This is a genomic window from Staphylococcus sp. HMSC062A01 (assembly GCF_001836805.1).
Lineage (GTDB): Bacteria > Bacillota > Bacilli > Staphylococcales > Staphylococcaceae > Staphylococcus > Staphylococcus haemolyticus.
In genome coordinates, this window is record NZ_KV830626.1 from 57,672 (window position 1) to 115,342 (window position 57,671).

Annotated in this window: 52 protein-coding genes, 6 pseudogenes and 2 riboswitches (2 of these 60 cut by a window edge); of the genes and pseudogenes, 37 read left to right on the forward strand and 21 right to left on the reverse strand. The window is 33.3% G+C overall.

Annotated features, from left to right (window positions below; genetic code table 11):
* Together HMPREF2715_RS07580 and HMPREF2715_RS07585 are read left to right on the forward strand one after the other, a co-directional pair.
* On the forward strand, window positions 1-306 hold the 3' portion of the coding sequence (locus HMPREF2715_RS07580) for a YciI family protein (RefSeq protein WP_033079711.1). Its footprint begins 15 nt before the window's first position; the window shows 306 of its 321 coding nt (coding positions 16-321); its start codon lies off the left edge, out of view; its stop codon occupies window positions 304-306.
* 110 nt (window positions 307-416) lie between these two features.
* Window positions 417-995 (forward strand): PadR family transcriptional regulator, encoded by a 579-nt coding sequence (locus HMPREF2715_RS07585; protein WP_049395432.1) that lies wholly within the window; start codon window positions 417-419, stop codon window positions 993-995.
* A 201-nt stretch (window positions 996-1,196) separates the two neighbouring features.
* On the opposite strand, the gene HMPREF2715_RS07590 is transcribed toward HMPREF2715_RS07585, so the two are convergent.
* Entirely contained in the window at window positions 1,197-2,087 is an 891-nt protein-coding gene (locus HMPREF2715_RS07590; protein ID WP_011274776.1) for a fructose bisphosphate aldolase, read from the reverse strand.
* A gap of 173 nt (window positions 2,088-2,260) precedes the next feature.
* Between HMPREF2715_RS07590 and HMPREF2715_RS12285 the strand changes: the two genes are divergently transcribed.
* The 3 genes from HMPREF2715_RS12285 (at window position 2,261) to HMPREF2715_RS07605 (ending at window position 5,317) form a co-directional block, all read left to right on the forward strand.
* Complete coding sequence (locus HMPREF2715_RS12285; protein WP_256327024.1) at window positions 2,261-2,449, forward strand: AAA family ATPase; 189 nt, start codon at window positions 2,261-2,263, stop codon at window positions 2,447-2,449.
* Between the two features lie 479 nt (window positions 2,450-2,928).
* Window positions 2,929-3,675, forward strand: a complete 747-nt coding sequence (locus HMPREF2715_RS07600; protein ID WP_070839757.1) for an HAD family hydrolase — start codon at window positions 2,929-2,931, stop codon at window positions 3,673-3,675.
* Window positions 3,676-3,991: 316 nt separating this feature from the next.
* The gene (locus HMPREF2715_RS07605) at window positions 3,992-5,317 is read left to right on the forward strand and encodes a putative glycoside hydrolase (RefSeq protein ID WP_070839760.1); all 1,326 of its coding nucleotides are present in this window, start codon (window positions 3,992-3,994) and stop codon (window positions 5,315-5,317) included.
* Window positions 5,318-5,356: 39 nt separating this feature from the next.
* Here the strand turns inward: HMPREF2715_RS07605 and HMPREF2715_RS07610 are convergent, their stop codons facing one another.
* Window positions 5,357-5,983 (reverse strand): LPXTG cell wall anchor domain-containing protein, encoded by a 627-nt coding sequence (locus tag HMPREF2715_RS07610; protein ID WP_210423035.1) that lies wholly within the window; start codon window positions 5,981-5,983, stop codon window positions 5,357-5,359.
* A gap of 199 nt (window positions 5,984-6,182) precedes the next feature.
* On the reverse strand, window positions 6,183-6,608 hold the full coding sequence (locus HMPREF2715_RS07615; RefSeq protein WP_016930668.1) for a hypothetical protein: 426 nt from the start codon (window positions 6,606-6,608) through the stop codon (window positions 6,183-6,185).
* Window positions 6,609-6,755: 147 nt separating this feature from the next.
* Window positions 6,756-6,862, forward strand: a riboswitch (SAM riboswitch).
* A 112-nt stretch (window positions 6,863-6,974) separates the two neighbouring features.
* Here HMPREF2715_RS07615 and HMPREF2715_RS07620 point away from each other — a divergent pair.
* Together HMPREF2715_RS07620 and HMPREF2715_RS07625 are read left to right on the forward strand one after the other, a co-directional pair.
* On the forward strand, window positions 6,975-7,790 hold the full coding sequence (locus HMPREF2715_RS07620) for a MetQ/NlpA family ABC transporter substrate-binding protein (protein WP_033079716.1): 816 nt from the start codon (window positions 6,975-6,977) through the stop codon (window positions 7,788-7,790).
* Between the two features lie 242 nt (window positions 7,791-8,032).
* Window positions 8,033-9,370 (forward strand): aspartate aminotransferase family protein, encoded by a 1,338-nt coding sequence (locus HMPREF2715_RS07625; RefSeq protein ID WP_037537345.1) that lies wholly within the window; start codon window positions 8,033-8,035, stop codon window positions 9,368-9,370.
* Window positions 9,371-9,423: 53 nt separating this feature from the next.
* Here the strand turns inward: HMPREF2715_RS07625 and HMPREF2715_RS07630 are convergent, their stop codons facing one another.
* Entirely contained in the window at window positions 9,424-10,875 is a 1,452-nt protein-coding gene (locus tag HMPREF2715_RS07630) for an APC family permease (RefSeq protein ID WP_070580980.1), read from the reverse strand.
* 741 nt (window positions 10,876-11,616) lie between these two features.
* Between HMPREF2715_RS07630 and alsS the strand changes: the two genes are divergently transcribed.
* The 3 genes from alsS (at window position 11,617) to HMPREF2715_RS07645 (ending at window position 15,040) form a co-directional block, all read left to right on the forward strand.
* Complete coding sequence (alsS, locus tag HMPREF2715_RS07635; protein WP_070580978.1) at window positions 11,617-13,281, forward strand: acetolactate synthase AlsS; 1,665 nt, start codon at window positions 11,617-11,619, stop codon at window positions 13,279-13,281.
* A gap of 34 nt (window positions 13,282-13,315) precedes the next feature.
* A complete protein-coding gene (budA, locus tag HMPREF2715_RS07640) occupies window positions 13,316-14,020 on the forward strand; it encodes an acetolactate decarboxylase (protein ID WP_070440875.1) in 705 nt (234 codons plus the stop codon).
* 132 nt (window positions 14,021-14,152) lie between these two features.
* Window positions 14,153-15,040, forward strand: a complete 888-nt coding sequence (locus tag HMPREF2715_RS07645) for a zinc ribbon domain-containing protein (protein ID WP_070440872.1) — start codon at window positions 14,153-14,155, stop codon at window positions 15,038-15,040.
* 134 nt (window positions 15,041-15,174) lie between these two features.
* On the opposite strand, the pseudogene HMPREF2715_RS07650 reads toward HMPREF2715_RS07645, so the two are convergent.
* A pseudogene (locus tag HMPREF2715_RS07650) lies at window positions 15,175-15,711 on the reverse strand (CocE/NonD family hydrolase C-terminal non-catalytic domain-containing protein); the annotation flags it as partial.
* Window positions 15,712-15,838: 127 nt separating this feature from the next.
* On the opposite strand from HMPREF2715_RS07650, the gene HMPREF2715_RS12060 reads away from it, so the two are divergent.
* From HMPREF2715_RS12060 to HMPREF2715_RS07660, 3 genes are all read left to right on the forward strand, one after another.
* A complete protein-coding gene (locus HMPREF2715_RS12060; protein ID WP_176743868.1) occupies window positions 15,839-16,012 on the forward strand; it encodes a hypothetical protein in 174 nt (57 codons plus the stop codon).
* 67 nt (window positions 16,013-16,079) lie between these two features.
* The gene (locus HMPREF2715_RS12290; RefSeq protein WP_240565834.1) at window positions 16,080-16,301 is read left to right on the forward strand and encodes a hypothetical protein; all 222 of its coding nucleotides are present in this window, start codon (window positions 16,080-16,082) and stop codon (window positions 16,299-16,301) included.
* Window positions 16,302-16,571: 270 nt separating this feature from the next.
* Window positions 16,572-17,288 carry an epoxyqueuosine reductase QueH gene (locus HMPREF2715_RS07660; RefSeq protein WP_070440864.1) on the forward strand — a complete coding sequence of 239 codons (717 nt, stop codon included), beginning with the start codon at window positions 16,572-16,574 and terminating at the stop codon, window positions 17,286-17,288.
* A 52-nt stretch (window positions 17,289-17,340) separates the two neighbouring features.
* Here HMPREF2715_RS07660 and HMPREF2715_RS07665 read toward each other — a convergent pair whose 3' ends face one another.
* On the reverse strand, window positions 17,341-17,634 hold the full coding sequence (locus tag HMPREF2715_RS07665) for a hypothetical protein (protein ID WP_070440861.1): 294 nt from the start codon (window positions 17,632-17,634) through the stop codon (window positions 17,341-17,343).
* Window positions 17,635-17,706: 72 nt separating this feature from the next.
* Window positions 17,707-18,774 carry a quinone-dependent dihydroorotate dehydrogenase gene (locus tag HMPREF2715_RS07670; protein WP_070580974.1) on the reverse strand — a complete coding sequence of 356 codons (1,068 nt, stop codon included), beginning with the start codon at window positions 18,772-18,774 and terminating at the stop codon, window positions 17,707-17,709.
* A 230-nt stretch (window positions 18,775-19,004) separates the two neighbouring features.
* Between HMPREF2715_RS07670 and HMPREF2715_RS07675 the strand changes: the two genes are divergently transcribed.
* Entirely contained in the window at window positions 19,005-19,859 is an 855-nt protein-coding gene (locus HMPREF2715_RS07675; RefSeq protein ID WP_070440856.1) for a fructosamine kinase family protein, read from the forward strand.
* Window positions 19,860-20,150: 291 nt separating this feature from the next.
* On the opposite strand, the pseudogene HMPREF2715_RS12445 reads toward HMPREF2715_RS07675, so the two are convergent.
* The 4 genes and pseudogenes from HMPREF2715_RS12445 to HMPREF2715_RS07695 all read right to left on the reverse strand — a co-directional run.
* Window positions 20,151-20,716, reverse strand: a pseudogene (locus HMPREF2715_RS12445) (EamA family transporter); the annotation flags it as partial.
* A gap of 392 nt (window positions 20,717-21,108) precedes the next feature.
* Window positions 21,109-21,345: a DUF896 domain-containing protein gene (locus HMPREF2715_RS07685; protein WP_070580971.1), complete on the reverse strand. Its 237-nt coding sequence runs from the start codon at window positions 21,343-21,345 to the stop codon at window positions 21,109-21,111.
* Window positions 21,346-21,357: 12 nt separating this feature from the next.
* Complete coding sequence (locus HMPREF2715_RS07690; RefSeq protein WP_070580969.1) at window positions 21,358-22,302, reverse strand: LLM class oxidoreductase; 945 nt, start codon at window positions 22,300-22,302, stop codon at window positions 21,358-21,360.
* A 207-nt stretch (window positions 22,303-22,509) separates the two neighbouring features.
* Complete coding sequence (locus tag HMPREF2715_RS07695; RefSeq protein WP_037551553.1) at window positions 22,510-23,076, reverse strand: TetR/AcrR family transcriptional regulator; 567 nt, start codon at window positions 23,074-23,076, stop codon at window positions 22,510-22,512.
* Between the two features lie 312 nt (window positions 23,077-23,388).
* On the opposite strand from HMPREF2715_RS07695, the gene HMPREF2715_RS07700 reads away from it, so the two are divergent.
* The 11 genes and pseudogenes from HMPREF2715_RS07700 to HMPREF2715_RS07745 all read left to right on the forward strand — a co-directional run bounded on the left by HMPREF2715_RS07700 (window position 23,389) and on the right by HMPREF2715_RS07745 (window position 35,061).
* Window positions 23,389-23,952, forward strand: coding sequence for a M23 family metallopeptidase (locus HMPREF2715_RS07700; RefSeq protein ID WP_070580967.1), 564 nt, complete (start codon window positions 23,389-23,391; stop codon window positions 23,950-23,952).
* Between the two features lie 308 nt (window positions 23,953-24,260).
* On the forward strand, window positions 24,261-25,319 hold the full coding sequence (locus HMPREF2715_RS07705; RefSeq protein WP_070839763.1) for a PTS sugar transporter subunit IIC: 1,059 nt from the start codon (window positions 24,261-24,263) through the stop codon (window positions 25,317-25,319).
* A 155-nt stretch (window positions 25,320-25,474) separates the two neighbouring features.
* Window positions 25,475-26,899 carry a phosphate--AMP phosphotransferase gene (locus HMPREF2715_RS07710; protein ID WP_070580965.1) on the forward strand — a complete coding sequence of 475 codons (1,425 nt, stop codon included), beginning with the start codon at window positions 25,475-25,477 and terminating at the stop codon, window positions 26,897-26,899.
* A gap of 452 nt (window positions 26,900-27,351) precedes the next feature.
* Window positions 27,352-28,062, forward strand: coding sequence for an aggregation-promoting factor C-terminal-like domain-containing protein (locus HMPREF2715_RS07715; RefSeq protein WP_070580963.1), 711 nt, complete (start codon window positions 27,352-27,354; stop codon window positions 28,060-28,062).
* Window positions 28,063-28,500: 438 nt separating this feature from the next.
* Window positions 28,501-28,695: a glycosyl-4,4'-diaponeurosporenoate acyltransferase CrtO family protein gene (locus tag HMPREF2715_RS12305; RefSeq protein ID WP_256263998.1), complete on the forward strand. Its 195-nt coding sequence runs from the start codon at window positions 28,501-28,503 to the stop codon at window positions 28,693-28,695.
* A 41-nt stretch (window positions 28,696-28,736) separates the two neighbouring features.
* Window positions 28,737-29,738, forward strand: a pseudogene (locus HMPREF2715_RS07720) (phytoene desaturase family protein); the annotation flags it as partial.
* Window positions 29,724-30,212: pseudogene (locus HMPREF2715_RS12450) on the forward strand (4,4'-diaponeurosporenoate glycosyltransferase); the annotation flags it as partial. The pseudogenes HMPREF2715_RS07720 and HMPREF2715_RS12450, both read left to right, overlap by 15 nt.
* A gap of 20 nt (window positions 30,213-30,232) precedes the next feature.
* The gene (locus tag HMPREF2715_RS07730; RefSeq protein ID WP_070440834.1) at window positions 30,233-31,090 is read left to right on the forward strand and encodes a phytoene/squalene synthase family protein; all 858 of its coding nucleotides are present in this window, start codon (window positions 30,233-30,235) and stop codon (window positions 31,088-31,090) included.
* 9 nt (window positions 31,091-31,099) lie between these two features.
* Window positions 31,100-32,604: pseudogene (locus tag HMPREF2715_RS07735) on the forward strand (phytoene desaturase family protein).
* A gap of 78 nt (window positions 32,605-32,682) precedes the next feature.
* Window positions 32,683-32,790, forward strand: a riboswitch (SAM riboswitch).
* A gap of 79 nt (window positions 32,791-32,869) precedes the next feature.
* The gene (locus HMPREF2715_RS07740) at window positions 32,870-34,030 is read left to right on the forward strand and encodes an aminotransferase class I/II-fold pyridoxal phosphate-dependent enzyme (protein WP_070839765.1); all 1,161 of its coding nucleotides are present in this window, start codon (window positions 32,870-32,872) and stop codon (window positions 34,028-34,030) included.
* Between the two features lie 32 nt (window positions 34,031-34,062).
* Complete coding sequence (locus tag HMPREF2715_RS07745; RefSeq protein WP_070580959.1) at window positions 34,063-35,061, forward strand: D-lactate dehydrogenase; 999 nt, start codon at window positions 34,063-34,065, stop codon at window positions 35,059-35,061.
* Window positions 35,062-35,229: 168 nt separating this feature from the next.
* On the opposite strand, the gene copZ is transcribed toward HMPREF2715_RS07745, so the two are convergent.
* The 3 genes from copZ to HMPREF2715_RS07760 form a co-directional block, all read right to left on the reverse strand.
* Complete coding sequence (gene copZ / locus HMPREF2715_RS07750; protein WP_029376679.1) at window positions 35,230-35,436, reverse strand: copper chaperone CopZ; 207 nt, start codon at window positions 35,434-35,436, stop codon at window positions 35,230-35,232.
* A gap of 88 nt (window positions 35,437-35,524) precedes the next feature.
* The gene (locus HMPREF2715_RS07755) at window positions 35,525-37,912 is read right to left on the reverse strand and encodes a heavy metal translocating P-type ATPase (protein WP_070581123.1); all 2,388 of its coding nucleotides are present in this window, start codon (window positions 37,910-37,912) and stop codon (window positions 35,525-35,527) included.
* 204 nt (window positions 37,913-38,116) lie between these two features.
* Window positions 38,117-38,323 (reverse strand): hypothetical protein, encoded by a 207-nt coding sequence (locus HMPREF2715_RS07760; RefSeq protein WP_011274822.1) that lies wholly within the window; start codon window positions 38,321-38,323, stop codon window positions 38,117-38,119.
* Between the two features lie 232 nt (window positions 38,324-38,555).
* On the opposite strand from HMPREF2715_RS07760, the gene HMPREF2715_RS07765 reads away from it, so the two are divergent.
* The 3 genes from HMPREF2715_RS07765 to HMPREF2715_RS07775 all read left to right on the forward strand — a co-directional run bounded on the left by HMPREF2715_RS07765 (window position 38,556) and on the right by HMPREF2715_RS07775 (window position 42,897).
* Entirely contained in the window at window positions 38,556-39,425 is an 870-nt protein-coding gene (locus tag HMPREF2715_RS07765) for an SDR family oxidoreductase (protein WP_070580957.1), read from the forward strand.
* A gap of 143 nt (window positions 39,426-39,568) precedes the next feature.
* Entirely contained in the window at window positions 39,569-40,144 is a 576-nt protein-coding gene (locus tag HMPREF2715_RS07770) for a sugar O-acetyltransferase (RefSeq protein WP_070580955.1), read from the forward strand.
* 248 nt (window positions 40,145-40,392) lie between these two features.
* Window positions 40,393-42,897 carry a glycosyltransferase gene (locus HMPREF2715_RS07775; RefSeq protein ID WP_070580953.1) on the forward strand — a complete coding sequence of 835 codons (2,505 nt, stop codon included), beginning with the start codon at window positions 40,393-40,395 and terminating at the stop codon, window positions 42,895-42,897.
* A gap of 180 nt (window positions 42,898-43,077) precedes the next feature.
* On the opposite strand, the gene HMPREF2715_RS07780 is transcribed toward HMPREF2715_RS07775, so the two are convergent.
* Window positions 43,078-44,028, reverse strand: coding sequence for an NAD-dependent epimerase/dehydratase family protein (locus HMPREF2715_RS07780; RefSeq protein WP_070580951.1), 951 nt, complete (start codon window positions 44,026-44,028; stop codon window positions 43,078-43,080).
* Window positions 44,029-44,305: 277 nt separating this feature from the next.
* Between HMPREF2715_RS07780 and pruA the strand changes: the two genes are divergently transcribed.
* On the forward strand, window positions 44,306-45,850 hold the full coding sequence (gene pruA / locus HMPREF2715_RS07785) for an L-glutamate gamma-semialdehyde dehydrogenase (RefSeq protein ID WP_053025579.1): 1,545 nt from the start codon (window positions 44,306-44,308) through the stop codon (window positions 45,848-45,850).
* Window positions 45,851-46,555: 705 nt separating this feature from the next.
* Here pruA and HMPREF2715_RS07790 read toward each other — a convergent pair.
* Together HMPREF2715_RS07790 and HMPREF2715_RS07795 are read right to left on the reverse strand one after the other, a co-directional pair.
* Window positions 46,556-47,002, reverse strand: a complete 447-nt coding sequence (locus tag HMPREF2715_RS07790; RefSeq protein WP_070632605.1) for a VOC family protein — start codon at window positions 47,000-47,002, stop codon at window positions 46,556-46,558.
* A 112-nt stretch (window positions 47,003-47,114) separates the two neighbouring features.
* Window positions 47,115-47,663: a TetR/AcrR family transcriptional regulator gene (locus tag HMPREF2715_RS07795; protein WP_070580947.1), complete on the reverse strand. Its 549-nt coding sequence runs from the start codon at window positions 47,661-47,663 to the stop codon at window positions 47,115-47,117.
* Window positions 47,664-47,983: 320 nt separating this feature from the next.
* Here HMPREF2715_RS07795 and HMPREF2715_RS07800 point away from each other — a divergent pair, with 320 nt between their 5' ends.
* Window positions 47,984-48,454 carry a hypothetical protein gene (locus HMPREF2715_RS07800; RefSeq protein ID WP_011274829.1) on the forward strand — a complete coding sequence of 157 codons (471 nt, stop codon included), beginning with the start codon at window positions 47,984-47,986 and terminating at the stop codon, window positions 48,452-48,454.
* A 175-nt stretch (window positions 48,455-48,629) separates the two neighbouring features.
* On the forward strand, window positions 48,630-49,580 hold the full coding sequence (locus HMPREF2715_RS07805) for a CorA family divalent cation transporter (protein WP_070839768.1): 951 nt from the start codon (window positions 48,630-48,632) through the stop codon (window positions 49,578-49,580).
* Between the two features lie 74 nt (window positions 49,581-49,654).
* Here HMPREF2715_RS07805 and HMPREF2715_RS07810 read toward each other — a convergent pair.
* Window positions 49,655-49,955 (reverse strand): annotated as a pseudogene (locus HMPREF2715_RS07810) (YrhK family protein).
* 90 nt (window positions 49,956-50,045) lie between these two features.
* Between HMPREF2715_RS07810 and HMPREF2715_RS07815 the strand changes: the two are divergent.
* On the forward strand, window positions 50,046-50,567 hold the full coding sequence (locus HMPREF2715_RS07815) for a methylated-DNA--[protein]-cysteine S-methyltransferase (protein ID WP_037551570.1): 522 nt from the start codon (window positions 50,046-50,048) through the stop codon (window positions 50,565-50,567).
* 89 nt (window positions 50,568-50,656) lie between these two features.
* On the opposite strand, the gene HMPREF2715_RS07820 is transcribed toward HMPREF2715_RS07815, so the two are convergent.
* Entirely contained in the window at window positions 50,657-51,823 is a 1,167-nt protein-coding gene (locus HMPREF2715_RS07820; RefSeq protein WP_070580943.1) for a hydroxymethylglutaryl-CoA synthase, read from the reverse strand.
* Window positions 51,824-52,117: 294 nt separating this feature from the next.
* Between HMPREF2715_RS07820 and HMPREF2715_RS07825 the strand changes: the two genes are divergently transcribed.
* A complete protein-coding gene (locus HMPREF2715_RS07825; RefSeq protein WP_070580941.1) occupies window positions 52,118-53,269 on the forward strand; it encodes a thiolase family protein in 1,152 nt (383 codons plus the stop codon).
* 4 nt (window positions 53,270-53,273) lie between these two features.
* A complete protein-coding gene (locus HMPREF2715_RS07830; RefSeq protein ID WP_070580939.1) occupies window positions 53,274-54,551 on the forward strand; it encodes a hydroxymethylglutaryl-CoA reductase, degradative in 1,278 nt (425 codons plus the stop codon).
* A 101-nt stretch (window positions 54,552-54,652) separates the two neighbouring features.
* On the opposite strand, the gene HMPREF2715_RS07835 is transcribed toward HMPREF2715_RS07830, so the two are convergent.
* Together HMPREF2715_RS07835 and HMPREF2715_RS07840 are read right to left on the reverse strand one after the other, a co-directional pair.
* Window positions 54,653-55,087, reverse strand: coding sequence for a CHAP domain-containing protein (locus HMPREF2715_RS07835; protein ID WP_059747656.1), 435 nt, complete (start codon window positions 55,085-55,087; stop codon window positions 54,653-54,655).
* 597 nt (window positions 55,088-55,684) lie between these two features.
* A complete protein-coding gene (locus HMPREF2715_RS07840; protein ID WP_070580938.1) occupies window positions 55,685-55,900 on the reverse strand; it encodes a sterile alpha motif-like domain-containing protein in 216 nt (71 codons plus the stop codon).
* A gap of 191 nt (window positions 55,901-56,091) precedes the next feature.
* Between HMPREF2715_RS07840 and HMPREF2715_RS07845 the strand changes: the two genes are divergently transcribed.
* The 3 genes from HMPREF2715_RS07845 to HMPREF2715_RS07855 all read left to right on the forward strand — a co-directional run.
* Window positions 56,092-56,976: a cidABC operon transcriptional activator CidR gene (locus HMPREF2715_RS07845; RefSeq protein ID WP_053025592.1), complete on the forward strand. Its 885-nt coding sequence runs from the start codon at window positions 56,092-56,094 to the stop codon at window positions 56,974-56,976.
* A 298-nt stretch (window positions 56,977-57,274) separates the two neighbouring features.
* The gene (locus tag HMPREF2715_RS07850; RefSeq protein ID WP_070580936.1) at window positions 57,275-57,661 is read left to right on the forward strand and encodes a CidA/LrgA family protein; all 387 of its coding nucleotides are present in this window, start codon (window positions 57,275-57,277) and stop codon (window positions 57,659-57,661) included.
* Between the two features lies 1 nt (window position 57,662).
* On the forward strand, window positions 57,663-57,671 hold the beginning of the coding sequence (locus tag HMPREF2715_RS07855) for an LrgB family protein (RefSeq protein WP_053025597.1). Its footprint extends 678 nt past the window's final position; only the first 9 of its 687 coding nucleotides appear in the window; the start codon lies at window positions 57,663-57,665; its stop codon lies off the right edge, out of view.

A 57,671-nucleotide genomic window follows, 5' to 3' on the forward strand; every position in this document is an offset into this window, starting at 1 on the left:
GTAAAATTTGAACACACTGATTTAAAAAGATGGAAAAAGTACGTTGTTCCACATGTTTTATATTTGAAGAAATTAATCAAACAAGGACATTTAATCGTTTCTGGTCCTACAGTGAATGCGCGGAAAGATATAAAAGAAGCTTATTTAATATTTAAAGTTAAAAATCGAGACGAATTAATGACATTACTTGAGAAAGATCCATTTTGGTATAAGGGATTGGTTTCAAATTATACCATTGAAGAGTGGAAACCATTATTCGGTAATCTCGAGCAACTCACAAACGAGGAATTTAATGATGAAGAATAATCGTAAATACTATTCTGACAGGGTTTGTTGGGGTGGTATTTATTTTTGTTAAAAAACATAACGATATATCGAAAAAGTAATTAATTAAATAAAAAAAGGTGATTTTAATGATGTTTAGAAGACATATGCAAGATATAAGACAAAGAATGGATCATTTTGAACAATTTGGTAGAAGTAAAGGGCCACAAGGATTTGAGAGATTTGGTGGTTTTGGACGCCGTGGTGGAGGTCGAGATAGATTCTTCAAAAAGGGAAATTTACAATTTATAATTTTACAAATGTTAGAAGAGGAATCACGTCATGGTTATCAAATCATTAAGGATTTAGAAGAACGTTTCAAAGGATTCTATTCACCGAGTCCTGGTTCAGTTTATCCCATATTACAAATGTTGGAAGATAGAGACTTTGTATCGATTTCTAAAGAAGGTAACAAAAAAATCTACACAATTACAGATGAAGGTAAAACTTTTTTAAAAGAGAATGTAGACCAAGATGAATTTACAAAACGCTTAGAACAATTTAAAAATGTAGATTTTGAACAGATGAAAGCATCTCGTGAACAATTACAAGGATTATTTCATGGATTTATGAAAGCAAGTCAAAGCGCATTACAAGATGAAGAAAAACAAAAAGAATTAAATGTATTTATTGAGGAAACTAAACAAAAATTAGAACGTTTCTATAAATAGTGAATATTAGAAAAGCCGGCCGGTTGAAATAACCAGTCGGCTTTTAAATATTCGAGTGAAGTTGTAGAGCACTTCGCCGGAATGATAAACGGGCTACGAAAAGCAGATCGTTCGACAATAATACGCTAATCGCTAAAATCAAAGAGCGATTTTTGCTCATAGCTCGTTATTGCTCACGATCTGAACGCTTTTCTGCGCACCTTAGTTTTTATTTACTGATGCGTCGTAGATAGAATCTACTGCGTCACCTAATGCTTTATCAAATTCTTCTTGTGATTGGCTAGCACGTAAGTCACTTGCTAATGCACGTGAGAAGCTTGCGATTAATTCATCATTGTCTTTCAATAATTTGTTAGCTTCGTCTCTGCTGTAACCACCTGATAATACAACCACGCGTACAACATTTGGATGATCTGCTAATTCTTTGTATAAGTTAGCTTTAGTTGGGATAGTTAATTTTAACATTACTAATTGATCATCGTTTAAAGCATCTAAGCCTTTTTTAAGTTCAGCTTTTAATACTTCTTCAATTTCAGCTTTATCTTTAGCGTTAATGTTAACTTCAGGTTCAATGATTGGTACTAAACCTTTAGCAATGATTTTTTTAGCGAATTCAAATTGTTGTTCAACAACATCTTTGATACCTTGTTCATTTAATTCTAAGATATTAGAACGCATTTTAGTACCGAAGATATGACGTTCAACCGCACGGTCTAAAGTATCGTCTAAATCATCGATAGGTTTCATTAATTGAACACCGTTTTGTTGTTCAGCTAAACCTTTGTCGACTTTTAAGAAAGGTACAACACCTTTGTCTGCTAAGTAGTCACCAGTGTATTTGCCTTCAACTTCACGATCCATAGTTTGTTCGAAAAGGATAGCACCTAAAATTTTGTCTGGAGAGAATGAAGGTGAAGTTACAACTCTAGTACGCATATCGTGCACAAGTTGGAACATTTCGTCATCATTGCTATATTCGTCCTCGTTTACACCATACTCTTTTAATGCTTTAGGAGTACTACCGCCACTTTGGTCTAATGCTGCGATAAAACCTTTCCCATTTGTCATTTTTTCTAATTGTTCTTTATTCATTACTCTTTCCACTCCTTTAATTAACTTTCATATTTATTATGATAAAAATAAAGATCATTCTCAAGTTATAAAACTTATATTTATTGAAAATTCATATTTTACAGTTTATAGTTTCATAAATTAGACGTATTTAGCGATAATAAAGTAAATAAATCTTATTAAGTGAGGGGAAAATGGAAAAACGTATTTTAATTATTGGAAGTCCAGGCTCTGGTAAATCGACATTAGCTCATCATTTACATAAAATGTATGGCATACCTTTATATCATATGGATAACATCAATTGGATTGATAACAAAACGACGATTAGTCAAGAAGAATTAATTGAACAGCTTAATCAAATTATTGCTAAAAATACTTAGATTATTGATGGTAATTATTCGGACACACTACCTTTAAGGTTGAAGAGAGCAACTGACGTTATATGGTTAAAAGAACCTAGATGGAAGTGTATTTACCGTGTCATAAAAAGGGTGATTATTCACAATTTGAAACGTCATCGTATTGGGGGTAATCCGAATACAATTAGTTTTGAATTTATAAAATATGTGTGGCAATTTCCTGAAAATAATAATGAATTCATCAAGTTACAACAATTGAAAACGCAAGATCATATTAAATGGGTTATAAGTAATTCAAGTCTCAAAAACTTATAACATAATCATTAAGATGGTCATTAGTTTAAAAAATACCTACAAATATTTAACATAGTTTCTTATTATTAACGACATAAAAACGAACTATTTATATGAAATGTGAATGATAGTTCGTTTTATGTTATCATTTATTTTAAAGTAGGGAGTTTTTGAACCCTTCATTCATTTAAAAAGGCGTGTGAGTAATGATTAAAAAAGTTAAATTGGTTATTTTTGATTTAGATAATACGCTATTTTCTTTTAATAAATTATGGATAAAAGCGAATAAAGATACGTTTGAAACGTATACGTTGTTTAAAGATATAGATTATAGTGACTTTATGAAATTATTTAAAAAATATGATTTATACTTTTGGAAACAGCATGATGAAGGGGTTATTACCTTAGATGAATTGCGAGAGTTAAGACTAATTAAAACTTTACAGCATTTTGATATAAATATTTCTCGCGAAGAAGCTAACGAGTATTTCGAATCCTTTTTTACTAAGCTACTGTCTAGTATAACTGTTAATAGAAAAATGAATGATTTACTTATGACCTTGAAAGAAAATGTAAACATCGCCATACTTACTAATGGAAAGATTAAAGAACAGAACACTAAAATTGATAATTTCGATATTAGAACAATTTTTGAGAAGAATATTTTTATATCTGAAAATATAGGTTGCGAAAAGCCTTATCCTAAAGCATTTTTAAATGTCACGTCTAGATTAAACGTTAATCCTGAAGAGTGCTTGTTTATAGGAGATTCTTATAGAAATGACATCATGGGAGCGTTAAATGTTAATATGGCTGCCATTTGGTTAACGAATTCTGATAAAGATACAGAATTAAATGTAAAAGATGGTCTTTATTGTTGCGAAGATAATATAGAAGTTCTATTAAAAAAGCTCCTTGATGATGAATATAAAGATTTAACAATTTATAACTAGTTTAATATGAAAAATAGAGTGTATAGAAAGTAACTATTTTCTATACACTCTATTTTTATGCGTGATGGACAATTCTCATCTCAGAACTCTTGTAACATAATCAGGGTATCATTAATTTTAAAAAATTAAATGTATGCAAATATTAGATAATTTATTATATAAAATTTTGCCATATTGATTAATAGTACATAAAATATGCTATTCTATAAGAAAGTTAGGTTCTCTTATTTAGGATAATTAAACTATTTAAATCGCTTACTATTCTAAATAATGAGAGCCTAATTATACATATAAAGCATATTCGGAGACTAAAGGAATGAAAAAGAACAAAATATTTGCTGTATTAACAACAAGTGCTTTGTTACTCGCTGCGTGCAGTAATGGTGATAATTCATCTAGTAGCGGGCAAAAAGGGGACAGCCAGAAGAACGAACAAACTAACAGTCAAAGCGAGAAATTAAAAAAGAATAATGACAAAAACAAGAATGAGAATAAAGTCGATTACCCTAAAGATGGCGTTAAAGGTATTTATGTCACAAGCAATTTGACACAAGGCGATAAGATTGATGAATTAATTAAGTTCATTAAAGATTCTAAATTAAATACAATGGTTATCGATGTTAAAGATGATGAAGGTAATATCACAATGAAACTTAACACTGGAAATAAACAAGTAGATAAGAACACATTAGATATTGTAGATGGTAAGAAATTGTTGAAAAAATTGCATAATAACAATATTTATCCAATTGCTCGTATCGTTACATTTAAGGATACTAAATTAGCTGAAGAACATCCTGAGTGGTCATTTAAAGAAAGTGATGGGTCAGTTTGGACTAATGGTAAAGGCGATAGCTTTGTTAACCCATTCATGAAGGAAGTATGGGATTATGATATTACTGTCGCTAAAGCAGCAGCTAAAACTGGATTCCAAGATATCCAATTTGACTATGTGCGTTTCCCAGAAGGCTTTGAAAATGAAGCAGACAGTTTAACTTATAGTAAGGGTGACTACAAAAATAGCAAGTTAAGTTCAGGTGATCAACGTGTTGATACAATTACAAAATTCTTAGAACATGCTAATAAAGAGTTGAAACCAATGGGTGTTAACGTATCGGCAGACGTATTTGGCTATTCTGCATTAGTTAAAAACGCACCAGGCATTGGTCAAAGTTTCCCTAAAATGTCTGAAAATGTAGATGCGATTTCATCAATGATTTATCCTTCACATTGGAGTAACGGTGACTTTGGTTTAGATGCTCCGGATACAGAACCGTACAAAACAGTAAATCGATACATTCAAAAAGAAAATAGTTTACTAGATTCACTAGGTAAGAAAAAACCAATTTCTCGTCCATGGATTCAAGATTTCACAGCATCATATTTAGGTGATGGTAATTATATTGATTATGATGCCAAAGCAGTATCTGAACAAGTTCAGGCTTTAAAAGATAATGGTGTGAATGAGTTCTTACTATGGAATGCGGGGAACGAATATACTGAAGGTGCAAACTATAATCCTAAAAAAGGTAGCGCGAAAGAACGTGACCCAGAAGGTGTAGAGCAAGATACAAAACAGCAAGACAATAAAGACGACAATAAAAAAGATAGTACTGAAGAGAATGGGAACAGCAATCAATAACAAAAAAGGCGAGATGACTTTGAAGTCATCTCGTTTTTTCTATGAGATTTTTTTATGAGATTGTTTAGCTACTAACGCACCGCCTAGTAATAAGAAAATGCTACCTAATAATTGAATGGATTGTTCACTGTCTGAATGACCAGTTTCAGGTAATGAAGATTGAGCATTTGTGCTATTATGGTTACCTTGTTTTTTTACTGATTGAGACGAAGGCACTTCGTTAGATTTAACGTTACCGACATAATATGAATTTAATTCACGCGCACAATCTACAGAATTAATTTTAGATGCTTCTTCCTTTAGATCATCTAATTCAGCAGCATTTGCAATACCGTGTTCAACATATGTTTCTCCACTTTGAAGTTGATTAAAGTTACTATATTTATCATTTTTATATTCGACTTGGCCATTTTTATGAACTTTATAAACCCCTAAACCAGCATTTGCTTTATTATGGCTTTTAATTTCAAAATAGTCCCCTTTGTCGATTACTTTTCCAAAGTTTTGTAAATCTGGATTACCTCCACTATTTGATAACGCCTCTGAAGCAACTTCTTGTGCGTTATTCTTAGTAACGATATCAGCAGCAAAAGCTTGATGTCCACTAAAAGCAGTTAATAATACTGTACTTGAAATAAGTGTTGACGCAAATAGAGAAACCTTCATCACAATGAAAACCCCATTTCATTATTTATCTTTTACAGCCTTAGTGTAACACTCAGAATTAATTAAAATAGGGGTTTAAAGTAAACCATATTGAAACTTTAAATTAGCTTAAAGAATGACATATTTGTAAAGTTAGATTTACAATATTAAAGTTTTTATGAATATAAGTAATCGTGATACTAAATTTAATGATGCTAACTTACCATTTCTTTTTAGAAAAGTAAGGGATAGACCATGCCATGCAAACAGTGAAAATTAAATGAGCAATCATCCATAAACCGTATTCTGTCCAACTAAATTGAAAAAATGAACGTTGTGCCAATAGAATAAGTAATGGATATAATATTAGAAAAATGATGATCAGTAATAAATAACTTATTTTGTAAAAAGGTTTGAAAAATTTATAAATAATTAGAAATGTGATGTAAATTAAAAATCCAATGACAATATGAATCAATAGTTCTAAAATCAGTGGTGTTTGATTTGGGTCAGCAATGAAATCGATATTGATTAATAACAAGGTTAGGTGCGTCGTGTGTGTTACGACATCCATAGTAAACATGATAAGCAATAATAAAATGCTAATCAGTAATGCACTAAGAAAGTGGTAGCCGTATCGTATCATAATTATCCATCCTTCAAATGAGTTTAACAAGCTATTCCCTATGACGAAGGAAATCACACATTTTAAAAATTTAGAATATTTAAAAAATGATATTGACTCAAACACTATCCAATGCTAATATAATAACAATTCAATAAAACTTGTTAACTCTTATCAAGAGTGGTGGAGGGATGTGCCCTAAGAAGCCCAGCAACCGTCGTTTAACGAAATGGTGCTAATTCACATAAAGTAGACAATACTTTAAGAGATAAGAGAAAGTGTATCGATACTTTCTCTTAAATAATAGAAAGTATTTTTTTATGTCTTCTAACTATTTAAGAGTTGAAGTGTAATTGAATCATTATTAAAAAAGAGGTGTCGATATACATGAAAAAATGGTTAAGTGTTATAAGTATTTTAGTTTTAGTTATTGTATTAGCTGGATGTGGCAAAGATAAAGAGGATAATAAAAAAATCACGGTTGCTGCTTCACCTGCACCCCATGGAGATGTGTTGAAGAAAGCTAAAGAACAATTAAAGAAAAAAGGTTATGATTTAGAAGTTAAAGAGGTCAATGATTATAAAGTGCCAAATAAACTATTAGATAAAGGTGATGTAGATGCGAACTTCTTCCAACATGTACCTTATTTAAAAGCTGAAAAGAAGAGTCATGGATATAAAATAGAAGAATTAGGTAAAGTATTTACAACTCCAATGGGCGTATACAGTAAAAAATATAAAAATCTAAAAGATATTCCTGAAGGTTCAACGATTTATGTTTCAAATAATCCAGCGGAAGAAGGACGATTTTTATCATTCTTTGTAGATGAAGGTCTCATTAAGTTGAAAAAAGGTGTCAAAATTGAAGATGCTAAGTTTGAAGATATCGCTGAAAATAAAAAGAATTTAAAATTCAATCATCAACAAGGGGCTGAGTTTTTACCAAAGACATATAAAAACGGTGAAGGAGCAGCAGTGATTATGAATTCTAACTATGCCATCGATAATGGTTTGAAACCTTCTAAAGATGCAATTGTTATGGAAGGTAAATCATCTCCGTTTGCCAATATTATTGCTGTACAAGAAGGACATAAAAAAGATAAAAAGTTCCAAGAATTATTAAAAGTTATGCAATCGAAAGAAATTAAAGATTATATTAAGAAAGAATATGGAGACGATGTAATTCCATACGAAAGTAAATAATTATCCATATTAAACTACCCGCAAAGTAATAGCTTTGTGGGGTCTTTTTAAAAAGAAAATAATAAATACCAAAAATTATAAACTTTAATTATTTTTGATTATTCAGAAAATATTTACAAATCTGACAATTATTAGTAATATATTCAATATTATCACTTAAATAGTGTTTATTTAGAGGGCCGGAGAACTTTTCAAATAGAGGGAAACAAAAGGGATGGTCTATCTTGGGAGGATGAGCCGATATGAGTAAAGCAGAGGAATTAATTAATGAAGATGGGAAATACTTCGCCGCATCAGGGAGAATAAAATACTATCCATTAGCCATTGACCATGGTTATGGTGCGACACTAGTAGATGTGGATGGTAAAGAATATATTGATTTATTATCAAGTGCAAGTTCACAAAATGTAGGACACGCACCTAAACCAGTTACTGAAGCGATTAAGAAACAAGCTGAGAAATTTATTCATTATACACCAGCATATATGTATCATGAACCAGCAGTGAAATTATCTAAAAAGCTTTGTGAAATTGCTCCAGGTGACTATGAAAAACGTGTAACGTTTGGATTAAGTGGGTCTGATGCGAATGACGGTATTATAAAATTTGCGAGAGCTTATACGGGACGCCCTTACATTATTAGTTTTACAAATGCATATCATGGGTCAACATTTGGATCATTATCCATGTCTGCCATTAGTTTAAATATGCGCAAACATTATGGACCATTATTGAATGGATTTTATCATATTCCATTCCCTGATAAATATAGAGGGATGTATGAGCAGCCAAATGCAAATACAGTTGAAGAGTATCTTGCACCATTAAAAGAAATGTTTGCGAAATATGTGCCAGCGGAAGAAGTGGCTTGTATTGTTGTAGAAACAATCCAAGGTGACGGAGGTCTATTAGAACCTGTAGATGGTTACTTTGAGGCATTAGAAGCGTTATGCCGTGAACATGGTATTCTAATTGCTGTAGACGATATTCAACAGGGGTTAGGGCGAACTGGTACATGGAGTTCAATTGATCACTTTAATTTCACACCGGATTTAATTACATTTGGTAAATCACTAGCAGGTGGATTACCGATGTCTGCTATTGTTGGTCGTAAAGAAATCATAGAGACACTTGAGGCACCGGCACATCTATTTACAACTGGTGCGAATCCTGTAAGTTGTGAAGCGGCTTTAGCTACATTAGGTATGATTGAAGATGAAGATTTATTAACTGCTAGTTCTGAAAAAGGGGCTTACGTGCGCAAGCGAATGGATCAATGGGTGAATGATTATGATTTCGTTGGAGATGTGCGTGGTAAAGGTTTATCAATTGGTATTGATATCGTATCAAATAAACAAGCTAAGACGAGAGCTTCTGAAGAAGCACTTAAAATATGTAATTATTGTTTTGATCATGGTCTTGTATTGATTGCAGTAGCTGGTAATGTACTACGTTTCCAACCACCATTAGTTATTACGTATGAACAATTAGATTATGCTTTAAATACAATAGAGAATGCATTGCAAGCGTTACAAGATGGACAACTGAATAATTATAATATTGATGGTCAAGGCTGGTAACACGAAAAGAAGCACCTATCTCAATCGATGAGACAGGTGCTTTTTCATTTGTATTAATCTTTTGGTACGACGTAGTCCTCTTCTTCATTTTTCTTAGAATGTCGAACACCATAACTTAAATAGATTATGATACCAACAACGAACCAAATTAAAGTATATAGTTTAGCATCGAAACTTAATCCCCAGAATACAAGTAATACTAAAATAAATGTGATTATTGGTAGTACAGGGAAGAATGGTACTTTAAACGATGGTTCAGGTAAATCTTTACCTTCACGTTTTCTTAAACGATACATTGCAAGAGACACAAACATAAATGCGACTAATGTTCCTGCTGAGATAAGTTGTGCCAAGAATGCAAATGGGAACATTGAACCAATTAATACACCAATAATAGTTAGGATTAAAAGTGCTCTGTTTGGTAGATGTTTATGGTTTAATTTTGATAACCAAGGTGGTAATAAACCATCACGACCAAATGAATATAATAAACGTGATCCTGCTAACATCATACCAATTAAAGCGGTGAACATACCGATTACTGAAATAGCTTGAATGACAGCAGCAATAATACCGTGGCCACTTTGACGAAGTGCCCAACCTACAGGTTCAGCATTACCAGCGTATTTAGAATAATGGAACATACCAACCAATACTAAAGCTACACCTACGAATAATACTAAAGCGACAGCTAATGAACCAAGAATACCACGAGGCATTGTTCTTTGTGGGTTGATAGCTTCTGCAGAGTTGGCTGCGATTGAATCAAATCCAATATAAGCTAAGAAAATCATAGAAACCCCAGCATAAATACCTTGCCAACCACCGAAATCACCATTTTCAGTCACTTTATGTTCTGGAATAAACGGAACATAGTTAGATGCTTGGATAGCAGTTAAACCTACGATAATGAACAATACGATTGCAAATACTTTTAAGATAACTAAGACGTTTTCTACACGTGCTGCTTCAGTCATACCACGTGATAAAATGATTGCAGTAATAATGATTACAACAGCAGCGATAATATCAATCACACCACCACCAGCTCCGAATGGATTCGATAATGCTTTAGGCAATACGATACCTAATGGTGATACGAGTCCTCTTAAATTGGCAGAGAATCCGGATGCTACAAAGGCTACGGCAATAAAGTATTCAGCTAAAAGTGCCCAACCTGCGACCCAACCTGAAAATTCTCCAAATAAAACGTTAATCCAAGAATAAGCTGAACCGGCGAAAGGCATTGTTGATGCCATTTCGGCATATGAGAAGGCAACTAAACCTGCAACAATCGCTGCAAGTAAGAATGATAATGCAACGGCAGGGCCTGCATGTTCAGCGGCTACAACGCCAGGCAATGTAAAAATTGCAGTTGATACAATCGTACCAACACCTAATGCAAGAAAATCTCGAACGCGTAATGTACGTTTTAAATGACCATCTTTATTTTGATAGATTGTGGGATCTTCTTTTCGAGTTAAATTTTTGAAAAAACTGGCCATAATCATGAACCTCCACTTACTTAATATATTGAGTTATAAGATTAGCTTGTTATCTCTAGAATATTTATTATATTAGCACAAAACTTTGTATTTTTGTCTAAAATTTCTGAAAATTTTAAGTTTTCTTACTTTTTATAAAATGACAGAGTGTAACAAGGAAATTTTAAATGATAGATTTGATTATAACAGATTAATAAGAAATAAAAACAACAAAAAAGAGTAAAATTATCCATAAAATATAAAAAGTGGTCTTTTGGTCGAGGTTAGCATACTAAAAACACACAATAAGTCAAGTAATTAGACCTTTATTTAGTGGTATTTTACTAAAAAATTAAAGTTTGTTGACCTATTCCATTATGGAATAGGTTCTATCGAAAATATGTATTTTATTAATAGTTCAGAACATACTATAATTAGTCATGTAGTAAAGTTACATCATATTTAAATGCTTCTATTTCGTGTAGTAAATCCATCCCCTTATATTGTATTAGCATAATAGTGCTGAACTTTATGATTTATTACACCAATTGACATAGATAGAAGACTCCCATCTCGCATTTAAATATGTATCCCTAACTGAGATTACTAGCAACAATGAAATAATGAAGTAACTTTAAATATAAAGAAGCCACAACTCATGTAACTAAGTCTTTCCCTCTTTTTCCCTTAAAAAATAGACATGTAGGTGGCTTCTTTTTAATATTAAACTTTAAAACAGAACTTGAAAGGATATGAATTCAGATGACTAAAGAAAACTATTCTGCTGCAAACATGGTCATTGATACTTTAAAAAATAATAATGTAGATTACGTATTTGGTATTCCAGGAGCTAAAATAGACTATCTCTTTAATGCTCTTGAAGATGATGGTCCAGAACTTATTGTGACACGTCACGAACAAAATGCTGCCATGATGGCACAAGGTATCGGTCGTTTAACTGGTAAACCAGGTGTAGCATTAGTAACGAGTGGCCCTGGAGTAAGTAACTTAACAACTGGATTATTAACAGCGACTTCAGAAGGTGATCCAGTGTTAGCTATCGGTGGTCAAGTTAAACGTAACGATTTATTACGTATGACGCATCAAGCAGTAGATAACGCTTCTCTTTTAAGATCATCTACGAAATATAGCGCAGAAGTACAAGATCCTGAGTCTCTATCTGAAGTAATGACAAACGCTATTCGTACAGCGACTTCAGGTAAAAATGGTGCAAGTTTTATTAGTATCCCACAAGATGTTATCGAGTCTCCAGTAACATCTAATGCAATTGATTTATGTGAACAACCACAACTAGGTGTTCCAAATTCAGAAGACATTCAAGACGTTATCAAAGCTATAAAACATGCGAAATTCCCAGTGTTGCTAGTAGGTATGAGAAGTTCAAGTGAGAAAGAAACTGAAGCAATTCGTCAATTAGTTGCTAAATCAAATTTACCAGTTGTTGAAACATTCCAGGGTGCCGGTGTACTTGACCGTGAATTAGAAAATCACTTCTTCGGAAGAGTCGGTTTATTCCGTAACCAAGTAGGTGACGAATTATTAAGAAAAGCTGACTTAGTTGTTGCAATTGGTTATGATCCAATTGAATACGAAGCAAGTAATTGGAATAAAGAATTAGATACAGAAATCATTGTTATTGATGAAGTACAGGCTGAAATCACTAACTTTTTACGCCCTAAAAAAGAATTAATTGGTAATATTGCAGGGACAATTCAACTCCTATCTGAAAATGTGCATGAACCTATTATTAATCAAAATCGTTTAGATGACTTAGAACGTTTGAGAGCAGAAGTCATTGAAGCAACAGGTATCAAGTACACACATGAAGATGGCGTAATGCATCCATTAGAAATTATTGAAACAATGCAAAAAACACTAACTGACGATACAACTGTTACTGTAGACGTAGGTAGCCATTATATTTGGATGGCACGTAAATTTAGAAGTTACAATCCAAGACATTTACTATTTAGTAATGGTATGCAAACACTTGGTGTTGCTTTACCTTGGGCAATCGCAGCTGCATTAGTGCGCCCAAATACTCAAGTTGTGTCAGTAGCTGGAGATGGCGGTTTCTTATTCTCAGGTCAAGATTTAGAAACAGCCGTACGCAAAAATTTAAACATCATCCAATTAATTTGGAATGACGGTAAATATAATATGGTAGAGTTCCAAGAAGAAATGAAATATAAACGTTCAGCTGGAGTTGAATTTGGACCAGTTGATTATGTGAAATATGCTGAATCATTCGGTGCAAAAGGGTTACGTGTTACTAATCAAGAAGAATTAGAAGCGGCTTTAAAAGAAGGCTATGCAACTGAAGGCCCTGTATTAATTGATATCCCAGTGAATTATAAAGACAATATCAAATTATCAACGAATGTATTACCAGATTCTTTAAATTAATTATTAGTCAAACAAACATAGGAGTGAATATTCAATGAGTCACGTATTATATCAACATGGTACTTTAGGTACATTAATGGCAGGTCTATTAGAAGGAACTGCGTCTATCGATGAACTATTAGAACATGGTGATTCAGGACTAGCTACATTAACAGGTTCTAATGGTGAGGTTATCTTTTTAGATGGTGAAGCATTCCATGCTAACGAGCATAAGGAGTTTAAGAAACTAAATGGTGATGAAATGACGCCATATGCAACAATTACTCGTTTTGAAGCAGATCAAACATATCAAACTTCAAATAAAGATTCTGAAAAAGTGTTAAACGAAGTTAAAGAACATATGTTAAGTGATAACTTATTCTCTGCAGTGAAAATAAGTGGTACTTTTAAAAAAATGCACGTACGAATGATGCCTAAACAAGAACCACCTTACACTAGATTAATTGATTCAGCACGTAGACAACCAGAGGAAACGCGTGAAGATATTAAAGGAACAATTATTGGATTCTTTACTCCAGAATTATTCCACGGTATTGGATCAGCTGGTTTCCATATTCACTTTGCTAATGATGAGCGCAACTTTGGTGGTCATGTATTAGACTTTGAAGTAGACGATGTAACTGTTGAAATACAGAATTTCGAAACATTCAAACAACATTTCCCAGTTAATAATAAAACATTTACAGAAACAGAAATTGATTACGCAGATGTTGATGCAGAGATTAGAGAAGCTGAATAATCATACCTATGAAAGAAAGATGAATTTTCAATGAATTCATCTTTCTTTTTTAATTTATAAAATATAATATATGACACAATATAAAATAATGGTATAATAACTTAGAATTTTATATTTATGGAGGGAGCCCTAATGCAATGTCCAAATTGTGGTCAGACATATCAACAAGGAGATCAATATTGCGGTAGTTGTGGTAATAAATTAAATGGTTCATTATCTCAATCAACGCAATCAACAACAGAATCATTCAATTCGGAGATTCAATCTACAAGTCATTCTACAGCTGTTAAGCAAGAACAAATTAATGGAGAACAGAATCATAGTGAGTACGATCGTGGTGAATTTACACATAGATATATGTCTTATGAACACCGCTACGCTGAAGGTCCATTCACGATTAAAGTGAAATCGACCTTCAATGAAAGTAAGCAATTTTTTAAACAAGCTTTTACTTCTCATGATGCAGTGATGAAAGGGAATAAGTTATTTAGTATGACTTTGCTATCATCATTAGTCATTATTGGTTTACTTATATTGGGAATGTTTTTACACCTACTTTCAGCACGTTTATTTGATGGTTATTTTGTTGATACTGCAACAATTATCTTGAAATTTGTATTAACTACTATGCTAGCACTTGCGTTTTTATTTATCGTAACATTCGCCGTTATTCGCTTAATGATAGTAGAAAGCATTTCCTTTAAAAAGGTTTTATCTGATTATATATTAGTTAATACATTATCAGTAAGTATGTTATTTTTAGGATTTATTGTGTTTTTCCTTGAGTTGTATATTTTCAGTGGTATATTGATTGCCTTTTCAGTGATTTTACTTTTAACATCATCAGTGTATTTAATTTCAAAGTATAGTGTAAATCATACGTTACGTTTTGCGAGTTTCTATAGTGTAATGATTTTCTTTGTAATTATTGGATTTGCCTTACATTTATTTGGTTCAACTATCATTCATCGATATGATGATTTAGGTATTTTACATCAATTATTTTGGCGTTGGCTCTAATGATATCTTGAGATAAATATTAATGGTAGATGATATATAAATTTAAAAGTCAGTAAGTGAATTTTATAATTCATTTACTGGCTTTTAGGTATTGAGAAAAAGAATATGCTTAATGTTTATGTTACTTTAAATAATTATTCAATTACTGGAATAATTAGGTGTGAATCATAATCGCCACCAGTATAAACAAGGTGATTGTCTTTGTTTACAGTATCTTCGTGTTCATAACGTGTTTTCGTATTAGGTAAAGGAGTGCTATTACCTTTGATAATTTCGTTACATTTAACAACAACTGCTAATGACTCACCTTTTTTAAATAATGTACCAGATGGTAACCATTCTATTTCGATTGGCACGATTTCATTTGGGCTAACTTTTTGTTCATGTTCATGTGTATGCCATGGTTGTGCAATTGTTGATTTCGTTTCATCTAGTTCGCGATGAGAAGCGCGTAACCAACCTGTTGCAACTTGACCTTTTTCAATATGATTGAAATCAGGAAAATGCACCTCATTACCACGACGGTCTAACTTTTTAATGCCTGCAAAGATGTCTAAATCGTCAGCATTTTCTGCGGCTATCCACAGTTTTAATTTCATATTATCAGTCAATTCTGTATCTTGTTCGAAAGTATGAACATAACATAATTCATCGTCATCACTTTCAGAATCGATTGCTAGTATTTTCTTATCGAGAGGCATTCGAAAAAATAATTTAGATGAAAATCGAGTTTATTCTAAAGAAGCATATCAAAGATTATTAAAGAAGCATAAGTTAGGCAGTATTTTCGGTGGTATTATGTTTGGTGTAATCATGATCCTACTTAATTTAACGCGACTATATTTTTCAGATCAAAAGATTGAATTAGGATTTTTCATAACATTTAATTTTATTTCTGCTTTAATTTTCGGCGTAGTAAGTTATTTCGTTGGTAAAGGTAAAATTGTTAAAGAATATGGTGAGGAGGATTAAGAAATGGATAAATTTATTTAATTGGTTCACTCGAAATCCCACAGGTCGTGATGAGCGTGAGCAATGTGTGCTTGAACATAAGTTAGCGGTTATGTTTTTATTGACATATATTTCAATAGTTATCTTAGGTACAATAAGCTTGGTTATTGATATGAAGAGAGAAACAGTGGATTTTGGAACAATATGCTTATTAGCGTTGAGTGTTATTTTAACGTTTGTATCTCTTTGGATTAATAGAAGAAACCGTTTAGATGAGTTAAAAGCTCATTCAGCTGAAGAATACAAATAATGGGTGAAAAAGCTTGCAATAAAATGCTCGTTTTTCGTCGTTTATTTTGCAACGATGATGTTTATTATTACGGGGATTATCTTCCCTTATATTTTTAATGATGGGTTTAACTTCAAAGAACAATTAATCAAATGTGCAATTTCTGGTGTGCTATTCGACGGTATCATGTTTATTTACTATATGATTATGCTAAAAAAAGAATATTAACTATTATTCAACTCCTTAATTATTATATAATAAATGTATATAATGCTTAAGGAGTCATTTTTTATGTTAAAAGCTGATCCAATTATTGCTAAAATGAAGAATCAAAAAATTAACTACGATAAGGTATTGAAAAAATTAATTAATCAATGGGAAAGGGAAGGTTTAAGACCTAAACTCTTACTACATAGTTGTTGTGCGCCATGTAGCACTTATACGTTAGAATATTTAACGGAATATGCTGACGTGGCAATTTATTTTGCGAATCCCAATATACATCCTAAAAATGAATATTTAAGACGTGCAAAAGTTCAGGAACAATTTGTCTATAATTTTAATGAGAGAACCGGAAAGAATGTTAAATATATTGAAGCGGAATATAAACCGCATGAATTTATGAAAATGGCAAAATCACGTGGCCTCACTGAAGAACCAGAAGGTGGGTTACGTTGTACGGCATGTTTCGAAATGCGGTTGGAGCTAGTTGCTGAAGCTGCTGTGAAATACGGGTATGATTACTTTGGAAGTGCACTCACACTATCACCTAAAAAGAATGCGCAACTTATAAATGAACTGGGTATGGAAGTACAACATTTATATGATGTGAGCTACTTGCCGAGTGACTTCAAGAAAAATAAGGGCTATGAACGTTCAATAGAGATGTGTAATGACTATCATATATTTCGACAATGCTATTGTGGATGTGTCTTCGCTGCGATGGCTCAAGGCATTGATTTTAAACAAATCAATCAAGAAGCTAAAGATTTTTTACAACAATTTTAAAGAAAATGACTCCTAATTTGAAGTTTAATCATTTTAAATTAGGAGTCGTATTTTATATTGTTCGATTAATGAGACGTATAATGGCTAGAATGGCAATCACAAATGCAGATAGGATACCTGCAATTTTCAAACCTTTTTTCTGCTTCTCAGGTTCTGGATCTTCATTTTCCATCATTTCAAGTAATTCACGTTCGATTTCAAGATCAAGTGCAGTTTTCTTTTCACCATTGTAACCAATGCTATTATCGTCATCTTTTTGCACTTTATCATTTTGATTTGATGGCTGTTCTTTACTTTTAGACGGTTGGTCTGCATTTTGTTTTGTATGTTTATCTTCTGCAGTCATACGTATACCCCTCCGGTAAACTTGTTATCTTTGGCTTAAGTATAGTACTTTTTATAATTAAGTAAAGCTATATTATTTTGCGTCTAATCCAATAATATCACTCACGTTATTATAATTATGTCGCTTTAAGTAAGCAGCGATGTCTTTATTTATCTTCTTAGTCAAACCAGGACCTTCAATAACTAATGAAGAATAGATTTGAACAAGAGATGCACCATTTCGCATCATTTGAATGGCATCTTTAGCACTAAATATACCGCCTGTGCCGATAATTAAGAATTCGCCATTTGTTTGTTGATATGCCCATTTCACTAACTCTAAATTTCTTTTGAAAAGGGGTTGTCCACTTAATCCGCCATCTTCTACTTTATTAGAAGAAGTGAGACCATCACGCTTACGAGTTGTATTCGCTAGAATCATACCATCAAATGTTTCAGTGATTGCTGGTAGAATATTTTTAAAACCATCTAGTTCTAAATCAGAAGTTAATTTTAAGAAAATAGGGACATTTACTTCTGTATTGGCTTTAAAGTCTTTCAAAGCTTTGCATAACATTGAAAATTCATCTTTATCATGGAAACTTTGTAAATTCTCAGTATTTGGTGAACTTATGTTAACTGTAAAAAATGAGACATCAGCTTTAAACGTATCAATTACTTTAATGTAATCTTGATAACGCTCATTATAAGGTGTCGTTTTATTTACACCAACATTTAAGCCAACAGGGATATTGTATGAATGGCGACGTAAATTCCATAACGCTCTGTTCATACCAATATTATTAAAGCCCATACGATTGATTAATGCATTATCTTCAACTAGACGATACATGCGAGGTTTTGGATTACCATCTTGAGGTTTAGGTGTAATGCCACCTAATTCAAGTGCACCGAAGCCAACATTTTCAAGTGCTTTAGGTACTTCGCAAGATTTGTCAAAGCCAGCAGCTAAACCAACTGGGTTGTTAAATGTGATACCTTTAATTGTTTGTGTTAAATAAGGATCTTCATAGTTAAAGATTTTGTGCATAATAGGTAGTAAAAAGAGACGTTTTTGGGCAAGTTTTAAAGCATCAATGGTCATGCCATGCGCTTTTTCAGGGTCGAATTTAAATAATAGTGGTTTAATTAATTTATACATTTTAATGCTCCTGTTTCATTGTATTTGAGGCTTACTATCCTCATTTAATATCATTGAAAAAACATTCCTCTCTAAGACTAGCATGTTCAAGAATAATTGCATAGTTAATTTAGAAACTGTTTAAAAATTTGCCTCAACTTAAATGTGGATATATATGCTAACGATTAAATAGTCCTATTTCAGGAAATATAATAATAAAGTGAGAAGATGTATTCGAAGGAGGAAACATCATGAAAAAAGATTGGCAAGAACAATTACCATTAAATCATATACGAGACATTAAGTCGGTGAGTGGTGGAGATGTGAACGAAGCATTCAAAGTAACTACAGAAGATGACGTGTATTTCTTATTAGTTCAACGCAATCGTGATAAATCATTCTATGCTGCTGAAATTGCTGGACTTAACGCTTTTGAGGAAGCAGGTGTTACAGCACCACATGTGATTGATAGCGGTGAAATTAATGGTGATGCTTTCTTAATATTGAGTTACTTAGATGAGGGAACGACCGGTAGTCAACGAAAACTAGGTCAATTAGTAGCCAAAATGCATAGCCAGCAACAATCTGACGGCAAATTTGGATTTGATTTACCTCATGAAGGTGGAGATATTTCATTTGATAATACTTGGTCTGATTCGTGGAGTGAAATCTTTGTCGAACGTCGTATGGATCATTTGAGAGATGAACTCATGGGGAAAGGATTATGGAATGACGAAGATAATAAAGTCTATGAACAAGTCCGCACAGTGATGGTAAATGAACTAGAAAATCACAATAGTAAACCGTCATTATTGCATGGAGACTTATGGGGTGGCAATTATATGTTCTTAACAGATGGTAGCCCCGCTTTATTCGATCCTGCACCGTTTTATGGCGATAGGGAGTTTGATTTAGGAATCACTACTGTATTTGGTGGATTTACCCGAGAATTTTATGACGAATATGAGAAGCACTATCCTTCAGGAAAAGGTGCTCGTAAGCGTTTAGAATTTTATAGACTATATTTATTTATGGTCCATTTACTAAAATTTGGTGGAATGTACGCTAGTAGCGTAAATCGATCAATGGATGAAATATTGGCATAAAAATAAGCATGGGCGGTACAGGTACAGTGATACCCGTGCCGCTCAAGCTTATTAATCTTCTTTAATTGTTTTTAATAATTGTTTGCCATTATCATAGAACATTTTCTCAAGTTCATGATGTGATAATAGATCAGTTCTTTCAAGTTCATCAGCTAACATCGTAACAACTTAATCGGTTGTATAAGGTGCATCTGAACCATATATAATTTTATCCATGTCTACACATTGAGTAATATTTGGAAGCTGATAAGGTAGGACTTTTCCAGCTAAATCAAAGTATAACTCTTTCATAAGCAACAAAGTAGAAGTCGCCCGATTGTATAGTAAGATGGTTTTAGAATCAATGTCTTTGACGGTCTTTTTAGCTAATATATTCGTTAGCGCAAAAAAGAATGTATAAGATAGGGCGACAATCACACCTAATATACTGTTAAAATCACCTGAAAAATGAGTAATCAAGAATGTACCTATAACAGCAAAAATTATAGGAAGGGTATCGTTTTTGCACAATGTTTCATTTAGAAAGAGCACTGAAAGAAACAACGCAAATATAATATAAAATCTTCCTAATAATCCAACACTAAATGGATCTAACAAACTTAAACTTACATATTGGAGTAAAGTACCTATTGTATTAGTAATACCTAAGAGCCATATAAATTTGTTAGGATAGATTTTTATTTTACTTTTATCGAGTAATACAGTTATTAATAATATTAAAGTTGAAAACAAAGCATAAAAAAATTTGCTTGAATAGATGATAAATCACTGAGTGAAAGTTTGTTTAATATTGGGGGTAAAGACAGGATTGCTACGGAAATAATATTAAATAAATACCCTTTTTTAACCTTATTCATGGTATGCCCTTTCTTAGTTGTTTTATATATTATTATATATTTATTTTATATAATATCATAATTATTATCGTGATAAGTTAGGATGTTTGATTCTATACCTGAATGTATCTTATAAATAAACATTTATGGCTTGAATTATTCTACGATAGACTATGAAATATATTTGTTGAGCGGCATAGAGAATCAGTCGCATAAACGAACATAAGTGAGCGATCACTTCATTAAGTAGTTTTAATTATTAAAATCAAAGAACTACTTTATAGTTTCCCTAGGAAAGGGTTTCAACAAAATGAGCTGTGATCAACTAAGGATTTTACTCAAAAATATGGACATAAAAAAGCTACCCTCAAAGTTGGAACTTTAAGGGCAGCCTAAGTCTTGATAATATGATTTTAATTTTCTTGAATGTTGCCGTATTCTTCTCTTAAGTCATACACTTTATCAGGTGTAACGTCTTGGCCAAGTGGGTCTAAAACTTTCATCGTTGAGAAAGTATGAAGTACTTGACCTCTAATCATACCTAAATATTCTTGTCTTAATTGATGTTGTTCTTGTTTTTCATCAACACTCAAACTTTCAACTTTTTCTTTATTTGCTAATTGATTAATTCTATCTAATAATTCTCTCATTATTTATTCCTCCTAATTTGTATGAGCTGGGAAGTGGGGAACAATGTGCACACCAACCTCTTCTATTAATGCTTCGATATCACGATCATCGTTTGTAAATCTTAAGATAATATGATTTGTATTAATTGATTCATAAGCTTTTAATATTTGTAATAAATTTTTACGTCCAGTACGGAAACCACATTTAATCGGTTTTACGGTTTCATTTGGATTTTGGGATAAATCAATCATTAGAATATTCATAAACGGTTTAAATCGGTCGGTACCACTGTGCCAAGCTTCTACTAATTTCTTTTGATCTTGAAAAGGTTGTGCGTAAAATAGCCAACCATCCATATTTTCTTGAAGCCAAGCCATTGATTGTTTTGAATATCCGGTACCAAACATTGGAATTGAATGGTGTTTTGGCAATACTTGTAACCCTGAATCTTCATATAATTCGAAAATTGAATTTGAGATTTTGGGAGAATGTGATTGCCACAGTTCTCTTAGTGAGTGAATGGTTGTTTGATAACGTTCTGTTAATTCATTTTCGTCTACTTTAAATGCAGGGAATTCAAAAGAGCGATCACCGGTAGCCATACCGAGTAATAAACGTTGATTGGAAATGAGATCAAGTGAGGCAGCTGATTTAGCTAGATGAATGGGATGTCGTAAGGTTGCTACGGTACTACCAGTACCCAGTGCAATCTTTGAGGTAAAGGCACTCAGATAAGTTAAAAAGACGAATGGATCATAATTCGTAGTAACGTTGCCTAAGTGAGGGCTATACAATGGATTATCTCTCACAGACAAACTTGTAAATCCCAAAGACTCTGCCTTTTGAGCGAGTCTCAATTGCTCATCAAAATCAATATTGTTTTGTTGTTTATTATCAAACGGTATGGATAAACCTAGTGTCAATTTATTATTTTTAAACGTACGTTTAAATCCCTCGTGTTCATCAATATCTGACATGTCCTTACCTCCTAACTTCATTTAATATTTATACAACACTTATTATCTAACTAACACATGTTGTATAAATGTAATATACGCCCCATTTAAATAATATGCAACATACATGCTTATGAAACTTGTTGCTTAGACAACAATGCTCAGTATTTGTTGATTAGATTAGCTTTTTCCATAAAAAACCTCTAAGGCAATGCCTTAAAGGTTTAATTACAAGTGTGTGATGTGATGAATTAAGAAAGGTAAATTTTTATCTATAAAAGCTTCTGCTGTAAGCGAACTGGTATCGAGCCAATGTCTAGCGAGACCACATAATCCTGAAGCTAGAAAACTAGCACTATTAACGAGAACGTCAATATCCTGTTCAGGGTAGCTATTACGAAGCATAATGGTAAAAATATCTTCTAATTCATTATTAATACGTTGATGGGCTTGGTTACAAAACGTTTCACTATTCATCTTGCAAGAGTCTTGCACTTCAACCATATAATTAGCAATAGAAATAAATAGGTTTGATATGACAGTTTCATTAATAATATCTGATACGGATAATGTATTATTTAAATCTTTCAAAATTGTTTCGGATAAAGTGTAATTGAGAATATCATATTTATCTGTAAAATGTGCGTAGAAAGTAGCACGATTGACCGTGGCACGTTCAGTAATATCTTTAACAGTGATTTGTGACATCTTTTTCTCTCGGGAAACCTCTTGAAACGCTTCTACCAGCAGCTTCTTTGTTCTGATAATACGAGGATCCACTTTAGTCGTAGTCAATATAGGCACCTCCCTTGTTGACCTATAGCTTACATTAAATTATCTGTCGAAGTGAGATGGTTGTCAAAGTTCACGCTTACAATGATATGTAACTATCAACCTAAACTGTGGAGTAGTCAAACTTCAATTTCCTAATAAAATTTTTAATTTAATTATGGTTAAAATTAATTATGAGACGAGTTTCTACTATTGTAATAGTCAATTTTGTCCATTATCTAGTCAATTAGTCTGATTATAAGCAAAGTATACACTTTCTTGTCGTGATGTTTGATAATATACAGAATAATAATGAATTAAAAAGGAGAGCGATGTTTGAAACAATTTATCAAAAAAGTTATGACTATACTGATATGTGTAGGTATCGGTGTTTCCGTAACATATTTAATTCGTGAAATTGATATGCAACCATCTCAAATGTCTTTTAATGATGATAATCAATATGGTGATTGGAATAGTGATGGACGTTTGACGCATGGTTATGGCACATATAATCATGGTTTAGAGTTTGAAGGTAATGACAAACATTATGGTAATGATTATGACTTACCTGAAGATACAAAAGTGTTAGCAGCGACAGATGGTGTTGTCACAAGAATATTTGAAGATGATTTAGGTGGAAAAGTGATACAAATCTCTGAAGATAATGGCCGATATCATCAATGGTATATGCATTTAAATGATTTCAAGGTAACTCAAGGTCAACAAGTTAAAGCCGGAGATGTGATTGCTTTATCTGGTAATACAGGTGAACAGACAACTGGCTCGCATTTACATTTTCAAAGAATGAAGGATGGCATAGGCAATGATTATGCAGAAGATCCACAATCATTTATTGATCAACTACCAGAAAAAGAAAAGAGTTTATTTAATATCTGATATGAAAAACAAAATAGATAGTATTAAAAATCTGAAGCCTGAGTCATGTTTCAGATTTTTTAACATCAAAAATTCATACCTATTAACCAAGAAGTAAATTTTGGAATCCAATCATTATCGTTAAATGTTACTTTTTTGAGAAAAATAAAAATAATATTCTGAAAATTTAGAATTTATGATATAGTAAAATCTATCGTTACTTATTCAAATGATTGACGTGAGTAGTTGTTTACATGTGGCATCAATCATCAGTAAGTAGGCTGATCAACATATTAAGTGTGCAGATTAAACAATAGGAGGTTTTTTATATGACATCAACACTTAGAGAAATAGGCGTTAAAGATTTTACATTTAGAGTGCTATCGGGCGTAGCCATTGGTATCGTTGTTGGATTAGTACCTAATGCTATTTTGGGAGAAATCTTTAAAGCGTTCATGCATCACCACCCATTTTTTGGAACATTGTTACATGTCGTACAAGCAATGCAATTTACAGTACCTGCTTTAATAGGAGCGCTTATTGCTTTGAAATTTGATATGACACCATTAGCAATTGTAGTTGTTGCTTGTGCATCTTATGTAGGAAGCGGGGCTGCACAATTTAAGAATGGTGCCTGGGTAATTGCCGGCATCGGAGACTTGATTAATACGATGATTACTGCAACGATTGCTGTATTATTTATTTTATTAATTGAAAAACGTGTCGGTAGCATGGCACTGATTGTGTATCCAACTATCGTAGGTGGTTTATCCGCTACAATTGGTGTACTTATATTGCCATACGTACATATGATTACAACTGGCATTGGTAATATGGTTAATAGCTTCACAGAACTACAACCTGTATTGATGTGTATGCTTATCTCTATGGTCTTTAGTTTTATTATTATTTCACCATTATCAACTGTTGCGATAGCTATTGCTATAGGGATTACAGGTCTGGCAGCAGGTTCAGCATCTATTGGTATTTCAGCTACTGAAGCAGTATTACTTATTGGGACAAGCAAAGTGAACAGAGTTGCAGTACCAATTTCTATATTCTTCGGCGGTGTGAAAATGATGATGCCAAACATGGTGAAATATCCAATTATAATGTTACCAATTCTTATAACTGCTGGAATTTCAGGAATTGCAGGTAGCTTGATTGGTATTGCGGGAACTAAAGAGTCTGCAGGATTTGGTTTCATTGGGATGATTGGACCAATTAGTGCTTTTAAATTCTTACATGTAGATTCTGCAATATTAAGTATCTTACTCATTATTTTGGGATTCTTTGTTGTACCATTAGTGACTGCATTCATTTTAGATATTATTTTCCGAAAAGTATTACATCTTTATACAAACGACATATATAAATTTATGGGTTAACCATTTGTTAAATAGGAATTGATAAAGTGTTGATTATCGCATTTTATCAATTCTTTTTTGAAAATGAGAATACATATAGAAATTAAGATAAAATATGAAATAAATAGTGTTACAATAAAAATGAAATAATAAGTTACTTAAAGGGTGAATGGTTAATGGCTAATAAAATCGAAAAATTAGCACTAAAGACAGCTGAACTTACAAGACAGACACACAAATTAGGTATTCCAATTATGATTCTATTTGAAGGTGTCCCTGCTTCTGGAAAAACACGACTTTCAAATGAATTATTACTCAATTTTGATGCCAAATATACACATTTTATTGCGACACAATCACCGCAAAAGGATGATTTGCGTTATCAGTTTTTACAAAAATATTGGAATACATTACCTAAAAAAGGTGATATCAATGTCTATTTTAGAAGCTGGTACTCTCATTATTTAGATTATCGAGAAAACGAAATTAAACACGATAGATATAAAAATTATGATGTTTTAAAAGAACAAATTACATCTTTTGAAGATATGTTAATCGAGGATGATTATGAAATCATCAAATTCTTTATTGAAATCAATGAAGATAAAAGACAAGAACATATTAAACAAACAAAAGATAATCCACTGATGCGTTGGAAAGTTCAAGAGTATGGAAGTGTACTATCAACAGAAACGTATTTAGAAGACATGCATCAATTTATTAAACAGGATAAACAATGGAAGATTATTGACTATACAGAACGCCAAATGGCGATTGAAAAGATGTATGAACACATTATTGAACGTTTAGAACAAGCCATAGCGAAACATCATGCGAAGGATAAAGTTTATGATGGTGAATTCTCAGAGCACTTTGCTACTGAACTGTTTGATAAAGATGTAGAAAAAGTTTCTAAAGAAGAATACAAAACATTAATTACTGAACTGCAGAAACGTATGCGCGAAATACAATTTGCTTTATATGATAGAAAAATTCCGTTAATTCTTGTATTTGAAGGAATGGATGCAGCAGGAAAAGGTGGTAATATTAAGCGTATTAGAGAAAAGCTTGATCCTACTGGTTATGAAGTTAATGGCATCAGCGCACCTACAGATGTTGAATTGAAACATCATTATTTATGGCGCTTTGCAAAGGATATGCCAAGAAGCGGTCATATCGAATTGTTTGATAGAAGTTGGTATGGACGTGTATTAGTTGAGCGAATTGAAGGATTTGCAACAATGAATGAATGGCAACGAGCCTATGATGAGATCAACGCATTTGAAAAGATGTGGACCGATGAAGGTGCGATCATCCTAAAATTCTTCCTGACATTAGATAAAGACGAACAGCTTAAACGTTTTAAAGATCGTCAAAATAATGTAGATAAACAATGGAAAATCACTGATGAAGATTGGCGTAATCGTGACAAGTGGGATTTGTACGTTGAAGCCAGCCACGATATGGTTAAAAAAACAAATACAACACATGCACCATGGCTAGTCGTACCAGCAGATCATAAGAAAACATCAAGAATAGAAATAATGAAGTATATTATTCGTAAATGCGAAAAAGTATTATGGGGCGTCAAGGATTATTAATTTATAAGACTATACTGTAATGAGTTGATTAATAAACCAAGAAACGGTTAATGATAGAGTCGTTTCTTGGTTTTTCTATGTTATATAAATAAATTGAATATATTCTAAGTTGTTAGAAATATTACGGCATTGTAACAAAACGGCAATTTGTAATATTACAGAATATGTAAAATTATTGTAAATTTCTTAAAAGAGTATTGTAAAACCTCATTTCATAATGAAATTTTAAACGATTTGTTCAAAAAATAATATTACAGAATGAAATATAAATATTTCAATGTTACAGAATAAGTCGTTCATTGTAATTTTTTGTAAGATAAGCGTAATACTATTGGCGTTTTTTTATGATATAGTACTTATTGTCAAAAGTTAAACACAGAGCAAAACACAATAACTTAAGAATTTAACAAAACGAAAATATAAACTAAATTTTTTTGGAGGAATTTTTTATTATGAAAAAAACAGTAATCGCGTCGTCATTAGCAGTAGCTTTAGGAGTAACAGGTTATGCATTAACTACAGATAACAGTGCACATGCATCTGAATCAACTACAAACTATGCACAATTAGCTAACTTAGCTCAAAACAACCCATCTGAATTAAATGCTCACCCAGTACAAGCTGGTGCATACAACATCACATTCGTTAAAGATGGTTTCAAATACAACTTCACTTCAGACGGTCAATCTTGGTCTTGGGATTACACTTACGTTGGTGGAGCTGACACAGTAGCAACTACACAAGCTGCTCCAGCTGCTCAATCAACTGACTACTCAGCTTCTTACAGCAATGAAGCTTCAACTCAATCAGTAAGCTCAAACCAACAAGCAAACAACACTAACGTTGAAGCAGTATCTGCACCAAAAACTACTTCATACTCAGCTTCAACTTCATCATCAGCTTCAACTGGTGGATCAGTTAAAGCTCAATTCTTAGCTAATGGTGGTACTGAAGCTGCTTGGAACGCAATCGTAATGCCTGAATCAGGTGGTAATCCTAACGCAGTTAACCCAGCTGGTTACAGAGGTTTAGGTCAAACTATGGAATCATGGGGTACTGGTTCAGTAGCTTCACAAACTAAAGGTATGATTAACTATGCTAATAGCCGTTACGGTTCATTAGATGCAGCAATTGCATTCCGTGCTAACAACGGTTGGTGGTAGGATTTACTAAGGTAACTGGATAGTACATCGAGTTATCGCGAAAGAGGTCGACTTTAAGGTCGGCCTCTTTTTTTATTTTTAATAGACACTGTAGCTTAACGTTTACCGACCGCGATTATAGGGAAGATACTAAGACAATATACAAATTGAAAGTGTTGAATATCAATGACATTAAGAAAAGTATTAAAACTAGGTTTAATACATAGTGTGTTCTGGACAACTGTACAATTATAGCTATCTAATATCATGTTACGATGCCCGTCCTTTTTATTTGTGAGATATGAATCAGTTTTTAAAATAAGGTCATTGGAAAAGAGAGGTGCTTTATGGAATAAACTATTTCGTATTAATAAATGGAAACATTACATTCCAGAAGCAGCTCAATTCAATTATCGTATCTATAATAAAAGGTGACTGATTTCATTTAAATTAGAAGATATACATTTTATGATTTTAGAAATGCGCCGTGCAGAACTTGTTCATTGGTTATCAATGATACCGATTGTTGTTTTTATCAAAGCGCCTAAATATATACTATTCATTGATGTGTGTTATATGATTTCGGCAAATTTACCGGTCATACTCACGCAACGATACAATCGTCCTAGGTTAGAACATTACTATCAACTATGAATGAAAAGAGATGAACGTACATGTCTCAAAAGAAAATCATCATTGGTGGGAAAGTAAATCGTTTAGAAACAGAGGGATTCTGTTTTGATTTAGGTCCAGCTATATTAACGATGCCATACATATTTAAAAACTTGTTTAACTATAGTGATAAGCAAATGAAAGACTATGTTACTATTGAACGATTACCTTTGCAATGGCGTAGTTTCTTCATTAATGGTGAAGTGATAGCTTTATATGAAGACTTGTCTCAAATGTTAAATGCCAATACCTATCTTACCAATGACGATATTCAGCAACTTCATCAATTTTTAAATCATGCAAAAAAATACATCGTTTTACGGAAAATGGCTACTTTGCACTAGGGCTTGATACAGTTTCTGAAATTATTAAATGCCAGGGATCATTGCGTTCACTTAAAGGTGTGGATTACTTCTCAACAATGCAACAAGCTATTAATCGTTATGTTGAGAAGCAAGAATTAAGAGATATGCTTGGCTACTTTATAAAGTATGTTGGCTCTTCTTCTTATGATGCACCAACAGTACTTTCTCTTTTAATTCACATGCAATATGAACAAGGATTATGGTACGTTAATGGTGGTATTCATAAACTTGCATGTGCATTGGAACAATTAGCGATTGAAGAGGGCGTAACCATTCATACCGGTACGGATATACATAATATTGATACGTATTTTAATCATGTTACAGGCGTTAGATTAGATGATGGTTTACATGTGAGTCCAGATTACATTGTTTCTAATAGAGAAGTGAGACCTATGTATCGTGACTTACTGCACTTTTCAAATAAAAAATAGCACAATTAGAGAAAGTTTATGAACTTGCAGCATCTGGCTATGTGATGCATTTAGGAGTAGACATTTATACCCTCAATTGGCACATCATAATTTCCTATTCTCAAATGATTCTAAGCGTGATTATCGAGAAGTGTTTCATGACAAAGTATTGCCACAAGACCCAACGATTTATCTTGTTAATTCAAATAAATCGGATGCATCTCAAGCGCCAGAAGGACATAAAAATGCTACATCTCATATTATTGAAGGATTTTCTTTAGGAAAAGTGTTTCATCGTTGCCATTTGCCAGTGACACAATTTGAAGGTCAGGGATTTGTTAGCTTTAGAATGTATGAAGCGGAATTTAAAACAATGATAGAGGGATGGATGAAACACTTAGCGGTAGGTGCTTCGTCAACACAACCTCATATCATGATGTTAATTATCTTATGGATGGTGGGAAGTATCACCTCATATAGCGGATTAACATTTAGTTTATTTATGAAAACTTTGTCATTTAAGCGAATGGCGTTATCATATAGTTTATATACATTACAATTTATTCGTTTACATCGTCGAGTAGGACGTTTTTCAATTTTATTTTTATCTATCAACCCAATATTGTTTTTATTTTTTGTTTTAATTTATATAAATTCATATCGTCACATTCATTACACGAAACAGGTAAAATGGAAAGGACGACAATTTAGTATTAAATAATATTTAGCAGGGGGTTCTCCATGAGCACATTAGAAGAAAATTATCAATATTGTCATCAAATTATGAAAGATTACTCTAAGAGTTTCTCATATGCGTTTGATATGTTACCAGAACAACAACGACGAGCAATCTGGGCGATTTATGCAGTTTGTAGAATCGTTGATGATAGTATCGATGTACACCAAGACGTGGAATATCTACATAAGATTAACCGTGATGTTAAAGCTATTGAACATCAAACAACAACGACATTTGAAAGTGATGACCGCATTATGATGGCATTTGCTGATGCAGCTACACATTTCCAAATGAATTTCCAAGCCCTCTATGACTTAATTGATACGGTTGAAGCAGACCAGCATTTCGAAATGTTTGAAACAGATCGTGGTCTACTAGATTATTGTTATGGTGTTGCGGGAACTGTAGGCGTATTACTGATCCCAATATTGGCAACGCCACCGTCAGATGAAGCATATGAGTATGGAAAACAATTAGGTGAGGCACTTCAATTAACGAACATACTACGTGATGTTGGTGAAGATTATCGTAACGGACGTATTTATTTTAGTAAAGCGCGTTTAAGTGAATTTAATGTTTCAATTGCTGATGAAATAGGACGTGATCAACCCTCTGACAATTACATTAAAATTTGGGAATTCTACGCTACACTAGCCGATAATAACTATGACATGGTTTTAAATCATCTTAATGTATACAATGAAGAAGCTCGTATGATTATTGAGTTAGCAGCCCAAATATATCGAGGTATATTAACCGAAGTACGTAAAGCAGATTACTCGTTGAAAGACCGTGCGTACGTTTCTAAATGGAAAAAACATAAAATCTACCGTAATTTAAAGAAAAAATATAAAGATTAGGTGAGATATATGAATATAGCAGTAGTGGGCGCTGGTGTTACCGGCTTAGCAGCTGCAGCACGATTAGCCGCTTAGATCATCAAGTTACAATATTTGAGAAGAATGAACAAGTTGGTGGCCGTATGAGCCAATTTAAGAAAGATGGCTTTGCTTTTGATATGGGACCAACCATAGTGATGGTACCGGATGTTTATAAAGCCGTATTTGAAGAAAGTGGCAAACGTTTTGAAGATTACGTTGATATGAAGCCACTTACACATATTATGGATATTTATTTTTCTGATAAAGATAAAGTGAGTGTATCAACTGATTTATCACAACTTAGTCAAACGTTAGAAGCGATAGAACCAGGTTCTACTCAAGATTTTATGCAATTTTTAACGGATGTGTATAAACGATATGAAGTGGCACGCAAATACTTCCTTGAACGAACATTCCGTAAACCAAGTGAATTCTATAACCCATTGATGCTATATCGTGGATTAAAATTAAAAACATTTAATAATGCGAATCAATTAATAGATAATTATGTATCCAATGAAAAAATACGTAAGTTATTCGCATTTCAAACGTTCTACATAGGTATTGATCCTAAACAAGGGCCTTCAATTTATTCTATTATTCCAATGATTGAAATGGTACATGGCGTTCATTATATAAAAGGCGGTATGTAAGGCTTAGCACAAGGTTTACTACAACTTGGTCAAGACCATGGTGTTAAAGTAGAACTTAATGCAGATGTACAAGAAATCATTATTGATCCTAAATTTAAACGTGCAGATGGTCTACGTGTTAATGGTGATATTCGACGTTTTGACAAAGTGCTATGTACCGCTGACTTTCCATGTGTGGCACAAAACTTAATGCCTGCGCACTCACCTTTAAAGAACTATTCTCCTGAAAAGGTAGATAACATGGACTATTCATGTTCAACATTTTTAATTTATGCAGGTATTAATCGTCAATTACGCGATAAATTACATGTACATAATGTCGTATTTGCTAAAGAGTTTAGAGGCAATATTGATGACATTTTTAGTGGTAAGATGCCTGATGACCTATCATTGTATCTTTACTTCCCATCTGTAGAAGACGAAGCATTAGCGCCTAAAGATCAGACAGGGATGTATGTCTTAATGCCAGTCCCTGAGTTGAAGATAGGTGAAATTGACTGGAACAATCCTAGTATGGTTGAACAAGCGAAAGATGTCATTTATAACAAATTAGAAACGATTGAGGCACTTAAAGATATACGTCAGGATATTGTATCTGAAACTGTATTTACACCGCTTGATTTTGAGAGTCGTTATAATGCCAAATTCGGTTCAGCATTTGGACTTATGCCAACACTTACACAAAGCAATTATTATAGACCCCCAAATGTATCAAGAGATTATAAAGACTTATACTTTGCAGGAGCAAGTACGCACCCTGGTGCAGGTGTGCCAATTGTGTTGACCAGTGCTAAAATTACTGCCGAAGCAATGTTAGAAGATATAGAACACGGAAAATAAAGTAAAACTTGCTATAAATCTGAAAATTATAAATATTGACAATACTTATTGAACTGATACAATAATATTAATTCAATAGACTTATCCAGAGAAGTGAAGGGATTTGGCCCAATGAAACTTCAGCAACAGACTTAAAAGACAAAAGTACTGTGCTAATTCCAAAGAGGTATGCCTCAAAGATAAGTGTCATAGTCATAACTAAGCTATATGTCACTATCAATTGAGAGTGATATATAGCTTTTTTAATTTTAAAAGGGGGTAAATAATGACAATTTCTAATAAACTAGCCAATATTCCAGATAGTTACTTTGGTAAGACAATGGGACGTAAGGTTGAGCATGGACCACTACCGTTAATTAATATGGCAGTTGGTATCCCGGATGGCGAAACGCCTAAAGGCATCGTTGATCACTTTGCTGATGCTGTTCGAATTCCTGAAAATCAAAAATATGGTGCATTTCATGGTAAGGAATCCTTTAAAGAAGCAATTGTTAATTTCTATCAACGACAATATGGCGTTGAGCTACATAAAGATGATGAAGTGTGCATACTTTATGGTACTAAAAATGGTTTAGTGGCTTTGCCTACATGTATTGTTAATCCTGGAGAAAGTGTGCTACTTCCAGACCCAGGTTATACGGATTACCTCGCTGGTGTCATGCTTGCTGATGCCAATCCAGTACCACTTAATTTGGATCCACCACATTATTTGCCAGATTGGAGCAAAGTAGATGAACAAACATTAGCACGTGCGTCACTCGTTTATTTGACTTACCCAAATAATCCTACTGGATCAACGGCTACTAAAGCAGTGTTTGATGAAGCGATTCAAAGATTTAAAGGTACACATACAAAGATCATTCATGATTTCGCTTATAGTGCTTTTGGATTTGATGCAAAGAACCCAAGTATACTTGCTTCTAAAGATGGAAAGGAGGTAGCAATTGAAATCTTTTCATTATCTAAAGGCTATAATATGTCAGGGTTTAGAGTAGGATTCGCAGTAGGTAACAAAGACATGATACAAGCGCTGAAGAAATATCAAACACATACTAATGCTGGTATGTTTGGTGCCCTTCAAGATGCAGCAACATACGCACTTAATCACTATGATGACTTTCTAGATCAACAAAATGAAACATTCAAACGTCGTCGTGACATGTTTGAAAAGCAATTAAAAGATGCCAATTTACCATTTGTACATTCTAAAGGTGGCATTTACTCATGGCTTCAAACACCACCAGGGTATGATAGTGAATCATTTGAACAGTATTTGTTGAAAGAACAATCGATCTTAGTGGCGCCTGGCATTCCATTTGGTGAAAATGGTCGTCATTACGTTCGTATTTCCCTAGCATTAGATGACCAATTATTAACTGAAGCGGCTAAACGATTGGCTTCTTTATCTTATTTATATAACGAGTAACAAGAAGTCACAAATAGAAAGGATGAAATTTTATGACTAAAATTAAAATAATGAGTGTACGAGATGAAGATATTCCTTACATTGAAGAGTGGGCGGAACAAAATAATGTCGAAGTAGAGTTAAATAAAGAAATATTAACAGAAGATAATGTCGATGGTGTTCAAGGATTTGATGGCTTATCTTTATCTCAACAACACCCAATATCGGAAGATGTATTTGCTAAATTGCAACAATTTGGTATTACACATATTGCACAACGTAGTGCTGGATTTGATACTTACGACTTAAATTTAGCTACACAATATGGCATTATTATATCTAATGTACCGTCATATTCACCGAGTTCAATTGCAGAGTTTGCAGTAACACAAGCGATTAATATTGTAAGAAATCAGAACGATATTCAACGTAAACTTCGTGAATATGATTTTAGATGGGAACCTTCAATATTGTCACGTTCAATTAGTGATTTGACCGTAGCTGTTATAGGAACAGGACGTATTGGCTCGATAGCGGCAAGCATTTTTGCAAAAGGATATGGAAGCCATGTTGTTGCATATGATCCATTTCCTAATGAAAAGGTTGGGCAATATGTTGAGTATAAGGATACGTTGGAAGAAACTTTACGTGATGCAGATATTGTTACAGTTCATATTCCAGCAACGAAATATAATCCACATCTCTTCAATAGAGATTTATTTTCAAAATTTAAAAAAGGTGCCGTATTTGTAAATGCTGCTAGGGGATCAATCGTTGATACCAGAGCATTGCTTGATGCAATTGATAGTGGTCAAATTAAAGGTGCTGCATTAGATACATATGAGCATGAACGAGGTTTATTCCCTGGAGATTACCGTGATAAAGTGATTAATGATGACTTATTAGATGAATTAATTGCTAGAGAAGATATTTGGTTAACACCACATATTGCGTTTTATACTGATGCGGCAGTTAAGAATTTAATTGTTGATGCACTTGATGCAGTCATTGATGTTATTAATACAGGTACTACTAAATTAAGAGTGAATTAAAAAATGGAGTTGGGCGTGGGACAGAATTATTTGTGAATTCATTGTCCCAGACTCAACTCCTTTAATTAGCTTTAGCGAATGCGCACATTTCATAATTTGCTTATATTTAAATCGCTTTTACCCTGGTTAGATTGACTGCCTAACAAAAGCAGGTTTCTTATCCGGATTTTATTTTACATCGTAGCCTTGATCTTCAATGGCTTCTTTCATTTGTTCAACTGATACTCTGTTTTCGTCGTAATCTACGCGAACTTGATTCTTATCTAAGTCTACTTCTGCTGAAGTCACACCATTTAATTTAGCTAATGCAGATTCCACAGCGTTTCTGCAATGGTCACAGCTCATACCTTCAACGTTAATTACTTTATTAATCATACCTTTCACCTCCATTGTTCTTACTCATATATACCCATATTTTACTCCTTTTTAATAAACAAAGAAATAAAATAGAAATGCTTCATAATTATAATTTCATTCGTTTTAGTCTTAAGGCATTACTTACAACACTAACTGAACTTAAGGCCATCGCAGCACCAGCTATCCAAGGTGCAAGTAATCCCATTGCCGCAATAGGGATGCCTGCAATATTGTATCCAAATGCCCAGAATAAGTTCTGTTTAATATTGCGAATTGTTTTATGACTTGCATGAATGGCCTTAGGAACTAATTGAATATCTCCTCCAAGAATGGTGATATCTGCAGCTTCTATTGCTACTTCTGTACCCGTTCCCATTGCAATGCCGATATCTGCTTTGACAAGTGCAGGAGCATCGTTAATTCCATCGCCTACCATAGCAACTCTATGCTTCTGTTCTTGTAATTGCGTTATATGTTGTGCTTTATCTTCAGGTAGAACGCCGGCAATGACTTGATCAATACCGACTTCTTTAGCAATAGCTTTTGCAGTTCGTTCATTATCACCAGTTAGCATAACCGTTCTAATATTCATAGATGATAATTGTTGGATAGCTTCTTTAGCAGATGCTTTAACAGTGTCAGCTACAGCAACCATGCCTTTTAGTTCGTCGCCATAGGCAATTAGCATAACAGTATGTCCATCAGCTTCCATATGTTCCATTTTCTGCTTAATGCTTTGTATATTGATTTGGTGTTCTGACATTAATTTTTGATTGCCAACAAGTAACTTAGTATTATTTATAACAGCTTGTATTCCGTGACCTGGTAATGTTTGATAATTTGTGACATTTACCAAGTTAACTTTATGGTGTTTGGCGTAGTTAACAATTGCAGTAGCAAGTGGGTGTTCAGAGTTATTTTCGGCTGAAGCAACTAAAGCTAAGATATCTTTGTCACCTTCAAAATAAGTTACCTCTGGTTTGCCGTGTGTAAGTGTTCCTGTCTTGTCAAACACAACTGTATCAACTTGATGTGTACGTTCGACATATTCGCCACCTTTAAACAAAATACCATTTTCAGCAGCGCGACCAGTTCCAACCATTATTGAAGTTGGTGTAGCTAAACCAAGTGCACATGGACAAGCAATCACTAGAACTGATATCGCAGCAACAAGTGCATCTTCAAATTGACCAGGATGTACAAGTGTAATCCAAATTAAGAATGTCAGTAAAGCAATCGCAATAACAATTGGAACGAAATAGCCTGATATAATATCAGCTAAACGTTGGATAGGTGCTTTAGAACTTTGAGCTTCCTCAACCACTTTAATAATATTGGATAGGGCAGTATCTTTGCCAACTTTAGTTGCCTTAATTGTAATAACACCATTCGTATTCATAGTTGAGCCTATTACTGCATCATCAACGTGTTTATCAACTGGCATTGATTCACCTGTTAGCATTGATTCATTAATAGCAGTTTCACCCTTAATAATTTGACCATCGACAGGTATCTTTTCACCGGGTTTAATTAACAAGATATCATCAACATTAACTTGATTGAGCGGTACCATTTTTTCGATACCATTGTCATCAATTAGTCGTGCCTCTTTTGCTTGTAAGTTAAGTAATTCACTTAATGCATTCGTCGTTTGTGATTTAGCACGTGCTTCTAAATATTTTCCGAAAAGAATTAATGTGATAAGTACAGCGCTTGTCTCAAAGTAAAGGTGAGGCATGTTTGTGGCACCTGTTAACCATTTAATCATCTCATAAATACTGTAAAAGTATGCAGCACTAGTGCCTAATGCAACGAGCACATCCATATTAGCCCCACCGTTACGTAAATTTTTATAAGCACCAACATAGAACTGCCAACCAATTATAAATTGGATAGGTGTCGCAAGGATAAATTGGAACCAAGGATTCATTAATATGTCGGGTAAATGCATATTAAAGAGATGGACGAGCATTGTCATTAATAGAGGTAATGACAGAATAGCAGAGATCATTAATTTATTTCGCTTATGCTTAAGTTCTTGTTGTTTTCGGTTTGCTTGATCTTCTTCGGATTGTTTAGGTTGTGCGTCGTAACCTAAGTTTCTAATTCGTCCAATTAAGGTATCTAAATCCGTTTGCCCAGGATAATACGCTACCATAGCTTGTTCAGTCGTTAAATTAACTGTCGCATCTTTAACGCCTGGCGTTTTATTTAATATTTTCTCTATACGATTTGAACATGCTGCACAGGTCATACCAGTTATGTCTAACTCAGCTTTGTCAATGACTACATCATACCCAAGCTTTTGAACCGTCGTAACAAAGTCATTTATTGCATAGTCATTAGTATCATATTCAATCGTTGCTTTTTCCGTTGTCAAATTAACTTGTGCTTTTACGTTATCCATTTTATTTAATCGTTTTTCAATACGATTTGAGCAAGCTGCACAAGTCATACCAGTAATGTTCAATGTGGCATTTTGTTTATTGCTCATTAAGACACCTCCATTGCAATTCATACATAATATACCCCCTTAGGGTATTAAAGTCAATGTTTATGTCTTACTTTTTCGCATAAAAAAAGTAGGACAGAAATCTTTGTGAATTCATTGTCCTACTACTTCGAATTTGCAAAATAGTATCAATATATTATTTATGTCCTAGACTACTATTGTATTTGTAAAGATTATACAGCTAACTTAGAAAAAATCAGATGGTTTAAAATTTTCTAAATTTAAGTCTTTATAATTATTAAAATCAAAATTGGATATATTTTGAACAAGTTCACCGTTTTTGGCTTGATTATAATAATAATTTGCTTCGTTCATTACATCATGATCTTGGAATGTCTTTACAACGCCAAGAATGATAAGCAATGCAATAATACCTTTCAATAAACCTCTCATAGAATGTCGCACTCCTTTTTCTGTAATATCTCGTTAGTGGCTTTAGTTGTTTTTTTAATAGAAGTTTAATTTAATTATATAGGCTTTCTAATAAAATTGCATGATACTAGAGAACTGACTTTTTATCGTTCTAAAGTTGTAATAAGTAGAACTGCCCTATGCAACTTGATCCTTTGTTTCAAAAGAGTCTTGATTGGGAACGGTTAAGTAAATGGATAAGGAGTGAAAATGAATGAATCTATTAGAATTCCATAAACAAATTAAAGGTTATACTCAAAATCGTCAACCAGGAACAGAGAAAGACATGAATCCTAGACCCATTTCAGAACTAGATGAATATAAAGCAGCTGGTAAATTGCAAGGTAAAGTTGCATTAATCACTGGTGGTGACTCAGGGATTGGTCGCTCTGTTGCAATCTTGTTTGCTAAAGAAGGCGCTAATGTAGCTATTGGTTATTATGACGAGCATGAAGATGCAGAGGAAACTGTTAATCGTCTTAAAGAGATTGGCGTAAAGGCTGAAGCTTATGCTCATGATTTAAAAGATGCACAGCAATCTAAAAAATTAGTGCAACAAGTTGTTCAAGACTTTGGTGACCTGAATATTCTAGTTAATAATGGGGCGGTCCAATATCCTCAGGATAGTTTCATGGACATTACGCCTGAACAATTTAAAGATACATTCGAAACAAATATATTTGGCATGTTCTTCTTATCACAAGCTGCCGTTCCATATTTAAGTGACAACGATACAATTATTAATACGACAAGTGTGACGGCGTATCGTGGTTCTGGTCATTTAATTGATTATGCTTCAACTAAAGGTGCGATTGTTTCATTTACACGTTCACTAGCAACGACACTAATGGAGAAAAATATTCGAGTTAATGGCGTGGCACCAGGTCCAATTTATACTCCGTTAATTCCTGCTACTTTTGATGAGGACAAAGTAGAGAACCAAGGTGGAAACACACCAATGGGTCGACGTGGACAACCAGCTGAACTAGCGCCAGCCTATGTGTTTCTTGCTACAAATGCGGATAGTTCTTACATCACTGGTCAAATCATACATGTTAATGGTGGCGATTATATTACAACTTAAAAGTAAGCTTCTTATATTGAGCCATAAAGGTGTTGAGTGCCTTTATGGCTTATTATATGTTGAAAAAGGGAGTGTTTCCGTGCGAAAACCACTTAATTTGTTTAAACTGTAATATAAATATTAAATGAAGGTGGGTAAGTACAATGACAGAAAAAGAAAAGATGTTAGCACACCAGTGGTATGATGCCAATTTTGATAAAGATTTGGAAACTGAACGAGTACGTGCAAAAGATTTATGTTTTGACTTTAACCAAACGCGTCCGAGTGATGACAGTAGAAGACAGGCAATATTAACTGAATTATTTGGTTATACATTAGAGAATGTCGCAATTAATAGTCCGTTCGATACAGATTATGGTTGGAATGTTAAATTAGGCAAAAATGTATTTGTTAATAGTAATTGTTATTTTATGGATGGAGGAGGCATCACAATAGGTAATGATGTATTTATAGGGCCATCTTGTGGATTCTATACTGCGCATCATCCATTAACATCTAAAGAACGTAATGCAGGATTAGAGTTAGCACAGCCGATTACGATTGGAAATAATATTTGGTTTGGTGGCAATGTCGTTGTCACACCTGGTGTAACGATTGGAGATGGTTCAGTTATAGCAGCAGGAAGTGTCGTAACTAAAGATGTACCACCAAATAGTTTAGTTGCCGGTGTACCAGCTAAAGTAATAAGAGAGATAAATGAAAATGGTGCATCTAAATAGTCATTTCATAGGTCAGGTATAAATAACCTTTGAGTCGTCCAGTGGCCCAAAGTTTTTTTGTATCTAAGAATTTAATATATAAAATAAATTAGTTGCATAATATATAATATAGATAAATGATATAATGTATTTGGAGTGTATATGGGAGTTTATCTCCATACATACTTAAGAATCAAAATGTAACTCAAAACATTCATTTTATGACATCAACTTTAGAAACGAAATACAACTTAGAAAGGAAAATGAATATGACACTGAAAACATTTTTACAAAATCAAAGTCGACGTAAATTCAAATTTATAACGACGCCTTTACAAAGAAGAAATAACTCAGCTTATACACGTAAAATAATGCGTTATGCGCAAAATTATGAAGCGAATAAACTTAAACAACACGATATTCTATACCAAGTAAGAGATGGAAAGAGTATTACAGATAGTCCTTATGCTATCTTTAAACGTTTGATTCATCATCCTAAATATCGTAAATATACGCATAAATGGGTCGTCGACACTACCGAAACGTTAGAATTTTATAAAAAGAAATTTGAGAAATACAAAAATATTGAATTCGTGATTAAAGAATCTCCAGAGTATTTAAGGGCACTAACCGAATGTAAGTATTTAATTAACAACTCAACATTTCCAGCCTATTTCATTAAAAAGCCTGATCAAATTTATGTGAACACATGGCATGGGACGCCACTCAAATATATGGGTCTAGACCTTGAAAATGGCTTACGTGGTTCGCAAAATATTATTAAAAACTTTTTATCGAGTGATTATATCATAAGTCCTAATCGCCATACGTCAGAAATTTTTAAAAGGGCATTTAGATTGGATAACATTTATGGTGGGCAAATTTTAGAAATTGGATATCCAAGAATAGATCTTACATTGAATAGTGATTCAAAAATGCTCATTAATGAATTAAAATCTTACATTGATATTACTGATGAGAAAATATTGTTATATTGTCCAACTTGGAGAGGTGATGATGTCAACACGCCTGAGGAAAGTTTAAATCATATTGTGGAAGAAGTTGAAAAGTTGAAACTTCTTCTTGATTATCAAGTATTAGTAAAGGTACATCCATTTATTTATAAAAAAGCAATTAAAAATGAGGCACTAAAACCATATCTTATTCCAGATTATTTTGATACAAATGAAATATTGGCGTTTGTTGATTTAATGATAACGGATTATTCAAGTATCTTCTTTGACTATTTAGTCACAAATAAACCCATTGTCTTTTATACACCTGACTACGAAGCATATCAATTTGAAAGAGGAATGTATATCAATGCTCAAGATTTACCGGGACCGGTTGTGCATACCATTGATGATGTTGTACAAGTGATACAACAGAAAACATATCAATTAAGTAAGGTGCAACATAACTATCAAACGTTCAAAAATACGTATACGTATCTAGATGATGGAAATGTTACTGACAAGGTGATTGACCGGGTATTCACCTCAAAACATAAACGTAAAAAGGAAAAGAAATGTGCTAAAAAACGACTATTAATTTATCCTGGTGGAATGAAAAATAATGGTATTACCTCTTCTGTTATCAATTTATTAGAGAATATTGATTACAATCAATATGACGTTACACTATTTACAAATCGAAGTAATAATGAAGAAATCTTGAATAATCTGAATAATGTTAACCAAAATGTAAGAATTATTTTAAGAGTTGGCCCATTAGCAGCGTCGTTAAAAGAGACGTATAAAGTAGACTTCGTCAGACAACGAGGGCTAAAAAGTGCATTAGAACGTTTCTTATATCCAAAACATGTATATGAACGTGAGATGCGCAAAGTATTAGGTGAAAGTCAATTTGATTATGCGATAGATTTCAGTGGGTATTCTATGTTTTGGGCGAATCTTATTTTAGCTACGACTGCTAAACGTAAATTGGTCTACCTTCATAGTGATATCAAAGCAGATATGGAGAGAACCGTAAATGGTGTGAAACCGCATTATCAAAATTTAAAAGGTTTGATAACATTATATGATCAATTTGATAAACTGGTATGTGTTTCTGATGCATCAAAAGAACAAAATATGCGCAATATAGCTAAAAAAGCACTAAATAAGAAATTTGTAGCGTCAACAAACACGATTAATTTAAGTAAAATATCGCAATTCATGTTAGATGATGCTGATCAATTTGAGAAAAATAATGTACCGGTGCTCGTCAGTGTGAATAAAGGGAAAGTGACGTCGGTACCTTTTAAAGAGGATGATTTTAAAATTGTGTCGGTTGGTCGTTTATCACCTGAAAAAGGATTTGATTTATTAATTGAAGCGGTTGGCAAGGTTATCGTGCATTATCCTAATACGAAATTATATATTATGGGAGAAGGTCCATTAAGACATAAATTAGAACAACAAATTCGTAAGTTGAAGTTAGAACAGCATGTCTTTTTATTAGGACAACGAAAAAATCCATTCTATATTATGAAACAAGCAGATGTTTTATCGTTAACGTCTTATTATGAAGGCCAATCAATGGTTCTACTTGAAGCACTATCACTTGGTATGAACGTATTGGCATCGGATATCATTGCGAATCGTTATGTATTAAACAATGGTAAGTATGGGATGTTAGTGAGTCATGATGTCAATGATATTAAGCACGGCTTAGAGCGTTTTATCAAACATCAAACACCACATTATGAGACGTTTAACGCTCAAGAATACAATCAATTAGCGATAGAAGAGTTCTATAAACTTCTAAAATAATCAGTAAATACAATATCTATTAAACTTAAAGAATTCTTGATCCAAAAAGCGTTTGAATGTGTATTAATCATGATTGAATAATGCATGTAGCAATTCCATTGGTTAATTAAAATGATAAAAAGACAATTTCTATTGAAATTAAATAGAGATTGTCTTTTAAATTTATCTGAGTCGATTGTTTTATAATTTTACTTTATGTTCTTTATTATATGCCAAATAAGATTGAATGCCCTTGGCTATATCATATTGAGGATGATAACCCAATGATTCAAGTGGTGTAATGTCAGCACAAGAATGCTTAATATCTCCAAGTCTTGGTGCTTTAAATTGGCATGGGATACTGTACTTGAAGCCCTTCTCAAACGCTTTAAAAACTGCTTTCAGATTTGTTTGTATGCCCGTACCTATGTTGAATATTGAACCACTTGTTGTTGGGGTATTAAGCACAAGCCACATAGCGTCAATTAAATCATTAATGTAAACAAAATCACGAGTTTGTTCACCATCACCATAGAAGGTAAATTCAGTTTGATTCGTAAATTTATGATTCATTATTGATATGACACCTGAATAATCCGAGTTAGGATTTTGTCTTGGGCCATAAACATTAAAGAATCTGAGACAAGCGCAGGGAATATCGAATAAATGATTGTAAATCTTAGCATACTGTTCTCCAGCGTATTTCTGTATTGCATATGGAGATAATGGCGACGGTTTAGAGAGAGAAACGGATTTAGGTAAACTTGGTAGATCACCGTAAATGGCTGCCGATGACGCAAATATGAATTTCTTAATTTGCTTATTATACGTTCGAATGGTTTCTAAAAGATGAACTGTGGCATCAATATTAATTTGATTAGATAATGATGGTTTCTCAATCGTTTCAACAACACTCACCATGGCTGCTAAATGAATAACATAATCAAATTGTTCTTGACGTATTAAGTGCGTTACAAACTCAAAATCGGTGATATCCTTTACGTAAATATATTCTTTATTAACAAAGGGAATATTATGTAAGTATCCGGAACTTAAATTATCTATGACATGTACCTCGATATTTTGCTTAACAAAATGTTCGGCTACATGTGAACCAATGAATCCTGCTCCGCCTGTAATTAATGCTTTCATGTGTGAACTTCCTTTTCTTGATGTCGTTAAATTGTGTAAATTTATTATACCTTATTTTTATAAAAATATAAAATTATAATAATATAGTTAGATTGTTTCGAGAAATAAGCCATCTCTGACTAATAATTAAAACTTTTCAGATAATTTTAATGTAAGCGATTGCAAAAATAACCCGAAGCATAGTAGAATGAAATTAATGACACAAATTATCATTTTAAGTAAGTCATTGTTTTACTGATTTTTATAATTCTTACAAATACATAGGGGGTAATTAAGAATGGTAGTACCTTTCAAAAATGAACCTGGGATTGATTTTTCAGTACAAGAAAATGTAGAAAGATTTCAAAAAACGTTAGAGCAAGTTAAAAGTGAACTTGGTCAAACACTTCCAATTGTGATTGACGGTGAGCACATTACTAAAGATGATACATTTGATTCAATTAATCCAGCTAATACAACGGAATTAATTGCTAAAGTATCTAAAGCTACTAAGGAAGATGTAGATAAAGCGTTTGAATCTTCAAACAAAGCTTATAAAACATGGCGTCAATGGTCACATAAAGATCGTGCAGAGTTATTATTACGTGTTGCAGCAATTATTCGTCGTCGTAAAGAGGAAATCTCTGCAGTCATGGTATATGAAGCAGGTAAACCTTGGGATGAAGCTGTAGGCGATGCTGCAGAAGGTATCGACTTTATAGAATACTATGCACGTTCAATGATGGAATTAGCAGATGGTAAACCGGTATTAGATCGTGAAGGGGAACATAACAAGTACTTCTATAAATCAATTGGTACTGGTGTTACAATTCCACCATGGAATTTCCCATTTGCAATTATGGCTGGTACAACATTAGCACCAGTAGTAGCTGGTAACACGGTTCTATTGAAACCTGCTGAAGATACAGTATTAACAGCGTATAAATTAATCGAAATCTTAGAAGAAGCGGGTCTACCTAAGGGTGTTGTTAACTTTGTACCTGGTGATCCGAAAGAAATCGGTGACTATTTAGTTGATTCTGTTCATACACATTTTGTTACATTTACAGGTTCACGTGCAACAGGAACTCGTATTTACGAACGCAGCGCAGTTGTTCAAGAAGGACAAACATTCTTAAAACGTGTTATTGCAGAAATGGGCGGTAAAGATGCGATTGTCGTTGATGAAAATATTAATACTGATTTAGCTGCAGAATCAATTGTAACGTCAGCATTTGGTTTCTCAGGCCAAAAATGTTCTGCATGTTCACGTGCCATCGTACACAGTTCAGTGTATGATGAAGTATTAGAAAAAGCGGTAGCATTAACTAAAGAATTAACAGTTGGTAATACTGTAGATAATACATTCATGGGTCCTGTTATTAATAAAAAACAATTCGACAAAATTAAAAAATATATCGAAATTGGTGGGAAAGAAGGTAAAATTGAAATCGGTGGCGAAGCTGATGATTCAACAGGTTACTTCATTAAACCAACAATTATTTCAGGATTAAAATCATCTGATCAAGTAATGCAAGAAGAAATCTTTGGTCCAGTGGTTGGCTTTACTAAATTTGATAATTTCGAAGAAGCAATTGAAATTGCGAATGATACAGACTATGGCTTAACAGGTGCAGTTATTACAAATAATCGTGAAAACTGGATTAAAGCTGTTAATGAATTCGAAGTAGGTAACTTATATCTTAACCGTGGATGTACTTCAGCAGTTGTAGGATATCATCCATTTGGTGGATTTAAAATGTCTGGTACAGATGCTAAAACAGGTAGCCCAGATTACTTATTAAACTTCTTAGAACAAAAAGTAGTTTCAGAGATGTTCTAAGCCATTAAGATCAATATATATCATGTTCAATAAAATTTAAAATAACATTTTTAAATAAATAGTCAGTAGATGAATGCAGTCCATTCATTTACTGACTTATTTTTATTTCATTAAAGTTGAGATGATTGTCTAGGGGGTAAAGAAATTCTCAGATGAATTTTTACTCATTTTAGTTGCGACGCTTTCTTGCAGGAAAGGCTCGTGCCTGTATTCCTCTAAAGGCGTTCGTTAGATAGATGATTACTCACATAAGCTGCTTCGCGTTCCTGGGATGCCGTCTCAGCCTGTAGTCTTCGACTGGCACTGCTCCCCTAGGAGTCTTCGCAATTATGTTTTGTATTCTATCTTAGAACGTCTTACACAAGTGCAACAGCACTTGTGTTCAATAATTAAAACGCCAAGAGTCACGCAACAATATTCATAATTCATCTTTTGAACTACTTACTTAAGTGCTCAAGCACTTAAGTTACTTTTCACTAGCTTGCTTTGTTTGTAGATTTTCTTGTTGAAAATCTCTTTGCTGAGCCCCATTCCCAAACTCTATTTATTATCTATATCAACGCTACTTTCTTAAATGAGTATGACTTTAATGTTAAATAAAAAAAGCAAATTCTATAGTACTTCAATAGAATTTGCTTCTAACTAATCTATGAATTGGATGTCATAACATCTTTGATTAGTAGTTTAATAAAATCAATGTGATTATTAATTAAGTTGTGTATAGTCTTGGCCATGTAACATCCAACGTACGCCATATTTATCTGTAAAGGCGCCCATTTTTCCACCCCAGAATTGTTCTTTGAGTGGCATTTCAATGTCTATTGAGTCATGATCTTTAATTTTATCGTAAAATTGTTGAACTTTATCTGAATCGTCTTGATTGTTAACATCGAAATCAATAAGTAATGAAATTCCATTATTGATGTTCTCTACACGTCCGAATGAATCAGAGCATAAAATTTTAACACCTAGTACTTCAAATTCAGCGTGCATTGTAGCTTCTGCAGCCTGTTCTTTTGTCATGCCAAATTGTTCCGCTTGTTCTTCGCTCACTTCTAATTTTTTGACGTTTGTTGCGCCAAATACTTCTTCGTAATATGCTATTGCGTCTTTTGCTTTTTCAAAGGCTAAATATGGAAATAATTCAGTCATGATAAAACCCCTTTAGTTAGTTTGTAACTCAGTCCATTATATAATGAATAGATGTAAATAGCGATTAATATACGGTCGTGTAACTTTGAACAAAATGGAATGAGTATTCTAATTAATCATGTGCTTTGACATTGATAAGTTTATGAAAGATTTGGTCCATTTGCTTAGGTTTAATCTCGACATTTTCATTCTTTTTCCAATCGATAAATGCATTTAGTACCGAACCGAACACATAGAATACTAGGCTTTTCGGTACTACATTATCAACAGTAATACGATGCATGTTGGTTTTGAAATCCTTTTGCATTATTTCAATTAAATAATTATTGCGAACATCTTCAAACTCTTTATCGTTATATTGCTTAAGTTCAATTCGAGATATCTCTTCCTTATTGAAGGAATTAGCTAAAGCTTGAAAAGGATTATTCAAACGTTCTTTAATATTAGTCGCAAAATAGTCATTGTGTGTTAACTTTAATAGGTATTTCAACAATTCGTATTTATCGTAAAAATGTTTATAAAAAGTAGTGCGATGAACACTAGCATGCTTACAAATTTTATTAACCGTTAATGTTGTAAACATCTCTTGTTCGAGCAATGAATATAAGCTATCAGTTAATGCCTTTTTAGTTTTAATTACCCGTAAGTCTTTATCATTCAAAATTGTTCTCCCCTAACATAGATAGAAGAATCTAATAAATTTGGTGAAACATAATATTTAATTATAGATTATATAAATACATAAATAAACATGCATTTACATTAAAAATGTAAATTACGTATAAAAAATAAACTGATTAAAAATAAGAAATGTATTGTGTAATGAATTTGGTAAAGCGTTTTAAAGCGTTTTGAAAGGGTATATGATATCCAAATAGAAACATTGTTTAACTACTAAAAATAAAATTGCAATTTTTATAAATTTATTTTATTTTCCAAGTCTTATTTTATAAATACATTCTATATTGGAGGATTTTAATTATGAAAGGTACTAAACAATTAGATCAAATTAAAGAAGATAATAAGAAGCAACTTAAAAAATTATTCAAATATGATAAAGATAATGCATTAACATTTAGCAAAGAAGATCGTGAAAAAGTTCAAGACAAATTTGGCGTATATGTTATTTTCGATAAAAAGACGCCTATCTTCGTTGGTCAAACAGGTGGCTATTCTACAGGTTACCAATTAATTACAAAAGACTTATTTAATAAATTAGGTCAATATAATTTAAAATCAGGTGTCGGCACTACTAAATTTAAAAAAGGTTTAGCACAAAAAAAAGGTGTTAATGAAGAGGATATTAAATCAATTACAGCTGAAGATTATAATTTGAAATTCCAATATGTCAATGTTAAAGATGAACCAGCGTTTATTAATGTTTTAGAAATTTTAGCAATTGAATATGCTAAAGATAAAGGTTATGAATTATATAATTTTAACCAAAACTAATGACATCAATTGATAAGTATAAATGAATTGTTATAAGTGGTTAGGACGATTGTGGGGCTAGGACTATGAATGAATATTGAATTCTTTCCTATTCGACATGATAGTCCTAACCTTTTGTTTTCATTTTCTGAAAAGTGGTATTGATGAGTAAAACTTAACTAAAGTAGGGGATACTATGGCAATTCGTGTCCATTTTCAAGACCAAGCAGATCACTTCCATACTGCATGTATATTTTCAGCTATTCCTGAGGATGCCAAACTTGTGTGGATTGATTTTGAGAATCCGACGAAAAACGATCAAGCATTACTCACTCAACGATTCAATATTGCTAGACACCACATTGAGGAATCTGTATTTACAGTTACGAGACTTAAAGTTAGTAATCACCCACAGAAACAGCATTTATATTTAATATTGCATGCGATTAGCCATAATAATTTCTCAGCAGAACCATTGAGTATTACTGTTAAGGGTAATTGGCTAATCACGGTCCATAAATATCCTATGAATGTATTATCAGATATCATTACGTCATTCAATAAGTCACCTAAAGCTATAACTGCGATTGAACTAACAACTATCATGGTTGATAAGATTACACATCAATACTTTAAATATGTGGATCATGTTGAAGACACTGTTTTCTCTTTTGAGGATCAAAATGTAGATAAAGTCAATAACCGTAAATTAATGGATGACGTATATAATATTCGTTCTGAAATGATTAAACTGAAACGTGTGCTCATTCCTATGGAGCAACTCCTAAATGAAATAATAGATGAATCACCATTAGACGTATCACACGAATATCAACTATTGATTAAACATATTCATAGTAGAATATTAAGACAAACAGATACGTTGATGGCATGTGAGCACATCACAGATGATATTAAAGATAATAATGAGTCTTACCGTTCTAATAGAATTAACGGTGTGATGGATATCTTAACCATTATTTCGTCTATATTCTTTCCGCTATCATTTTTAACAGGTTGGTATGGCATGAACTTCTCTTATATGCCAGAACTTGATTGGCATTATAGTTATTTCGTCTTTATTGCTACTTCATTAGTGGTTGTTGTTTCACTCATTACTCTTTTCAAAAAGAAGGACTGGTTCTAGCGCAAACAAAATAAGCGTATGATTCTACAAGTGTTAGATTCATACGCTTATACCTATTAATGTTGCTTCTCTTCCTATAGGAGCCGTTTATATTTGCGTTTGTAATATTTAGACAGTTTCATGTCATGGACAAAAGAGATCACAGGTCGTGCTGTCATTTGAATACTTCCAACTACGAATAGTATCGTGCCGGCAATCCATTGTTTGGTCACAAAAAAATAGAAAACTACCTATTAAAAATATAATGCCCAGTACGATATCGTTGATTTGGTATAGGGCTTTGTAGAAGAATGAAATTTGCTTCGCATGATCATCTTCATTAAATTGACTGGTATTAAAATGTAAATCAACATCATCTTTATTTAAACCAGCCATTTTAACACCTCCATTATTTTAAGTAATAACATACTTCCCGTTGTACTTTGACATGAAACTTCTTCATAATGGTCAGAAAGGAGTGGTATGATGTCTTATTCAATGCTTTACGAATCTCCCGTACAAAATTTAGAACTCATTAGTGATGGTGAGTCACTTACACATGTACTCTATAAATATAGTGACACAACGGTTACTCATCCAACAAATCCTGATTTAGAAATTTTTAAAAAAGTGGTTGAGTGGTTAAATGAATATTTCTCAGGAAATCGTCCGCAAATTGATTTTTCAATTAAACCGGAAGGCACTGATTTTCAAAAAAGTGTGTGGCGAAAGCTACAAGAAATAGAATATGGACAATTAAAAACGTATGGTGATCTAGCGAAACGCGTAGGTGAAGAACGTAATAAGCCGAATATGTCTGCACAAGCAGTAGGTGGTGCAGTAGGTAGCAATCCGATTTCTATTATTATTCCATGCCATCGCGTGGTTGGAAAAGATGGAAGTTTAACAGGATATGGTGGCACGATTAATCATAAAATTAAATTACTTGAACTTGAGAAAGTAGATATGACTAAATTGTATAGACCTAAAAATTCAACTAAACCATAACACCTTTATATTTACCCATTAATTAAGAGGCGTTCGAGACAAGAGCCTAAATTGCTCTTGTCTCGAACGCCTCTTAATTAATGTCAATGTTATTGAGGAATATGATATTGACGTATATCGTCTTGAATAGTTTCTAAGTAGTAAATAGACTTATCGTCATCTGTTTGTTCAGTAGCGTGGTCGAATTCTAAATCATCGAATCGCTTGAAGAAACTTTCATAGTCTTCAACTGAAACTTCTTGACGTTCGTTCAATAAGGCTTTATGTCCTTCAATATCTAATTGTTTTTCATAGCCTTCGACTAGCGTAGCACTAAAGAATTCTCCTACAGAACCAGATCCATAGCTAAACAATCCAATAGTTTGACCACCCTTAAGCGATCTATTCTCTAATAATGAAATTAAACTTAGATATAAAGACCCAGTATAAATATTACCTACATAACGATTATAATATACTGCATCTTCATATCCAGATGTTAAACGTTCTTGCGTCGTTTCATCGGCATCATTGATAATTGAGTCTAAAGCTTTCTTACCCATTTTAGTGAAAGGTACGTGGAAACATAATGACTCAAAGTCAGATAATGTTTTTCCTTCACGTCGAGCATATTCGTTCCAACTTTCTTGGAATGATTTGATATATGCATCTTTAGATAATGCACCGGCAACTAATGGATATTTATGTCCAGTTGGTCTCCAGAAGTCATACACATCTTCAGTATATGCAACGGCATCATCATTCAATTCTAAGATACTTGGATTATTTGAAATCAACATAGCTACGGCACCAGCACCTTGTGTCGGTTCGCCACCAGATTGAATACCATATCGAGCTGTATCACTTGCGATAACAAGTACCTTTTCATTAGGTCGTTTCTCAATGTAGTCTTTAGCTAATTGAATTGCAGGTGTTGCAGCATAGCAAGCTTCTTTCATTTCGAAGCAGCGTGCGAATGGCTGAATACCTAGTAAATTGTGAATTTGTACTGCAGAAGCTTTTGCATTATCGATTGCAGATTCAGTTGCTACAATGACCATTCCAATATTTTTTTTATCATCATCTGTTATAATATCTTTAGCAGCATTAGCCCCCATAGATACAATATCTTGTGATACTGGACTGACTGCCATTTGAGTTTGACCAATCCCAATTAAAAATTTATTTGGATCAACTTGGCGAGCTTCTGCAAGCTTAGCCATGTCTACATAGTATTTAGGTACGTAAAAGTTAATTTTATCGATTCCTATACTCACGGGCACTACATCCTTTCGTTATTCTAATTTTATAATTCATATTAATAGTAGCATTTTGAGACAATTTCATTTAAAATGCTCACTAATAGAAAGCGTTTTCATACGAAAAGTTAAATGCAATAACGCATGTCGTTTAATATAGTAATATAATAAAATACGTGAAACTGCATGGTATAACATTGAGTGTGAGATAACTTCTATCGGCTATTATTAATAATCATATTAATAGTTATTTTACCAAATTAAATAACTAAATTACAATTTATATATAAACTACATATAAGGAGATAAAGAATGAAAAAAATTGCTATAGTTAGTGCTAAAAGAACGCCAATCGGTAGATATAAAGGTAAATTAAGAAATTATTCTGCAGTTGAATTGGGAACGACAGCTTTGAAAGGTGCAATCGATTCAGCAAATATTGACCCTAATATAATACAACAAGTTATCTTTGGTAACGTGCTACAAAGTGGTGTAGGACAAAATCCAGCACGTCAAATTGCGATTAAAGCGGGTGTACCTGATACAACACCAGCTATGACAATTAATGAGGTATGTGGATCAGGTCTTAAAGCAATTATATTAGGGAAACAGTTAATTCAACTAGGTGAAGCGGATATTGTTGCAGTGGGTGGAGTTGAAAGTATGACAAATGCCCCACAATTAATCTTAAAAGAAGGTCAAGAACCAGTGGAAAGCTTTATGCATGATGGTTTAACAGATGCCTTTCATTATGTACCAATGGGTGTAACAGCTGAGAACATAGCTGAAAAATATGACATCACGCGTGAAATGCAAGATGAGTTCGCAAACCATTCACAAGCTAAAGCTGCTAAAGCGACGCAAGATGGTAAATTTAATAATGAAATTATCGGTATGACTGACGCGGAAGGGGAACAAATGACTTCTGATGAAGGTGTTCGTCCAAATAGTAGTGTCGAGAAGCTTGCAACATTAAAGACAATTTTCAAAGAAGATGGAACAGTAACTGGTGGTAATGCTTCAAGTATTAACGATGGTTCATCTGCACTCATTTTAATGGAGGAATCATATGCTAAAGCGCATGGTTACGACATTTTAGGAATCGTTGGAGATTATGCGGAAGTAGGTTGTGATCCTCAATATATGGGCTATGCACCATTCTATGCTGTTGAGAAACTACTTGATAAAACGGATAGCAAAATCGATGATGTTGATATTGTAGAAATGACTGAAGCATTTGCCGCACAAAGTATACCAGTCAAAGACAATTTGCATATTCCAGATGAAAAATTAAATATCTATGGCGGTGCTATTGCACTAGGACACCCAATTGGTGCCAGTGGTGCTAGATTAGTCACTACTTTAGTGAACGCACTTGAACAAGAAAATAAACGTACGGGTATTGCTACAGCATGTATTGGTGGAGGATTAGGTATCGCTCTAATGATTGATAAAGGGGAATAATGCTATGAAGAGTTTAGATAAGAAATTTCGACATTTATCTCGTGAAGATAAATTAAAACAACTTGTTGATTATGGATGGTTAACAGATGCTAATTATGATGTTTTACTAAAAAATCCATTAATTAATGAAGAAGTTGCGAATAGCTTAATTGAGAATGTAATTGGTCAAGGCACATTGCCTGTAGGTTTATTACCTAAAATCATTGTCGATGATAAAGAATATGTTGTACCGATGATGGTTGAAGAACCTTCTGTAGTAGCTGCTGCAAGTTATGGCGCTAAGTTAGTCAATAATACAGGTGGTTTTAAAACTATTAAGAGTGAACGACTAATGATTGGTCAAATTGTATTTGATGACGTAAGTGATACCGATGACTTGGCACAAGCAATTTACGATTTAGAACCACAAATTGAACAGATTGTAGCTGAAGCTTACCCATCAATTATAGAACGTGGTGGTGGATACAGACGTATTGAAATTGATACGTTCCCAGAGAATCAACTATTGTCTTTAAAAGTATTTGTAGATACTAAAGATGCAATGGGCGCCAATATGCTTAATACAATCTTGGAAGCTATAACTGCACATATGAACAATGAGTTTCCAGATCGCGATGTGCTTATGAGCATTTTGTCTAACCATGCCACAGCCTCAGTAGTACGAGTTCAAGGTGAAATTGATATCAAAGATTTAAATAAAGGTGATCGTTCTGGTGAAGAAGTAGCACAACGCATGGAGCGTGCTTCTGTACTAGCACAAGTCGATATACATCGTGCTGCAACACACAATAAAGGTGTTATGAATGGTATTCACGCCGTAGTCTTAGCAACTGGTAATGATACACGCGGAGCAGAAGCAAGTGCACATGCATATGCCGGTCGTGATGGACAATATAGAGGTATTGCGACTTGGAAGTTTGATAAAGAACGTGGTCGCTTAGTCGGAACAATAGAAGTACCGATGACATTAGCAATTGTTGGTGGTGGTACGAAAGTATTGCCAATTGCGAAAGCATCACTTGAATTATTAAATGTTCAATCAGCACAAGAATTAGGTCAAGTTGTTGCTGCTGTAGGATTGGCACAGAACTTTTCAGCATGTAGAGCCTTAGTTTCTGAAGGTATTCAAAAAGGTCATATGAGTTTACAATACAAATCATTAGCAATCGTAGTAGGTGCTCAAGGTGATGAGATTGCTCGTGTTGCCGAAGCATTGAAAACTGCGCCTAAAGCAAATACTGCTACGGCTCAACAAATTTTAAAAGATTTACGACAACAATAACAATATATAGAAAAGCCACTACTTATGAGTGAGGTACTTAATTCAATACCTCGATTCATAAATAGTGGCTTTTATTTATCATTTATATGTCATTATTTATTTTAGTAGATGTAATTATAACTACGTGCAGACCATTTACTTAAGTAGCGAGTTCCGTATGCATTCGGTCTATTGTAATTGTATTCAGAAACTTTAATACTACCGTTACTATATACACGCTCAACTACAGCAACGTGGCCATAATATCCTGCAGTAGATTGCATTACTGCGTAGCGTTTAGGCGTGTGACCAGTTCTATAACCAGAGCGTTGTGCATTGTAATACCAGTTCTTTGCATTTCCCCAACGATTTGATATTGGTTTACCTAGTTGAGCACGACGTTGGTATGCCCACCAAGTACATTGACCTTTCGTATAGTAGTTATATGAAGCGGCTTCAGATACGTGCGTGTGTTCAATGTTTTGATATGTAAAAGTCCCTGCGAACATGATTCCAGTAGCGAGTAAAAGACGTGAAAATAATTTTTTAAATTTCATTTTTGTTCCCTTCAAAATATAAAAGAATTAAAAACTGTATTAATCATATTCGTTAAAAAGGTCTAATACAATATAAGAAACGAATTATACAAGTAACTGTAATATATATGAAATATAACAGCGTAATTTGTAACTTATTTTACATTAAAGTAATTTTACACAATTTAAGATAGCAACACGGTAATGTCTTAAAGTTCAAAGCATTACTTAATTTTAAATGTGAAATTGATTTGAAGTTTACCCTATAAAAAAAGCACCATTAAGGCGCTTAGAAATAAAAATAATATATTAAATTCACCTATTATATTCGCAGTAGCTGACTGAACTGAGAAGATGCGCTAATCAGCTATTCTCAGCTCTAGTAATCTTTGCGGGGTGTGCGGGGCTTCAGCAAAAAAATTTCACTAAGAAATTCTACAAGCAATGCAAGCTGGGGATCGGGGCCCTAGCAAAAAGAATTTCACTAAGAAATTCTACAAGCAATGCAAGCTGGGGATACAACGAATTCAAATAAAATTCTGTCCCACTCCCAAAAAAAGCGCCATAAAGGCGCTTGGTGAGATGATACGTCCATGATGTATAATAACAAGTTAGAAATCATACATTTGTGAATTGGTTAAAAACAGCCAATGCTCTTTTAACGATAGTCACGGGTATGTTTTCTGAACATGGATTATTTCGAAAATATGACAATACTTCTGCTTGGCTCTTCACTTCTCTAGGGAAATTGCTATCTTGATTAATCCAATTTACCAATTCACCTAATGGTGTGTCATCACCAACGAAATTTTGCATAAATTCGTAAAAGCTCAATGCCTCACCTCTTCAATCAATTTGAGCCTATGTGATTATAACATTTTTTTATAATGAAACATATAGGGTCTGACATTGAATTTGAATTAGACTTGTTCTCGGAAATATTTAGTTTAACTTTACATATTTTTATTTTCTCAAAATATTTCGTGTATAATGAAATTACAATAATGAACAAAGAGGGTGAGCATTTGGACATCAAACATATGAAATATTTTATGGAAGTAGTTAATCAAGGTGGTATGACAAATGCTTCGAAATCTCTATACATAGCGCAGCCGACGATTAGTAAAGCAATTAAAGATATAGAAAATGAATTGAAAATGACATTATTTGATCGTCAAAAGCGTCACCTCGTACTCACTGATGCGGGTAAAATATTCTATAAAAAGTGTGAGGAAATTATAGCGTTATATGATAATATTCCTTTCGAAATTAATGGGCTATTAGGATTAGAAACAGGTCATATCAATATAGGTATGTCTGCAGTAATGGACATGCAACAATTTATCTACATACTAGGGGAGTTTCACAAGCTCTATCCAAACGTTACGTATAATTTAAATGAAAGTGGCGGTAAATCTATAGAGACGCGACTTATTAATGATCAAATTGATATTGGAATTACAACAATTCCAATAGATGAGAACGTCTTTGACTGTTTACCGTTATATAGTGAAGATTTGAGATTAGTTGTAAGTAAAGAACATGACCTTGCAGCACGTGATTCTGTTACAATGGCAGAACTTAAGAATGAAGATTTTATATTGTTTAACGAAGACTTTTACCTTAATGATAAAATTATTGCCGCAGCTAAAAATGCAGGTTTTCTCCCAAATACGGTTTCAAATGTCTCGCAATGGAACTTTATTGAGTATCTGTTGCTAGCACGTTTAGGTGTAAGTATCTTACCAGAGCACATCGCTAACATGCTCAAAGACAATATCAGAAGTATTAAGATTGAGGATACTGGAATGAGTTGGGAATTAGGTGCAATTTGGAAAAAGGATAAACTGTTAAGTCACGCTACCTCTAAATGGATAGAATTTATGAGCAAGAGATTAAAATATGACTAAATAATACTTCATAACAACAAGCAGAATAAATAGGTAAATAAAAATAGAGAAGCGTTTAAACGAAACGCTTCTCTATTTTTATTTGCATATGTTGGGTTCGTTCCGAACGCAATAATATTGTCATCGAAATTCAATCACACCAATACGTATAGTTGTTAAAGCGATTACATAGAAAAAAACTATAGGTGGTATTTAAAATGGATATTTTTCTATTTACTTAGGTTGAATTAGAATGATGAATGTAGGTTTAAATTTCACTGTAACAATTTCGACATATTTTAGTGGGAGGTCAGTCATCTTGAAAAAAGTATTATTTATTTCAAAAGTTATCATACAAATTGCCATTATCATAGTCATTAGTTACTTAGGTAGTTTATTGCAAACATTATTGCATATACCACTAGCTGGAAGTATCGTAGGCATGATAATGTTGTACATTTTACTTGAACTGAAAGTGATACGTATGAATTGGATATCTGACGGCGCAGAATTTCTATTAGCTACAATGGTGTTTTTCTTTATACCTTCTGTAGTAGGAATAATGGATGTTGCTTCTGATATTACAAAGAGTTATATCATTTTCTTCTTATTAATTATTGTAGGTACAAGTTGCGTTGCACTAGCTTCTGGTTACATCGCTGAAAAAATGGTTAAACAACCTAACGTTAAGAGAGGTCGTCAATAGTATGACATTC

Bases quoted from the DNA above. Each gene is read 5' to 3' on its own strand.
- HMPREF2715_RS07805 (WP_070839768.1), top strand. From the start codon at position 48,630: ATGGCAATTCGTGTCCATTTTCAAGACCAAGCAGATCACTTCCATACT.
- copZ (WP_029376679.1), bottom strand. From the start codon at position 35,436: ATGATTAATAAAGTAATTAACGTTGAAGGTATGAGCTGTGACCATTGC.
- HMPREF2715_RS07760 (WP_011274822.1), bottom strand. From the start codon at position 38,323: ATGAGAGGTTTATTGAAAGGTATTATTGCATTGCTTATCATTCTTGGC.
- HMPREF2715_RS07755 (WP_070581123.1), bottom strand. From the start codon at position 37,912: ATGAGCAATAAACAAAATGCCACATTGAACATTACTGGTATGACTTGT.
- HMPREF2715_RS07645 (WP_070440872.1), top strand. From the start codon at position 14,153: ATGCAATGTCCAAATTGTGGTCAGACATATCAACAAGGAGATCAATAT.
- HMPREF2715_RS07620 (WP_033079716.1), top strand. From the start codon at position 6,975: ATGAAAAAATGGTTAAGTGTTATAAGTATTTTAGTTTTAGTTATTGTA.
- HMPREF2715_RS07590 (WP_011274776.1), bottom strand. From the start codon at position 2,087: ATGAATAAAGAACAATTAGAAAAAATGACAAATGGGAAAGGTTTTATC.
- HMPREF2715_RS07790 (WP_070632605.1), bottom strand. From the start codon at position 47,002: ATGACTGAATTATTTCCATATTTAGCCTTTGAAAAAGCAAAAGACGCA.
- HMPREF2715_RS07685 (WP_070580971.1), bottom strand. From the start codon at position 21,345: ATGAGAGAATTATTAGATAGAATTAATCAATTAGCAAATAAAGAAAAA.
- HMPREF2715_RS07600 (WP_070839757.1), top strand. From the start codon at position 2,929: ATGATTAAAAAAGTTAAATTGGTTATTTTTGATTTAGATAATACGCTA.
- HMPREF2715_RS07765 (WP_070580957.1), top strand. From the start codon at position 38,556: ATGAATCTATTAGAATTCCATAAACAAATTAAAGGTTATACTCAAAAT.
- HMPREF2715_RS07690 (WP_070580969.1), bottom strand. From the start codon at position 22,302: ATGTCAGATATTGATGAACACGAGGGATTTAAACGTACGTTTAAAAAT.
- HMPREF2715_RS07605 (WP_070839760.1), top strand. From the start codon at position 3,992: ATGAAAAAGAACAAAATATTTGCTGTATTAACAACAAGTGCTTTGTTA.
- HMPREF2715_RS12285 (WP_256327024.1), top strand. From the start codon at position 2,261: ATGGAAAAACGTATTTTAATTATTGGAAGTCCAGGCTCTGGTAAATCG.
- budA (WP_070440875.1), top strand. From the start codon at position 13,316: ATGAGTCACGTATTATATCAACATGGTACTTTAGGTACATTAATGGCA.
- HMPREF2715_RS07715 (WP_070580963.1), top strand. From the start codon at position 27,352: ATGAAAAAAACAGTAATCGCGTCGTCATTAGCAGTAGCTTTAGGAGTA.
- HMPREF2715_RS07660 (WP_070440864.1), top strand. From the start codon at position 16,572: ATGTTAAAAGCTGATCCAATTATTGCTAAAATGAAGAATCAAAAAATT.
- pruA (WP_053025579.1), top strand. From the start codon at position 44,306: ATGGTAGTACCTTTCAAAAATGAACCTGGGATTGATTTTTCAGTACAA.
- HMPREF2715_RS07825 (WP_070580941.1), top strand. From the start codon at position 52,118: ATGAAAAAAATTGCTATAGTTAGTGCTAAAAGAACGCCAATCGGTAGA.
- HMPREF2715_RS07775 (WP_070580953.1), top strand. From the start codon at position 40,393: ATGACACTGAAAACATTTTTACAAAATCAAAGTCGACGTAAATTCAAA.
- HMPREF2715_RS07740 (WP_070839765.1), top strand. From the start codon at position 32,870: ATGACAATTTCTAATAAACTAGCCAATATTCCAGATAGTTACTTTGGT.
- alsS (WP_070580978.1), top strand. From the start codon at position 11,617: ATGACTAAAGAAAACTATTCTGCTGCAAACATGGTCATTGATACTTTA.
- HMPREF2715_RS07835 (WP_059747656.1), bottom strand. From the start codon at position 55,087: ATGAAATTTAAAAAATTATTTTCACGTCTTTTACTCGCTACTGGAATC.
- HMPREF2715_RS07830 (WP_070580939.1), top strand. From the start codon at position 53,274: ATGAAGAGTTTAGATAAGAAATTTCGACATTTATCTCGTGAAGATAAA.
- HMPREF2715_RS07710 (WP_070580965.1), top strand. From the start codon at position 25,475: ATGGCTAATAAAATCGAAAAATTAGCACTAAAGACAGCTGAACTTACA.
- HMPREF2715_RS07615 (WP_016930668.1), bottom strand. From the start codon at position 6,608: ATGATACGATACGGCTACCACTTTCTTAGTGCATTACTGATTAGCATT.
- HMPREF2715_RS07630 (WP_070580980.1), bottom strand. From the start codon at position 10,875: ATGGCCAGTTTTTTCAAAAATTTAACTCGAAAAGAAGATCCCACAATC.
- HMPREF2715_RS07665 (WP_070440861.1), bottom strand. From the start codon at position 17,634: ATGACTGCAGAAGATAAACATACAAAACAAAATGCAGACCAACCGTCT.
- HMPREF2715_RS07770 (WP_070580955.1), top strand. From the start codon at position 39,569: ATGACAGAAAAAGAAAAGATGTTAGCACACCAGTGGTATGATGCCAAT.
- HMPREF2715_RS07730 (WP_070440834.1), top strand. From the start codon at position 30,233: ATGAGCACATTAGAAGAAAATTATCAATATTGTCATCAAATTATGAAA.
- HMPREF2715_RS07585 (WP_049395432.1), top strand. From the start codon at position 417: ATGTTTAGAAGACATATGCAAGATATAAGACAAAGAATGGATCATTTT.
- HMPREF2715_RS07815 (WP_037551570.1), top strand. From the start codon at position 50,046: ATGTCTTATTCAATGCTTTACGAATCTCCCGTACAAAATTTAGAACTC.
- HMPREF2715_RS07705 (WP_070839763.1), top strand. From the start codon at position 24,261: ATGACATCAACACTTAGAGAAATAGGCGTTAAAGATTTTACATTTAGA.
- HMPREF2715_RS07800 (WP_011274829.1), top strand. From the start codon at position 47,984: ATGAAAGGTACTAAACAATTAGATCAAATTAAAGAAGATAATAAGAAG.
- HMPREF2715_RS07675 (WP_070440856.1), top strand. From the start codon at position 19,005: ATGAAAAAAGATTGGCAAGAACAATTACCATTAAATCATATACGAGAC.
- HMPREF2715_RS07610 (WP_210423035.1), bottom strand. From the start codon at position 5,983: ATGAAGGTTTCTCTATTTGCGTCAACACTTATTTCAAGTACAGTATTA.
- HMPREF2715_RS07625 (WP_037537345.1), top strand. From the start codon at position 8,033: ATGAGTAAAGCAGAGGAATTAATTAATGAAGATGGGAAATACTTCGCC.
- HMPREF2715_RS12060 (WP_176743868.1), top strand. From the start codon at position 15,839: ATGTTTGGTGTAATCATGATCCTACTTAATTTAACGCGACTATATTTT.
- HMPREF2715_RS07780 (WP_070580951.1), bottom strand. From the start codon at position 44,028: ATGAAAGCATTAATTACAGGCGGAGCAGGATTCATTGGTTCACATGTA.
- HMPREF2715_RS07670 (WP_070580974.1), bottom strand. From the start codon at position 18,774: ATGTATAAATTAATTAAACCACTATTATTTAAATTCGACCCTGAAAAA.
- HMPREF2715_RS07745 (WP_070580959.1), top strand. From the start codon at position 34,063: ATGACTAAAATTAAAATAATGAGTGTACGAGATGAAGATATTCCTTAC.